This is a genomic window from Synechococcus sp. OH30, assembly GCF_047462175.1.
Lineage (GTDB): Bacteria > Cyanobacteriota > Cyanobacteriia > Thermostichales > Thermostichaceae > Thermostichus.
The window spans coordinates 65,907-119,324 of sequence record NZ_JANSIP010000004.1; the positions used below are offsets into that span (position 1 = coordinate 65,907).

Below are 53,418 nucleotides of genomic sequence, written 5' to 3' on the forward strand. Positions count from 1 at the left end.
AGCCGGTGGAGCCGAGCAAGGTGATAGCCTGCATGGGTAATCCCTTTGCACTGGAGTGTCTGGGTTGCCAAAAAATGGCGGCCTGCCGGCGCGGACTTCCCCTGGCACAGCGTGCCCTGGGCTCCACCTCACAAGGGCTAGGCCTGCCTCTCGCCCTTCATATTATCTTTGTCTGTGCCAGGCTGCTCTCTTGAGTTAAGCACCTCCGCGGGGATGCCGCAGTGGAGCTAGGGATCCTCCAAAGGCTAGCCTTTGGCAACTGAGAGCCCAGCCCCGAAGCAAGCAGGGCTGATATCCTCGAGCTAGTGAAGCTGGCTGGGGAACTCCCTCTCACCCACGCTGGAAAAGCTGACCATGTTTGGTTTCTCGGAGCTTTCTGTCCGTCTTAAGGCAAGCAGCGCTTGGCGGGCTCTCCTCGGGCTGGGGCTAGCTCTAAGCGTGAGCGCCTGTGGCGGCGGCAGTTCGGGCGGTTCTTTCTCCCCCCTCCTAGGACAAATTGAGGGATCCCACTTTGACGATCTCAACGGCAATGGCCTGCGGGATCCGGGAGAGCCGGGGCTGGCGGGCATGACTACCTTTTTGGACTTAAACGGCAATGGCCGCCTCGATGGGGGGGAGCCCAGCACCCTCAGCGATGCCAACGGCAACTTCCGCTTTTTCAACTTGCCCCCCGGCACCTACCGTGTCACCGCCCTTTTGCCCCCAGGGCGGGTGTTTACTGGGCCGCCCTCAGGGCTAGGTCGGATTGTTGGCGGCAGGCCGGCTCAACCGGGGGCTTTTCCCTGGATGGTAGCCCTGCTGAAGGCGGCGGAGCCAGATCCTTTTCAGGCGCAGTTTTGCGCTGGATCCCTGGTTGCTCCGGAGTGGGTGCTCACCGCCGCCCATTGCTTCTTCGACGATCAAGGTCAGCAGGTGGTGAACGCCCGCAACCTGGATCTGTTGGTGGGAACAACCCGTCTGCAGCTTGGCGCCGGCCAGCGCATTCGCGCTGCGCAAATCGTCATCCACCCCGGCTACAATCCCCAGGTGGGGCAACTGGGGGGGAACGACCTTGCCCTGGTGCGCCTCTCGCGGCCGGTGGCTCTGCCCACCCTGCCAGTGGTACTGCCCAACCAAACCAGCTTGACCGCCCCCGGCACGTTCGCCACCATTCTGGGGTGGGGGGCCACCTCCCCCCGTGACCTTGACCAGGAACCCAGCGGCTTTGCTTTGGATCTGCAACAGGCCGAAGTGCCCATTGTCGCCAACGAGGTGTGCAACGCGCCCCAGTCTTACAACGGCATCATTTTAGACACCATGCTCTGCGCCGGCTTTCCCCAAGGGGGTGTGGATACCTGTCAGGCCGACAGCGGGGGGCCTTTGCTCGTGCCCAGCGGCAGCGGCTTTGCCCTGGCCGGGATCACCAGCTTTGGCAAAGGCTGCGCCCAGCCCAATTTCTATGGGGTCTACACGCGCGTGTCCAGCTTTGCTGAGTTTGTGCAAGCGGTCATCGGCCCCACCAGCAGCGCCCCCAGCCCGACCCCAGCTCCAACACCCTCCCCTTCTCTGGCAGGGGGAGCGACAGCCTCCTTGACGGTGAACCTGCGAGAGGGCGAGGTGGTTTCCGGGGTCAACTTTGGCAGCCGCGCCCAATAGACGGGCCGGAAATGGTTTAGGATAGGGATCCAGGCATTAGAACTGTTCAGCTAATTGAGGGAGGGGATGAGTTCTCTATGACGCAAGTAACGATTGGCGAAAACGAAGGCATTGAATCGGCGCTGCGCCGCTTTAAGCGCCAAGTGGCCAAGGCGGGCATTTTGCGGGATCTGCGCAACCATCGCCACTTTGAAAGCAGCCTGGAAAAGCGCAAGCGGAAAGCAGTGGCCGCCCGTCGCAATCGCCGCAAAGCTGCCAATGGATAACCTGAGTTGAGCAAATCCCCCAGTCTGGCGAGAGGGAGTCTGCCATGGCCAAGGAAGGGCGCAGGGGGGAAAAGTGGGCAAAATGGCTGCGCAATGGGCTGGTTGCTGCCGTAGCTGTGCTTTTGGCAGCAGGTCTGTTTTTGGCCAACCAAGCTCAGCAGGGCAGGGCCAGCTTGGCCACTTTGGCAGCAGAGGCTGTGCCTTGGGAGGAGGCACTGGTCAACGGCAAGCCCTCTCTAGTGGAGTTTTACGCCGATTGGTGCACCACCTGTCGATCCATGGCGCCTCTTCTGGCCAACCTGAAAGCGGAATTTGCCCAGCAGGTTAACTTTGTCATGCTGAATGTGGACAACCCCAAGTGGCTGCCGGAGTTGAGCCGCTATCGGGTTAACGGGATCCCTCACTTTCTCTTTTTGGATAGCCAAGGAGAAGTGGTAGGATCGGCCATTGGAGAACAGCCAGCTTCTGTTTTGCGGGCCAACTTGCTGGCTCTGGTAGCCGGGGATCCCTTGCCGCTGACTCAGGCTGGGCCAGTGTCTGCCCTACAGTGAGGAAAGCCTCCCCCCCCCCCGCTCAGCTGGATCTGCTCGGCCTAGGACTCTAGCAAGTGGCAGTCCCTGGCGGGGGGCTCAATTCTTGCGAAGGCCAGATTTTGTTGCCTGGGGAGAGATTCCCTTGTCGAGGGATCCCGAGCTACCTGGAGCCCTGGGGGGATCTCAAGACAAGGGAATCCTTGCTTGCCCATTGGACCAACGGTTAGGCCATGGACTCCTAGGCTTTCCAGTTCCTGCCTGGAGCCATAGAAAACAAGGGGGCCGCCCTCCGGCAACTGCCCTGCCGTTTTCACCTTCAGATCCAGCTAGGAGATGCCCTGCGCTCCTAGGATCAGCAAGGGGGTGCCTTTGAGGCCAAGGCAATCCTCCTGGCGGGGCTGTGCCCAAATTGGCAGCCGGCGCTCCTCCTGCAAGGGATCCGGCTGAGGGGAGTTGGGATGGGCAGCGCTACCCCCCTGCCCAGCTGGCAACCTGGCCGGCTGCCAGCGGCCATCACCCCGAAGCTGCCTCAGGTGCTGGAGGCTATGGGCGACCCTGTGGCAGAAGAGGAAATTAATTTATGTTAAAACTTGGGAGTAGCTCTCCCTTGGGTGTGCAGTTTCTATGAGCAGCATTCAACTTCCCCGCTGGTTGGATTTAGCCCTGCCCTTCTTTCACCCTGTGCTGATGATTTTGGCCTCTGCCCTAGCCCTCTATACCCTCTATTTGGGTCTGCAGGTGCGAAGGCTACGCACTGCCTCAGCGGAAGAGCGCAAGGAGTTGATTAAGGGTAAGTTTGGCCAGCGGCATTTTCTCGCGGGATCTCTTTTTTTGCTGTTGATGGTGTTGGGGGCCCTAGGGGGTATGGGGGTGACCTACCTTAAAAACGGCAAGCTGTTTGTCGGGCCTCACCTGTTAGCAGGGTTAGGCATTGTAGCCTTGGTGGCCAGCTCTGCTGCTCTGGCGCCCTTGATGAAGGATGGGCAAAAGGTGTGGGCCCGCAATGTCCACTTGCTGCTCAACGGGGTCATCTTGGGGATCCTAGGGTGGCAGGCGGTAACCGGCTTTCAAATTCTGCAGCGCATCGTCAACCAAATGCTAACCACCCCGCAGGTGGCCTAAGCGCCCAAGCTACTCCGTAGGGGCAGCCTCTATGCCAAAATAAACCCTACCTCAATCCCGCAGAAACTAAGCCAGCGGTTCTGTCCATGCCTGCTAGCCCTCTTCCCAGCTGGGTCAAGCGTTCCATTGGCAAAGCCAGTGAGATCGCAGCGGTGCAGCAGATTATCAAGCAGCGGGGCCTGTACACCATCTGTGAGGAGGGACGCTGCCCCAATCGCGCCGAGTGCTACAGCCAAAGGACTGCCACCTTTCTCCTGATGGGTGGAGTCTGCACCCGTGCCTGTTCCTTTTGCCAAGTGACCAGGGGACGGCCCGCCCCCCTGGATCCCGAAGAGCCGGAGAAGGTGGCCGAGGCAGTTGAGCTGCTGGGGCTGCGCTACGTGGTGCTGACCTCAGTAGCTCGCGATGACCTGCCGGACCAGGGATCCGGCCGCTTCGTGGAGGTAATGGAGGCCATTCGGCGGCGCTGTCCCAACACCCAGATCGAGGTGCTCACTCCTGACTTTCGCGGCGACCGCGACTGCATTGCCCGCGTGGTGTCAGCTCGGCCAGCCTGCTACAACCACAACATCGAGACAGTGCGGCGGCTGTCCCAAGTGGTGCGGCGCAGTTCTGGCTACGACCTATCACTGCGGGTTTTGCAAACAGTAAAGGAGCTAGATCCCCATCTGCCTACCAAGTCCGGCCTTATGCTGGGGCACGGGGAGACCCGGGAGGAAGTGCTGGAGACGTTTCGGGATCTGCTGGCAGTGGGGTGCGACCGGCTTACCCTAGGGCAGTATTTGCAGCCTTCTTTGGCCCATCGTCCTGTGCAGCGCTACTGGACACCAGAGGAGTTTGCCGAGCTGGGGGAGATTGCCCGCCAGATGGGGTTTCGCCAGGTGCGCTCTGGGCCTCTGGTGCGTAGCTCCTACCATGCTGCCGAGATGGTGCAGGACTAGGCACTCCCTAGACCTTGGCAGGTAGCTCTTTGCTGCCAATGAGATCCCGTAGGACGGCCCCTAAGCCAAACGCTTCGCCAACCCAGCGGGTCAACAGGGGCGGCCCTAGGGAGCCCAGGCGGTATAGGCCCACTCCTGCTACCACTCCCGCCAGGAGGCTGTTGCCCCAGCCTCCCCCCAGCCAGCTACCCAGCCCTTCGGCCAACAGCAGCAGCAAGCCGTTGAAGAGCAGCGGTCTCCACAAGTCCCCTAGTGCCCTGCGGAGGGCTCGCCACGGCAGGCGCAGCCGCCTTCCCAAGCCCAACAGCCACAGCCCATCCAGCAGGGGCGCTAGCAGCAGGTCCAAGCCCAAGGGTGCCAAGCCCACAGCTACCCCCTTGCCAAGGGCGCAGGCCGTACTCCACTGCTCAAAGTAGCGGGCGTGATACTGCCACTGCTTTTGCCACAGCTGGGCCTGGAGGCGCTCCAGCCGCTTCAGCCCATTCAGGGCCAAAAGGGATTCTGCCTCCGTCTGCAAAATCTCCACAATTCGGCCTCGCAGAGCCTCAATCTGGGGTGCGGGTCGCTCCCACTCCAGGGTAATACGACCATCGGGCCAGTGGGTGCGGACTTTCTGGGGTTTTGGGCAAGCGGCCACCGTCAAGAGTGCCTGCGGCGACAGCCAGTCCAGGTGGCGGCTGATCTGTTCGCAAATGGCCTGCAGCTCTGCCTCCGAATAGAGATCACACTTGTTCAACACCAGCAGGAGGGGCTTGTGCAGGGTGCGCAGCTCCAGTAGGGCCTGGTACTCTAGCTGGGTGAGATCGGTGGCAATCACAAACAGAATGAGATCCGCTGCCCGGGCCACCTCCCAGGCCAACTGCTCGCGCGCCTCGCCATTGATCTCGTTTAAGCCGGGGGTGTCGATGAGCCGCACCTGCCAAGGGATCCCTGGCCCTGGCTGCCATAGCAGAGACTGCGGCTTTTGCGTTACGCCATTGAGGGGCCCCACTTCCAGCCGAGCCTCGCCAGCTAGGGCATTCAAAACAGCTGACTTGCCGCGGTTGACCAGCCCAAAGGCGGCAATGGAAAATAGCCGCGCCGTCAATTGCTTGCGCAAAGCGGACAAAGCCTTAAGCTCCGGCTGCAGGTCTGGACGGCTGGCCAGAGCTTGCCAGTGATCCCAGCAGCGCTGAAGAACTGTTTCAGCTTGGGCTAGGGGAGTGGTCATTGACAAGAAAAAAGGGATTAACCCTCACTCTACAAGGAAATTGGCCACTACAGCCCAGCTTCCCTCCCCCAACGGGGGGAACTCAGCTGGGATCCGCCAAGGGGAGAATGGGGCATGATAGGCGTAGGTCGACGCTCCTCAAGTAGTATGCTCCGCCGCCTTCCCAAATCTCTCCGCTGGGGATCCCATCGCTCCAAGCAAGAACGCCAGATCGTCCGCCTCCTCTTGGCCTTTGCCGGGGCTCTGTTGGCTGTGGACATTCTGCTCTTGAGTGCTCTGCACTAGGGATTTCCGGCTGAGATTGCCCTGTTCCTTGGAAAAGAAGGCTATCATAGAAAGTCGAGGGGTTAAACTCCCTTGAGAGCTTTGCAACTCCTACGAGGCAAGTCGGATGGATTGGGTAGAGAAAGTCCTGGAAAAGATCCGCGAATGGGTGGAACGTGTCATTGATGCCTTGCTGGGAAGTCCTCAGCCTCAACCTGCACCCATTCCGGTAGAAGATGGATCCCCTCGTCGTCGTTAATCCGACTGCCCTGGCCACCAGTGGCGAACCCTTGAGCCTCTTGGTGTTGCACGGTCCTAACCTCAACCTGCTAGGAGAACGAGAGGTGGGCATTTATGGCTCAGTTTCCCTAGAGCAGGTTGATCAGGCTCTGCAGCGGCAAGCAGAGCTGCTGGGGGTAAAGCTGGAGATCCTGCAGTCCAATCATGAGGGAGTGCTCATCGACGCCATTCACCGCGCCCGCCAGCAGCACGCTGGCATTCTGATCAACCCCGGCGCCTACACCCACACCAGTATTGCTCTGCGGGATGCCATTGCTGCCGTGGGATTGCCCACTGTAGAGGTTCACCTCAGCAACATCTACCGCCGCGAGCCCTTCCGCCAGCACTCCTACATTGCTGCTGTAGCCATTGGGCAAATCAGTGGGTTTGGGGCCCATAGCTACTTGCTGGGTCTGCAAGCTCTCGTCCAACACCTGCGGCGGCCAGTAGCCTAGCCAAGGTGCTCTGAGAACTTGCCGCAGGCGAACCTTCCTTTGGCTATCCTACCCTGACTTTAGCTGGCGGGAGGGTCAACCCATGCTGACGTTACAAAGGGTGGCTGAGCTGCTGCAAACTCCTCTGCAGGGGGATCCCCAGCTGTTGAGCTGGCCGGTTCAGACCCTCTGTACCGACAGCCGCCAGCTGCAGCCGGGAGCAATCTTTGTGGCTCTGCGGGGAGAACGCTTTGACGGGCACGATTTCATTCCCCAAGCCCTCAGCAAAGGGGCCGTCGCCGTCATCAGCCAGCAGCCGGTGGCTGCACCCCATTTTCGGGTTGCCGATACCCTGGCTGCCTACCAGCGCCTAGCCAGAGCCTGGCGGGAGCAGTTTGCCATTCCTGTGGTGGCCATTACTGGCTCAGTAGGCAAAACCACGACCAAGGAAATGCTGGCGGCTGCCCTCTCCCGCTACGGCAGCGTTCTCAAGAGCGAAGCCAACCACAACAACGACATTGGGGTGGCGCAGACGCTGCTGCAGATGCGACCTGAGCACCAGTTTGCAGTGCTGGAAATGGCCATGCGCGGTCCTGGCGAAATTTCCCGCCTGGCCCAGATGGCTCAGCCCACCCACGCCCTGATTACCCATATTGGCACTGCCCACATTGGTCGACTGGGATCCCGCGAGGCCATTGCCGCTGCCAAGTGTGAGCTCCTGCAGGAGCTAGGCCAGGGGGGAGTGGCTCTGCTTAACGGTGAGGATCCCTTGCTGCTAGCCACTGCCGCCAGGGTGTGGTCGGGACCAACCCTCACCTACGGCCTCGACCAAGGTAACCTGCGAGGGCAGTGGAATCCGCAAGCGCAAACGGTAACCGTGGAGGGCTTGACCTTGCCGGTGCCCCTGCCAGGCAGACACCACGCCCTCAACTGGATGGGGGTGCTGGCGGCTGTGCGCAGCTTGGGGTTGGATTGGGACCGCCTGCGAGAGCCTATCCTCTTGCCCCCACCTCTGGAGGGGCGTAACCGCCATCTTAAGCTGGCAGGAGATGTGGAGATTTGGGATGAGACCTACAATGCCTCGCCAGAGGCGATGATTGCGGCTCTCCAGCTTCTGGCCCAAACCCCGGGGAAACGGCGCTGGGCCGTCCTCGGCCCCATGCGGGAGTTGGGGGAGCATGCCCCTCAGCTTTATGCAGAGGTGGGGCGCGCAGCTGCTCCTTTGGGGTTGGAGCGGCTGTTGCTTTTGGATCCTGACGGGGAAATGCAGCCGCTAATTGAGCAAGGGCCGGCGGCTGAGATAGAGCGCTGTGAGGACGAATCGACCCTCCTAGAAATTTTGCTGCAGCAGGTGCAGGGGGGGGATCGGCTGTTATTTAAAGCAGCGCGAGCCATCCAGTTGGAGCGGGTGCTGCAGCGCTTTTTGCAGGCCTGGCAGGCCTAGGCTAAGCTAAGAGTTGGCCGCTAGCTCGGCCCTCCTCTCCCTAGAGGGGAGGCGTTTCGACTTTGTCTATCCTTCCTCAGTTTCCCTTTTCCTAGACAGGAAGAAGTATGTACTACCACAACCCTTCTCTGCGGGAGGAGCCGCGGGATCAACCGCCGGTAGTCTTGCCTTCCAGTGGCAGCCTCTCCATCCTGGACTGGCTACGCCAAGAAGGTCGCTTGCTGGAGCAGCCGATGGAAGTTCCTGAGATAACCCTGGACGAGGATCTCGAGGAGATTGACGACCTGATTGGGGATAACTTCGTGGAAGACTTCGAGATGGAGGAAGAGGAGTAGGTCAGAAGGGCCTAGGAGGGGGCCGAACCCTCCTAGTGAGGATCTAGACAGGGGCGCTAGAGTAGAGAAAGAAGGGGCGTTGGCCGAGCGGTTTAGGCAGCAAACTCATAATTTGCCTTACACAGGTTCGACTCCTGTACGCCCCAGAGGCAAAGCTCTTTACCCAAAGGTGCCGCAAAGCTCCGGGCGGCGGTAGGGAAACCCGCCTGCTGTAGAGTGGCCGCTAGCGATAGCCTGGGGTGGAGTAGTTGAGGGCAAAGTGAAGGCGGGATCCCCCATCCCTCCAGCGTGGCCTCCAGTGCTCAGGCAAGGTAGCAGGGGCTCCCCACTGCGATTGCAGCTGGCTGAGGAATTCTTCCTGCCAGGTACGTAGGTTGGCCAAAGGGGCGCCGCTGTTCATTAGGGCAAACCAAATGTCCCCCTTCTCGGTTGGCAATACCCCCGCCAAGGTGCTAATGCTGCTCAGGGTGCCAGATTTGGCAATCATCATCCTTGGCAACAGCCGTCGTTCCAACACCCCCCCATCTTGGCCGACGACAGCAAAGGCATCTGCTAGAGAGAGCCCCTGCTTTTCCAGAAGCAATTGAATTGCCTGCAACAAAGCTACATTGGCCCGCGGAGAAATGCGGTTTTTCACCCCCAACCCCGAGCCGTTGACTAGCTGTAGCTCTGCGGGCGGGATCCCTGCTGCCCTGCGGGCAATTTGGGCTACCCGCTCTGCTCCTCCCACCGCAGCTGCCAACATCTCCGCCATGGAGTTGTTGCTGTAGAGATTCATTAGCTTGAGCAGGCGAATGAGGGGGGGCGACTCGTGCCTAAGCAAAACTTGGGCGGTAGCTGGGATCTGCTGGGCAAGCCGCACCGAGCCCAAGATCTCCACTTGCGGCCTGGGGGTGCCAGGGGGCAAGGTCTGAAATTGGACCTGGGCTTCTGGCGGCCAGCGCCGCGCATCCAGCCCCTGCTGCAGCAGAGCTCCCGAGCGGGCTACATCCTGGGAAAAGTTCATGTAAAAGCGACCTACCACCACCAGATCCCCGCGCACTTGGCGGATCCCCCGACCATTGAGAGCGTTGCCAACCAAGAAGGCCTCTTCCCACACGAAGAAGGGATCCTCTCCCCCCAGCACCCAGAGATCCCCCTGCAAGACTCCCTCAGCGGTTAGTGAACCCGTGGTTAACCAGGTGGTAACAAAGCGGTGCTGGGGGCCAAACTGCTGCAGAGCAGCCAGCGTAGTGGCCACCTTGGTCAGGGAAGCCGCCGGCAGGGGGGTGGATCCCTGGTGCTGCCCCAACACCTGGTCGCCCACCTGCAGCCAAACCCCCTGGGCCTTGGCAGAGAAGCCGCGATCGGTCAACTGAGCCAGGTAGGCCTCCACCTGAGGTTGCAGGGATCCCTGCGCCGTTGCCTGGGAAAAAGGAGCTGCGCCCAGTAGCAGGAGCGCTGCCGAGAGCATAGCCCCCCAGATCGCCACCAGCCCCTTAATCAGCCAAACCCGTCGCCGTCGTTGGCGATAGGGGTGCGCCGCCCTGCTCACCGCAAGTGCCCTCTAAAAACACCAGCCCGCCACTACAGCGGATCCCTCAGCTCGGCAACTCCCAGCCGTTCTCTTCCACAGGCTCCACGTCGATGGTGCCGGGGGGCGTTTGCCGGTAAAAGTGTCCATCGGCAACAAACAGGGGCTCGCCACAACTGGGACAAAAGAAGCAGCTGCCTTCAAGGGCTTGCGCCTCTGAGCCACAGACTGGGCAGCGATCCGTTGCCATCCAGCGGCGGGCCCACCAGCGAAAGGCCATCAGCACCAGCACCGGCAGAGAGAGCAAAAACAAAAGCAGGGCTACTAGGCCAACCACCAGCCAGCCTAGGCCAAGGCCGGTTAGCAAAGCTGCCGCAGCTAGGGATCCCAGCCAAAAACCCCAGCCCGTTAGAGAAATGGAATAGGTTTTGGGCTGCTCAAAGCGCATCTTTTTCTGCCTTCCCCCAAACCAACTACGCGGGCCTTTTCCTGAGCATGGTAGCCCAAACTTGCCGGCAGCAAGAGCAGGCTAGCTCCTCCCCGCTGGATAGGGCTCTCCCCTTGCGGGCTGAAGGAGGCGCCGTGGCTGCTCCTTAAGGGATCCCTTGGCTAGCTAAAAAGCGCTGGCAGGGCTCTCAGGAAAGCTATTATCAATTACAGAACTTATTGAGGGGCACGGCAACGTTGCCTAAAGTGGAGGGGCAGGATTATGGTCTATACGGAGGAAGCTTTCAAGGCAGAGCTGAACGCTAGGGGTTGGCGAGCCACTCGGCAACGGGAGATCATTCTACAAACCTTTCAAAGCCTCCCGGAGGGAACTCACCTAAGTGCTGAGGAGCTGCACAAGAAGTTGCAGGAAGAAGGCCATAAAATTAGCCTTTCCACTATCTACCGCACCGTCAAGCTAATGACGCGCATGGGCATTTTGCGGGAGCTGGAGCTGACGGAAGGCCACAAACATTACGAGATCAACCAGCCGGCCCCCCACCACCATCACCATTTGGTTTGCATTAAAACCAACAAAGTCATCGAGTTTAAAAACAATGCTATCCTCAACATTAGCCAGAAGGTGGCGGAAAAATACGGCTTTAAGCTGCTCGATTGTCAGCTCACCATCATCGGCATTAGCCCCGAGGGGCAGCGCTCGATTGTGTAGCCCAGCTCCCCTTTGCCTGGGCTGCCCTCCCCCCCAGAGGAGCAGCAAGAGATCTTTGAGAACAGCTGCTGTCAAGTTGCCAAGCCACTGGAGGGAACTCACCTAAGGAATAGCTATGAACGAGCAGGAAGTGGCACAGTGGCTGGAGGGGGCTCTAGCTGATTTGTGCCTGCGAGTCCAAGTCAAGGCCCAGCCCCTCCAAGACAGCCCTGGGGACTACGCCTTGGCATCCTGCTCAATCGCCCTGCCGATTCCACTCCCAACTATGAGCAGCTGAGCGCTTGGTTCCAGAAGGCCATAGCTAGCCGCTACCCCCAAGTCAAGCGCTTGGCCCTTTACAGCCGCCCGATTGGCCAGCGACAGGCGGACTGGCAGACGCAGGTAAGCCTGGTGCCGGAGCTCAAAAGCGCTTGGGAGCTGGATCTGTCCAAGACCGCCAGTTGCTCACCGCCGACCTGCCTCAACCTTCGAGCGTGGTGCGCCAGGCGGTCTTGGGTTTTCATAGCCTCACGGCTGGGCAAAAAGAGGAAGTTCTGCCCTTGCTGCCCACCTTGTTCCGCAACCCCAGCGCCGTCTCCACGGTAACGTTGTCGGTGGAAGCGGCCCTGTGGCTGGAACCTCTGAAAAGTCTCAACCCCTATGAGCTGCGGCTCCTGAGCATTTGGCTAAGCCGCTATTGCTTCGATCCCAGCCGCACCTTAGCAGAGTTGGATCCCGCCACCTCGGGTCTCAAAACCGGTCAGACCCGACGCCGGTATCGCGCTCCTTAGACAGGAGTCTCGCTGGTTTTGGCCAGCTTTGCCGGCAACCTCACTCTGGCCGCCGGCGTGACCCTGAGCCTGTTGTTCGGCCTGGTGTTTGTGCTTCTCCTGGCCGTTTTCGGCACCCTGGAAGGGGGGTTTTCCTTCGGCTCTTTCCTTGCCGCCGTTCTACTCACCCTGACCTTCAATGCCCTGATTTTCTTTTTGTCCCCCTGGTTGATGGACTGGATCCAGCACAGCCTCTACGGCACCCAGTGGGTGAGCCTGGCGGAAATCGGGCGTCGCAGCCCCGAAAGCGCGGAGGTGATCGAACGGGTCTGCCGCCAGTACAAGCTGAAGCAGCCGAAGCTGGGTCTAATCCGCGATCAAAACCCCACTGCCTTCAGCTATGGCAGCCTGCCCAATAACGCCCGCATTGTTGTCAGCGAGGGCTTGTTCACCTACTTGGAAGATGAAGAGGTGGCTACCGTTTACGCCCACGAGCTGGGGCATATCATCCACTGGGATTTCGCGGTCATGACCCTGGCTGCCACGCTGGTGCAGCTCCTCTACCTCCTCTACGTCTATGTGCGCGACACACGCCGGGATCGCAGAGGCGGCAAAAACATAGGTTTCTTGGCTCTGGTCGCCTACTTTTTCTACGTGGCCGGCTCCTACTTGGTGCTGTATCTGTCGCGGGTGCGGGAGTACTTTGCCGACCACTTTGCCGCCGCAACCACCGGCAACCCCAATGCCCTGGCGCGGGCGCTGGTGAAAATTGCCTTCGGCATCGTGCAAGAAGGGGAACGGGAACAGGATGAGGAAGCCCGACAGCGCAGTGCTCGCCTGCTGGAAGGGACGCGGGCCTTAGGGATCTACGATGCCAAGGCGGCGGTGATAGCCGGGACAGCCTACCGGCTTGCTTCGGATCCCAGCCAAGTGGGCAGGGTGTTTCTGTGGGATCTGTTTAACCCTTGGGCCTGCTGGATGGAGCTGAACTCCACCCATCCCCTTACCGGCAAGCGGGTGCGGGCGCTGGCTACCTATGCCGAACAACTGGATCTGCCGGTGGAGTTCGACATGGCCAGCGTGGTGGCCCAGGGCAAGCAGCTCAACCGCCAGCAGCTCTACGGCAGTTTTCTCAGGGATCTGCTGCTGTTGAATGCCGAGTGGCTGGGGGCAGTCTTGGGGATGGTGCTCGGGATCCCAGCTCTGCAGGCAGGGTCTTACGGCATGCTTGCCGGCCTGGCACTGGCGGGAGCCAGCCTGGGCCTGCTGCTGAAGATGACGGTGATGTACCCCAGCTTGGAAAACCCGCCGGCGTTGACGGTGCTGAAGGCGATGAGCAACCCCTACGCCAGCCCCTTGCGCGGCTTGCCGATGCAGTTGCAGGGGCGGGTGATTGGGCGAGGGGATCCGGGCTACCGCTTTGGCGCCGATCTCAAGCTCCAGGATGAGACGGGGATGATTTTCCTGCGCTATGTTTCTCGGCTGGGGCCGCTGGGCAATTTCCTATTTGGAGCCAAGCAGGCCGCAGGCCTAATTGGCAAGGAGGGAACGGTTGTCGGATGGTTCCGGCGGGGGGCAGTTCCCTACCTAGATCTGGCCCGCTTCCAGAGCCGCTCTGGGAAGGTAGTGACCAGCCATCCAGCCTTTGGACAGGCACTGCAGGTGGCGCTGGGCTTGATGGCTGCCCTGCTGGTGATCACCCTTTCCCCTTTCTAGGGAGCTTGGCCGGCACAGGAGGGGGTCGGTGGCTCCCCAGTAGCACGGGCGTAGTCGTCGCTAAAGCGGACGATGTCGTCTTCGCCCAGGTACTGGCCGTTTTGCACCTCGATGATCACCAGGGGGATGACGCCGGGATTTTCCAGGCGGTGCTTGGTGCAGGGGGGCACGTAGGTGGACTGGTTGGTGGTGATCAGCCGCTCTTCATCGCCGCAGGTAACCTTGGCAGTGCCGGCAACCACAATCCAGTGTTCGCTGCGGTGGTAGTGCATCTGCAGGCTAAGGCGACGCTTAGGCAGCACCACAATCCGCTTGATCTTGTAGCCGGGGCCCTCCTCCAGGACGGTAAAGCTACCCCAGGGGCGGGTTTCGGTATTGCTCTCCATGAGCTTGTTGAAAACTTCGGCCGAGAAGGTGGCCGGCAGTTTTTCCACTGAGGGCAGGGGAGAATTGTGGGCTTCTAGCATAGGCTGCTCTCCTTGGGGCCCTGCCTTCAGCTTATCCTACGGAGCAAGGAAGTAGCCTAACCCCGTTGAAATCCTATGGGATCATGGAGAAGTGATCTTGGAAAAGGCCCTTCTCCTCCATGCATTCCTACCCAGTTCACATCCACGACCGCCAGAAAGACGCTCACTATCTCATCCAGGTACCGGCTGACCAATACATCCTAGAGGCTGCCGAAGCCCAAGGGATCCAACTGCCCTTTGCCTGTCGCAACGGCGCCTGCACCACCTGTGCGGTGCGGATCCGGCAGGGATCCCTCTACCAGCCGGAGGCGATGGGGATCTCGCGGGAGCTGAAGGAGCAGGGCTACGGGCTGCTGTGCGTGGGCTATGCCCGCTCGGAGCTGTGGGTGGAAACCCAGGATGAAGATGAGGTGTACGAGCTGCAGTTTGGCCGCTACTTTGGTCAGGGGCGGGTACGACCAGGGATCCCCCTTGACGACAAGGAATGATGGCTAGGCCAATCTTGTCTTGCTGCCCCTGGCAGGGGGAGGCCTCAAAAGGGTTGCCGCCTTCCTGGCCACCTCAGCCGCAAAGCTGGCTGTTGGGAGCAGCAGCCCTGATCCCAGTCAACCTGGCTCCCAGTCTCTTGCTGGCGGTGGTGGGGACGGTGCAGAGCTATGGCCGCTCCTGGCAGCAGATCCGGCGGGATCCCCTGCTGCCCTTGGCCGGCCTGCTGAGCCTGGCGGCGGTGGCAACGGCGCTGCTGGCAGAAGACTGGCGGCTGAGCTTGCTGGGGATGTTTAACTACTGGCCTTTTCTGCTGATGCTGCCAGCCTTAGCTGGGGCACTGAGGGATCCCCTCAACCGCCAGCGCCTGGCACAGGTGTTGGTGCTAGGCAGTGGGCTGATGCTGCTGTTGGGCTGGGGAGAGGTCCTGTGGGGGTGGCGGGGGCATCTCTTCTTGGGGCCGCTCTGGATTACGGGAGTGGCTGGCGGGGAGCGACCGGCGGCGGCCTTCACCTCCCCCAATATTCTGGCCATTTACCTGGTGATCCACCTGTGCTTGGCGGCGGGGCTGTGGGGGGTAGCCTCATCCCCCCTTACCAGAGCAGCGCTGGCGGCAATGCTGGGGCTAGGATTCCTGCTGTTACTGCTGACAGCCTCCCGCAACGGCTGGGGGGCAGGGGGGCTGGCACTGCTGGTGGGATTGGCGCTGCGGCGCTGCTGGGGGAGGATGGCTCTCCTGGCCGGCCTGGGGCTAGCCAGCTTGGCGGCGGCTTTGGATTGGCCCGGCTGGCGGGCGGTTGTCCCTTCCCTAATCTGGAGCCGGCTGGCAGACACCTTCGACCCCCAGGCCCCCCATTTCAGCTCTACGACCAACCGCCTGGATGCCTGGCGCTTTGCCCTGCAGATGGTGCGGGAGCGTCCCCTAACGGGCTGGGGCTGGCAGAGCTTCCCTGCCCTCTACAACGCCCAGGATCCGCCGGAGCTGCTGGGCCACTGCCACAATTTGTACTTGCACCTAGCTGCAGAAGGCGGGATCCCTCTGCTAGTGGGCTATTTGGCCCTGTGGGGCTGGATCTGGGTGCGGGGCTGGCAAGCCTGGCGCTGCTCCCAGGACGGGGTTCTCTTGGGAGTTTTGCTGGCCTTGACGGCATTTTTTGCTTCGGGGCTTTTGGACGTGGTGATCCTGGATGGCCGCATTCACCTGTTGATAACCTTGCTCTTGGGCGCAGCTTGGGGAGCCAGCCTCGAGCCCCTCTGCAGCGAGGCAAATAGGGTTCCGGCGGCTCCCTCCCCAGGCGAGGCCTCCTAGCCAATGCCACAATAGAGTTTTCGGTTGCCGGATTTTCTTGCGTATCGAGTTTAGCCTTGGATTCGTTGGATTGACTCCAGTCCCCGCTCATTGGTATTTGGAGTGCCCCACCTTCTTCCATGGAGCAGCCAATCCCTTCCCTGGCACCTGATCCCATCAAGCCAGGGGATCTCCTATCCCTAGAGATCACCGACCTAACCCCCGAGGGCGATGGCATTGCCCATACGTTTGGCCACGGGCGGGGTCGGGTAGTGTTTGTAGCCGAAGGTGTGCCGGGGGATCGGGTGGTGGCCCAGGTCATTGAGATTAAGCGCAACTACCTGGTCGGGCGAATTCGTTCCCTCCTTGCTCCCTCGCCGCAGCGGGTGCGACCCGCTTGCATTGTGGCCGACAAGTGTGGTGGCTGTCAGTGGCAGCACGTCAGCTACGAGCAGCAGCTAGCCACCAAGCAGCAAATTCTCCGGGATGCCCTGGAGCGCATTGGCGGCCTTTCCCTGCCCGAGCCCGTCCCGATTTTGGGATCCCCGCAGCCGCTGCGCTACCGCAACAAGGTCACCTACCCCATCGCCAAAGCAGAGGGCCAGCCGTTGCGCATGGGCTACTACCGACCGGGCAGCCACCGCCTGGTGAACCTCAACCAATGCCCTGTGCAGGACGAGCGGCTGGATGTGTTCCTAAGGGAAATAAAGCAGGATCTGCAGGAAACTGGCTGGAGCGTGTATGACGAAAGCCGCCACCAGGGCCACCTGCGCCATCTGGGCTTGCGCATTGGCCGCCGCACCCGTGAGGTGCTCCTCACCTTGGTCAGTTGCAGCCGCGACCTGCCCCATCTGGAAAGGTGGGCCCAGCGCTGGATGCAGCGCTACCCTGACCTGGTGGGGGTCTGTCTTAACCTCAACCCGGCCCGCACCAACGTCATCTTTGGCCCGCAAACGGAGGTCATTGCCGGGCGGGGATCCCTGCGGGAAGAATTGGCCGGTCTTTCCTTTTGGATTGACAGCACCTCCTTCTTTCAAGTCAACACGGAGCAGGCGGAGGCCTTTTTTACCTGGATAGTGGATCAGCTCCAGCTGCGTGGCGAGGAGATCGTCCTAGACGCCTACTGCGGCATCGGCACCCTAACCCTGCTCTTGGCCCGGCGGGCCAAACGGGCGATAGGGGTGGAAGTCCTGCCGGCGGCGGTGGCCCAGGCCCGCTACAATGCCCAGTTCAACGGCATCGCCTCGGCCCAATTTTTCCAGGGCACAGTAGAAGCGGTTTTGCCGACTCTGCCTCCTGCCGATATCGTGGTGTTGGACCCGCCGCGGCGCGGCTGTGACCGGCAAGTGCTTGAGATCCTGAAGCAGCGACAACCCCAGCGCATCGTCTACATTAGCTGTCACCCTGCCACCTTGGCGCGCGACCTGCAAATCCTGATGGCCGAGGGATCCTACCGCCTAACCCAATGGCGAGCCGCTGACTTCTTTCCCCAGACGGGCCATGTTGAGGGAGTGGTCTTTTTGGAGCGGGTCTGAGGGCAACTCCAGGGGAGGGGGGTGAGGGAGCAGCAGCCACCGGCAACCAATGCTAACGTCAGAATAGTTAAAGTTTCGCAACGGATCCCCTTGCCGTTACCCTAGCCTCTCATGCTCAGAGCTGGCATTGTTGGCCTGCCCAATGTGGGCAAATCGACTCTCTTTAACGCCCTCTGCGAAAATGCCAAGGCCGAGGCGGCCAACTTTCCTTTTTGCACCATCGAGCCCAACATAGGGCGGGTGGCGGTGCCGGATGAGCGCCTAGAGGTGCTGGCCAAGATCAGCGGCTCGGCGGCAATCGTCCCCGCCCAGATTGAGTTTGTTGACATTGCTGGGCTCGTAGCTGGCGCCAGCAAAGGCGAGGGGCTGGGCAACCAATTTCTCTCCCACATCCGCCAGGTGGACGCCATCGTGCATGTGGTGCGCTGCTTTCAGGACGAGAACATTGTCCACGTGGCCGGCTCCGTGGATCCCCTGCGAGATATAGGCGTGATTAACCTGGAGCTGGCCCTGGCGGATCTGGCGCAGATCGAGCGGCGTTTGGAGCGGGTGCGCAAGCAGGCCAAGTCCGACAAAACGGCTCAAGTGGAGCTGCAGGCCCTGGAAAAGCTACAGGCTGCTCTGGACGAGGGCAAGCCAGCTCGCCTGGTGCCCCTTAGTCCAGAGGAGGAGGCCGCCATCAAGGGGCTGGGGCTACTCACGCGCAAGAAGGTAATCTACGCCGCCAACGTAGCGGAAACGGAGCTGGCCACTGGCAACGCGTGGGTAGAGCAGGTGCGGCAAGTGGCCCAGGCGGAAGGGGCGCGTGTGGTGGTGGTCTCAGCCCAGGTGGAGGCGGAATTGGTGGAGCTGACGCCCGCAGAGCGACAGGCTTATCTAGACTCGCTGGGAGTGAAAGAAGGGGGGCTGAAATCCTTGATCCGCGCCACCTACGAGCTGCTGGGTCTGCGCACCTACTTTACTTCCGGCCCCAAAGAAACTCGCGCCTGGACGATCCCTGCCGGTGCCACTGCTCCCCAGGCAGCGGGGGTGATCCACTCGGATTTTGAGCGGGGTTTTATCCGGGCAGAAACGATAGCGTATGAGGATCTAGTGGCAGCAGGATCCCTAAGTGCTGCCCGAGAGAAGGGGCTGGTGCGCAGCGAGGGCAAGGACTACGTGGTTCAGGAAGGGGATGTGATGCACTTTCGCTTCCATGTCTAGGGTTCCCTGGCCTATTCCGCCAAGCCGCGTGCCCCCTGCCTCTAGGCAAAAAGACCTAGTTCTTTCTGGGAAGGGATCCCCGCCGCAGAGGGGCCTGCTTTGAGTAAGAGTTTTCCTGAGAAAACCGTTGACGCTGTAACGAAACATCACAATAATTGGACTAGGTAAACAAGTTCTTTAAGGGACATATTGATGGATCTACTGCAATACGGGCCGATGGCCTGGGTTTACCTAGCAATTTTTGCTTCTATCATCTGGTGCCTCTGGGGTCGTTCGGAAGACGACATCATGTTTTAGCTGGAGCAAGAGGGGTTCCTCTGCAGGCCTAAACTCCTCCCTGACTTGGGCGAGCAGGGGATCCCTCTTGGATATAGCTTTTTGCAAAGTAGGATTCAGATAGGCTTGCCCTAGCCCCAGAAGGAAGAGCAAAGCCATCGAGAGCGGAGAGATCCCTCTCGGCTGCTTTGACAGCAGATCTGTTTGCAGTAGTTATGGGCTTTACCAGCTTGATCTCCCGCCGTCCCCTGCCTGGGGCCGAACAAACACCGGAGGGGTACCGCCTTTCCTGGCGGGGAGTGGCGGTGATGGGGGTACTCAATGTAACCCCCGACAGCTTCAGCGACGGTGGCCAGTGGGGATCCGTAGAGGCGGCCGTGCAGGCAGCCAAGGCCATGGCAGCAGCAGGGGCTTTGATTGTAGATATTGGCGGCGAGTCTACCCGGCCGGGGGCGGATCCAGTGCCAGTGGAGGTGGAGTGTGACCGAGTTTTGCCCGTGATTCGGGCTCTAGAGGGATCCGGCATTCTCATCAGCGTCGATACGCGCCGAACGGAGGTGGCTGCTGCTGCCCTGGCAGCGGGGGCACACATCATCAACGATGTAACCGGGCTGCGGGATCCGCAGATGATGCAGCTGTGTGCCGAGGCAGGGGTGCCGGCAATCATCATGCACATGCGGGGAGAGCCGCGCACCATGCAGCAGCTTACCCACTACGAGGACCTCGAGGGGGAAGTTTTTGGCTTTCTCAAGAACCAAGCGGAACAGGCCCTAGCAGCCGGTGTTCCCAGTGTGATTTTGGATCCCGGCCTGGGTTTTGCCAAAACCGCCGAGCAGAACATTGCCCTCCTCAAAGCGCTGCCACGGCTGGTGGCCTATGGCTACCCCGTCTTGGTAGGAGCCTCGCGCAAAAGTTTTGTTGGCCAGCTTGCCGGGATTGCCGTGCCCAGGGAGCGGGATAGTGCCAGCGTAGCCGTGCACCTCTTTGCCGCCAGCCGGGGCGCTACCCTGGTGCGGGTGCACAACGTCCCGGCCCATGTCTCGGCTCTGGCGGCTTGGGCAGGTCTCCACGATGAACCCCACTAGGCTGGTGCGGCGGGGTCTTAGCTTCCATGCCCACCACGGCTATCGTCCTGAGGAGGCTGTGTTGGGAGGGCGCTTTGTGCAGCTTGGTTGGGTTCCCCAGGGGGATGACCTGGCCCCCACGGTGGACTACGCCCAGGTGTACGAGGCGGTGCGGGAAGAGGTAACCCAGCAACGCTACCGGCTGATCGAGACGTTGGCAGAGCGGATTGCTGAGCGGCTGTGGCAGAACTACCCCCCGTTGGAAGCCCTAACGGTGCGGGTGCACAAGCCGCAAGCTCCCCTGCCGGGCCTGTTCGACGATGTCTACGTGGAGATCGTCCGCCGTCGCCCTACTCTTCCATGAAGCCTGACCTGGCCTACATTGCTTTGGGCAGCAACCTGGGGGATCCGCTGCAGCAGTTGCGCACGGCTGTAGAGAAGTTGCCGCGGCTGGGTCAAGTGGTGGCCCGCTCCAGCCTCTACCGCAGCCCTGCCCAAGGGGGGCCGCCGGGGCAGCCGGATTACCTCAACGCCGTGGTGGCGCTGGATCCCTTTCCCCCTTACCAATCGCCCCCAGAGTTGCTGAGGGCGCTGCTGGCCATCGAGCAGGAGGCGGGGCGGGTGCGGCGCAGCCGCTGGGAGGCCAGAACGCTGGATCTGGATCTGCTGGCCATGGGCAACCGGATCCTGAAGAGCCCAGAGCTAACCCTGCCCCACCCTCGCATGATGGAGCGCCCTTTTGTCCTAGCCCCGCTGTGCGAGATCGCTCCCCATTGGCGCCACCCTGAAACCGGCGTAGCTGCAGCTGAGGCGCTGGCTGCTTTAGATAGCTCCTGGCTGGAGCGCACCGACTTAGGCTGGGATTGAGCTCTACAGCGCAGCCGCCATTTTCACCGCCAGATCCACCAGCCGCGAGGCGTAGCCGTACTCGTTGTCGTACCAGGAGAGCACCTTCACGGTGCGATCCCCCAGCGTCATTGTCGACTCTAGATCCACAATCGAAGAGTGGGGATCGCCGATGATATCGGCCGAAACAATGTGCGGCGGGGCAATGGCGAGGATGCCGCGCAGCGGCCCTTCAGCAGCTTCAACAAAGGCTTGGTTAACTGCCTCTTTGGTAATGGGCCGCTCAGTGCGCACGACAAAGTCCACAATTGAGCCGGTTAGCACAGGCACTCGCAGCGCCAGACCATCCATTTTCCCCCTTAGGGCAGGCAAAACCTCAGCAACTGCCGTGGCTGCTCCGGTTGTGGAAGGCACAATCGACACCGCTGCCGAGCGGCCCCGCCGATAGTCCTTCGGATCTGGGCGATCCACAATGGCCTGGGTGGCGGTGTAGGCGTGGCAGGTGGTGAGGAAGCCCGTCTCGATGCCGAAGCGGTCCAACAAGACCTTGGCCAGCGGTGCCAGACAGTTGGTGGTACAGGAGGCGTTGGAGACAATGTGGTGCCGCGCGGGGTCGTACTGGTCGTCGTTGACCCCTATCACTACTGTCAGGTCGGCACCTTTGGCAGGGGCGGAGATAATCACCTTCTTGGCGCCGGCTTCTAGGTGTTTGACTGCCCCTTCCCGCTTGGTAAACAGGCCAGTGGATTCTATCACCAGTTCGACGCCCAGATCTTTCCAGGGCAGCTGGGCCGGATCCCGTTCTGCCAGAACCCGAATCTTGTGGCTGCCAACTTGCAGGTGGCCATCCACAACGCTTACCGTCTGGGGCAGGCGACCGTAGGCAGAATCAAATTGCAGCAGGTAGGCCAAGTTTTCCGGCTCAGTTAAATCGTTAACCGCCACCACCTCCAGCCCCCGCTCGGGTTGGGAAAGCAGCGCCCGCAAAAACGACCGGCCAATGCGGCCAAATCCGTTGATGGCTACCCGTGTGGTCATCGCAATCCTCCGGTATCAGTTCACAAGCATAGGTCTCACAAGCATAGGTCGAGGGCCGCGGCGCAGGAGACGCCAACCCCCTAGGGATAGGTTAGAAGAAGAACGGGATCCGCCTTGCCTTTGCATTTGGATCCCATCTGCAACGGAGATTTGCGATTCAGGCTAACCCAGGAAGTTGCCGGTAGAGGAATTCAGATGAAGGTATTGCTGACCAACGATGATGGCATCGAGGCAGCAGGGCTGGCCCATCTCAAGCTGGCCCTCAGGGATCTGGTTGCCGAGGAACACTGCTGGATTGTGGCTCCCCACCAGCCAATTTCTGGCTGCAGCCACCAGGTAACGACGGGGCGGCCCTTTCGTGCCTGGGCCCGCGGCGAGCGCACCTTTGCTGTCGAGGGATCCCCTGCCGACTGCGTGCGGGTGGCCCTGTTTAAGCTCGCCCCTTCCGTGGATTGGGTGCTTTCTGGCATCAATGAGGGAGGGAATCTGGGATCGGATGTGTACTTGTCCGGCACGGTGGCGGCGGTGCGGGAAGCGGCGCTGCGTGGGATCCGGGGAATTGCCATCTCCCAGTATCGGGCGGGGAGCCAACCTATTGATTGGGAGCAGGTGCAGCGGTGGACGCGGGAGATCCTCGCAGAGCTAATGGAGCAACCCTTGCCGAGGGGCGCCTTTTGGAACGTGAACTTGCCCCACCTGCCGCCGGGATCCCCTTTGCCAGAGCGGGTCTATTGCCCTCTCTGCACACAGCCGCTGCCGCTCGACTACAGCGTAGAGGCAGAAGGGGAGGGGGCAGAGGTGCTGTGGTTCCGCTACCAGGGCCGCTATGGCGAGCGAGCCCGCGATCCCCAGACGGACACCGACATCTGCTTTTCCGGTCGGGTTGCTATCACGCAGGTGCACTTGACCTCAGGAGCTCCCTGATGAAAGGTTACGGGCAATGGTTCTGAGGCGTTGCAGCCGCAGTGCTGTCAGGATGTCGGTGGGATCCAGCTTCAGGGTCTGTTCCAGAGCATCTGCCAAGTGGCGGGCTGCCTCCTGACGACTATAGCCGCGGAACTGGGCGCGGCGCAGGGCAAATTCATCGGCCTCGAAGGGGGCGCTTTCCCGATTGAGGTTTTGCCAGATTTGCCGAACGGAGAGGGCGGTAATGCCGCCAGCCAGAAGGGCAGAAAAGGGGTGCTGCAGAGAGATCTCCACCACTGTGGTAATGCCCCCAATCAGGGCCAGCGATTGGTAAAACCCTGGCTGCAGCCAGTTGCGATGGCTAAGCCAGCCCACCTCCCGCAAAAACAAGAGATCTCGGTGGGGCTGCGGGATCCCTTGCCAGCGGCGAAAGTCGATGGCGATGATGCCCTGGGGCTGCCAAGGAGCCTTGCGGCGAGAAACCAGCAGCCCCTCGCCGCCCGAGTGAGGAACAACTTTAATCAAAGCCCGGAAGGAAGCGGGGAGCAGATCCCGCAGCCGTTCAATTTCTTCCTTCTGAAAGGTTTCCAAAGAGTGGAAGTCTAGGCGACCCGTCATACTTCACCCACCTACTTGTGCCGGTTTTTGCCCATGGCTAGCAAGCTGTTTTTAGACCCCTCTCTAGCCTAGCGGCAGGAGGGGCGGGGGAAGAGTTGCATAGACTGAAGAAAAGCCCAGCCGGGATGGAACTATGCCGTGGTCAGCTCAGCCGGAGGGGATCCCTAGCAGCCCTCTTTACACCTATGCTTTCTTGCCAAGGCCGGGGGCCTCCCTTTGCCAATTCATCCAGCAAATCCCCGGGCTTCAGCAGCCCCTGCAGGTGTTTTCCCCGCCGGGGGTCCGCATCGCCGCCGCTGTTGAGCCGCTACCCGACCCGGCGGCCCTCCAGGCCTCAGAGGAGGTGCTGCTGCGTTCGGCCCTGCGGCATGACCAGGTACTCTGCTGGCTATTTACCCAGACGCCTCTTTTGCCTCTCCGCTTTGGCACATGTTTTCTCTCGGCGGAAAAGCTAGAGGCCCACCTGCTGACCCAGCAGGCGGAGTACGAACAGGCGCTGGCTGTTCTCGGGGGAAGAGCCGAGTATTGTCTCAAAGGCAGGGTTCAAACCCAGCTTCCTCGGGATCCCCAGCCCGCCCCCAGTGGAACAGCCTATCTGCTGGCCCGCAGGCAGGCCTACCTGCACCAGCGCCAGGCCCAGGAGCAACGGCAGCAGGAGCTAGCCCTGCTGCAGCAGCTCTGGCCCCCTAACTGGCCTGTGCAGAAGGGGGATCTCCAGCCAGGGGAAAGGCTGCGGCTATACTTTTTGCTCACCCCTGCCGAACGGGAAGTTGCAGCCCAGCTTACCCAAACCTGGCTGGCGGAGCACCCCCACTGGCAATTGGACTGGAGCCCTCCCCTCCCCCCCTACCACTTTGTGGAGGCCCTGCGGGATCCTTCTGGATAGGTCTAGGTCGTAGGCATCTGACCAGCTTTCCCTCCTCTGCCACGCCACCCATGACTCTTCCCAGCGGTTCTCCTCAGAGCAAGCCCTCGTCCCCACCGCAGGCGGCCCAGCCGGATCCCGTCCTCATCCTCGGGGCCGGCCTCATGGGACGCCTGTTAGCTGCCAGCCTGCTCGACGCCGGCCATCGGGTGCACCTGGTGGAAGCGGCCCCGGCCACTACCCCCGAAAGCAGCGCCGCCCATTTTGCTGCAGCCATGCTGGCTCCGCTGGCCGAGTCGGTTGTAGCCGAAGCAAGTGTAGTGGTCCAGGGGTACTACGCCCTCTCCCGCTGGCCTGCTCTTCTGGCCAGCCTGCCGGAACCAGTTTTCTTTCAGCAGGAGGGCACTTTGATCCTCTGGCACCGCCAAGATGCCGGGGAAGCCAAGCGCTTCGCCAACTTGCTGGCCGCCGTAGGGGAACGCCTTCCCCACCTTCCCCGCCCCCAGCCGCTGGACGCCCAGGCGCTAGCTGAACTGGAGCCCTCTCTGGCTGGCCGATTTAGCCAGGGTCTCTATCTTCCCCAGGAGGGTCAGCTGGACAACCGCCAACTGCTGTTGGCTCTGCTGGCCAAACTGCGGCAGCACGGGGTGGAGGTGGAGTGGGGATCCCCCTGGACTTTGGAGCGGGCGCGAGCCTGGCAACAGCAAACCGGCGGCTGGGTTTTGGACTGCCGCGGCCTGGGGGCCCAGAAAGAATGGGGTGGCCAGCAGCTGCTACGGGGGGTGCGGGGGGAAGTGGTGCGTCTGTATGCTCCGGAAGTTTCGCTGCGGCGTCCAACGCGGCTGTTACACCCTCGCTACCCCATCTACATTGCCCCCAAGCCAGGGCATCTGTTCGTGGTGGGAGCCACCGAAATTGAATCCGAGGATCGCTCGCCTGTGAGCGTCCGCTCGGCTCTAGAGCTACTCAGCGCTGCCTACTCCGTCCACCCTGCCTTTGCCGAAGCGCGTATCCTAGAATTAGGCAGCCAATGCCGTCCCACCTTGGCGGACAATCTGCCGGCGGTGGTGGAGCCATCCCCGCGCCTATTGCAGATCAACGGTCTCTACCGCCATGGTTTTCTCATTGCTCCGGCCCTTCTCGATGCCGTTTTGGAGTACCTTCACCACGGCAGTTGTCGCCTTGCCCAGGAGTTGGGGATCCCTTTTCAGGTACAGGCTGCTCCGTTTTCCGGTAAGTCTCTGGCCCCATGCGCGTCCTAATCAACCAGAAACCCTACGATCTGCCGGAGGGCACAACTCTGGCCGAGGCCATTGCCCAGGTAGAGGTCAACGGCCCCTTCGCAGTGGCGGTTAATCTAGAATTTGTGCCGCGCGCCCGCTATGGGCAAACCCGTCTGCAAGAGGGCGACCAGGTGGAGATTGTCGTGCCAAGTGCCGGCGGCTAGTGCCCCAGTTGTCTTTCTCCCTCTCCTCCCCCAATGTCCACCCTTCTCCAGCTTTCCCCTTCCACTCAGGCCGATGGGGATCCTTTGGTGCTCTACGGACAAGCGCTGCCCAGCCGCTTGATGCTGGGGACAGCTCGCTACCCTTCACCAGCTGTTTTGGAACAGGCGGTGGCGCGGGCACAGCCCTGTCTGTTGACCGTTTCCCTGCGGCGTCAGGGAGCCCTAGGGCCGCAGGCCTCGCAGGGGTTTTGGGCCCTGCTGCAGAAGCTAGGGATCCCGCTTTTGCCCAACACTGCCGGCTGCCACAGCGTGCAGGAGGTAATTACCACAGCGGAGATGGCCCGAGAGGTGTTTGGCACCGACTGGATTAAGCTGGAGCTGATAGGGGATGACTACACCCTCCAGCCGGATCCGGTGCAACTGCCCGCTGCTGCCGCCGAGCTGGTGCGGCGGGGGTTTAAGGTTTTGCCGTATAGCACCGACGACCTGGTGCTGTGTCAGCGGCTCTTGGATGCCGGCTGTGAGGTAGTCATGCCCTGGGCGGCTCCCATCGGCACTGGCAAAGGCCCCCTCAACCCCTACAACTTGCGCCTGCTGCGGGAGCGGATCGAGGCGCCCCTAATTGTGGATGCCGGCCTAGGCCTACCCTCTCACGCTTGCCAGGTAATGGAGTGGGGCTTTGACGGGGTGCTGCTCAATACGGCAGTGGCCCTGGCTCGGGATCCGGTGGCGATGGCCGAGGCTTTTGCGGCAGCAGTGCGCGCCGGCCGCCAAGCCTACCTGGCGGGGGCAATGGCCCCCCAGGAAACACCCCAACCCAGCACCCCTGTTCTGGGCACCCCCTTCTGGCACCAGGGTTAGCTTCCCCTAGAGCAGGGGATCAAGCACCAGGCTTTTGCGCCTGGACGACCTGCAGGGCTCCTCCAGCGTGCAGGGTCTGCCGGACAGGTTGCCAGCCCTGTTGCTGCAGATACTGGGGCAGGTCCAGCTGGAGGAAGTGCCAGGCAGTCTCGGTTTCAAACAGGGCCAGAAAGAGGGCCAGGGCTGGCCAAAGGAGAGGCTGGCAGGGCGCGTGCAAATCCAGGATCAAGAGCCCTCCCCCCGGCTTGAGCACCCGCCCCACTTCCCGCAGCACCTGTTCCAGCTCGGGAAAAGGCAGCTCGTGCAGGGCCAGGCTGGTATGTACCCAGTCAAAGCTATCGGCAGGAAAAGGCAGATCCTGGGCAAAGGCTTGGACAAATTTGACGCGGGGGAGGCGTTGGCGAGCTGCCGCCAGAGCCTTGGGAGAAGCATCCAGGCCGACAACGTTTTGGCTTAGCTGGGCCAGGATTGGAGTCACCTCGGCAGGGCCACAGCAGAGATCCAGGATCCAATCCTGGGGTTGGATGGGGATCCCTTGCAGGGGCAACCGGCGCAGTCGCTCATATCCCCCCACTGCCAGGGCCGCTGCGCGGCTGATGCTGCGGTAAAGCCAAGGAAAGCGGTAGCTCCAGGTGCGCAGGAAGGTGGCCATAGGCAGGGATCCTCGTAGGAGCTTCTCCAGCCTACTTGTGAGACGGCTTCCCCGTCTTCCTCCTGTTGTCGGCCCTCACCCCCAACCTCTCTCTAGTGGGGAACTTTCTTTTGCCGCTAACCGTCTTCAAGCCCAGCTCCACTCCCTTAAATGATGACTCAGTTTGAGCTGCCTCCTTCCAAAGGGCCTGGCCAGCACAGCCTGACTTGGCTAGTGGCTGCGGCGGGGCTGACAGTTTTGCTCTGGCAGTTTCCCTGGGGCAATTATCTCCTCTATCCCTTTACCCTGTTGGCCACCTGGTTTCATGAGATGGGCCATGGCCTCATGGCAGTGCTGTTGGGGGGAGAGTTTCATCGTCTCGAGATCTATCCCGATGGCTCGGGGCTGGCTATTCACAGTGGCGAGCTGCTCTTGGGGCGGGTGGGGCGGGCCTTGGTGGCTGCTGCTGGGCCAATGGGGCCGCCCATAGCTGGGGCTATGTTCATCCTCACCTCCCGCCGTCCAAGCACAGCTCGGCTGGGGTTGTTGTTTTTGGGATCCCTGTTGCTGCTCTCGACGCTGCTTTGGGTGCGTTCTCCCTTTGGCTTCTTGTTTCTCCCAGCCATGGGCTTGGGGATCCTGGCAGTAGCTCGCTGGGCCTCCCCTGGGTTGCGGGGTTTTGCCCTGCAATTTTTGGGGGTACAAGCCTGTGTGAGTACCTATCGCCAGATTGACTACCTTTTTGTGGAGGCTACTGTCATTAACGGGCGGCTGATCCTCTCCGATTCCAGTCAGATAGCCCACAACTTATTTTTGCCCTACTGGTTCTGGGGAGGGGTGATGGCAGTGTTTTCTTTGGTTTTGCTGATGGGCAGCTTGCAACTGGTCTTCCGCGACTAGCCGAGGGGGTAAAGCCGCAATTTTGGAAGTGATTGCTGTCACCTAAAAATCCGTTGTCCATCACTGCCCAAGCGAAAAGACTGCCGCTACAGTAAGGGGCGTGAGGAGTGTGGGAGTGGACAATGTGGAAAGATGTGATTGGCCTGGCCCTAGCAGGCACGCTGCTGCTTATTAGCAAAACGGCGGCCGATACCCTCGGTCAGAGCCAAGATCCAACCCTAGGCCAGGTCAAGCCAGCTGGCCCTGCTGCCAGCCTTTCCCCCTAGGATGGGGTACCCAGGCCGTTGTAACGTTGCTATTTTGTGCAACACTCATCCTAAGAGCCAGTAGTGGGAGCAGTGGAGTGGGCCTGGGATCCCCAATGCGCATTGCCCTGTTTACGGAGACGTTTCTGCCGAAGGTGGATGGCATTGTGACGCGGCTTTGCCATACGGTGCGCCACCTGACGGCCCGTGGCAACTCGGTGCTCATTGTTGCCCCGCAGGGGGCGCCTAGGCGGTTTGCGCGGGCACGGGTTTACGGGATCCCAGGCCTGCCCTTGCCCTTGTACCCGGAGTTGAAGCTAGCTGCTCCCGGCCCGGCCATTGGCAGACTGCTTAGCCGTTTTCGACCGGATGTCATCCACGTGGTCAACCCAGCGGTTTTGGGGTTGGGAGGCCTCTACTACAGCCAGACCATGGGGATCCCACTGGTGGCGTCCTACCACACCCATTTGCCGAAGTACCTAAAGCACTACGGGCTGGGCTTCCTAGAGGGGGTTTTGTGGAACCTCCTCAAGCTAGGGCACAATTTGGCGCGGCTTAACCTCTGCACCTCGACTGCCATGATGCAGGAGCTGACTGCCCACGGCGTTGAGCGGGTTCACCTTTGGCAGCGAGGCGTGGATACGGAGCTATTCCATCCCCAAGCCGCCAGTTTAGAGATGCGGGCCCGTCTTACTGCAGGGCAGCCGGAGCGGCCACTGTTGCTGTACGTGGGTCGGCTCTCGGCAGAAAAAGAGGTGGGGCGGATCCGGGTGTTGCTGGAGCAGATCCCCCAGGCGCGGCTGGCCATTGTGGGCGACGGGCCAGAGCGGCGATCCCTGGAACAACACTTTGCCGGCTACGACGTAGTGTTTACCGGCTACTTGCAGGGGCAAGCGCTGGCAGCAGCTTTTGCTTCTGCGGATCTGTTTGTGTTCCCCTCCCGCACCGAGACGTTGGGATTGGTTTTGTTGGAGGCCATGGCTGCCGGCTGTCCGGTGATTGCCCCCCGCTGTGGCGGTATTACCGATGTGGTAGACAGCGGCCGCAACGGCTTTCTCTTCGATCCTGACTCCGACAGCGACTTTGTTCAAGCCACGCGGCAACTGCTGGAAAGGGCCGACCAGCGGCAACTTTTCCGGCAACAGGCTCGCCAGGAGGCAGAGCGCTGGAGTTGGTCGGCAGCCACACAACAGCTGGAGGAGTACTACCGCGCCGTCATTGCTGAGTCGGGATCCGGCAAGGGCGCAGGCAGCGCGTGAGAACTAATCTTCGGCTAAGGACAGTCGCAGCGGATCCCCGACCATAGCAGAGCCCTGCTGCGTTGTATCGGGGCAGCGAGATCTCTTGGCAAAAGGAGCTACAGGCGGCCTGTGGAGAGAATAAACTTCGGGTGGCCCACCCGCCCCCTATGGTCTGCATCCACTCCAGGGATCCTGCAAGGACATCAGCCAGATCAGCGGTGCAACTCCAGGTCGCGTCTGCGCCGTAGAGCTAGGCGGAGAGGGGGCGCTCCCCTTCAATGGCCCGTACCTGCTCGACAAAGAACTCTTCTAGCGACTGCCGTTGCCAATGCAAGTCGGTCACCACTGCCCCCGCCTGGCTTAAAAGAGTGAGCAGCTCCGGCAGGGATCCCTTCCATTCCCCCGACCAATGGGATCCCTGAATCGAGAAATGCTCGAAGCAGTCGCGGAACTGGTCAATAGCGCCACCTTGCCCTTGCACTCGGTAGCTTTTGCTCTGGCCCAGCAATTCGTCCAATGTTCCCTGCTGCACCAACTTGCCGCCGACAATAATGCCAATGCGGTTGCAGATTACCTCCACATCCCCCAGGATGTGGCTGTTGAAAAACACAGTCTTGCCCTGTTGCCGGAGAGACAAGAGGATCTCGCGCATCTGGTAGCGGCCTATGGGATCCAGCCCCGACATCGGCTCATCCAGAAACACCAGCTCTGGGTCGTTGATGAGGGCCTGGGCTAGGCCAGTGCGCTGCAGCATGCCCTTGGAGTAGGTGCGCATTGGCTTTTTGCGGGCCGTATCTAGGGAAAGCCCCACCAGCTCCAGCAGTTGCGGGATCCGCTCCTTGAGGAGGCTATCGGACAAGCGAAAGACCTTGCCCGCAAAATGGAGAAACTCCCAGGCAGTTAGGTAGTCGTAAAAGTAAGGGTTTTCCGGAAGATAGCCCACCTGCTGCTTGATGGAGCGATCCCCCAGGGGTTTGCCCAGGAGCATACCCCTGCCGCTGGTAGGCTCCACAATGCCCAGCAGACACTTGATCGTGGTGGTTTTGCCAGCTCCATTAGGCCCCAGTAGCCCAAAGGTTTCGCCACGGGCCACTGTTAGCGAAAAATCCTTGAGGGGGCTGACCACCTTGTTTAGCCAAAAGCCGGTGCGATAGGTTTTGCTCAGACCAGTGACGGCAATGGCCGGCTCAGGCTGCACGGCAGTCGCTTCTAGAGAGGGGGCCAACGTCTCACTCATAGGGGGAGGCTGGGGTTGAAAAAACCAAGGAGAACTAAGCAGGATGCTAGTCTGCTCTCCAGTTTACGCTCTCCCCCTTCTTTTGCCTCAGCCCCTGGTTGGCAGCCATCTAGAAAGGTATCTTGACCTTGGGCTGTTTAACCTTCAGCTCGCGGATCCGCTTCAGCATTCTCTGGAAATAGTCGGCCAGGTAGTCCTCAAGGGAGGTCAGGGAAGCCAACTCAATACCCAAGGCTTCGCACACAGGCCTCATGTCGGCGTGCATTGGCTCTTTGGCGGCAATTACCTCCACAAACGCCAGCCGGTCGGCAATGTTCCAGCTCCACTGAAAAAACTGGGCCACCCTGCGCGCTCCCCGCAAGACCCCCAGTGGTATGGTTCGAACCTTGGCCTTTTTGCCGGAAAGCTGCTCACAGAGAGCGATGACCTCTTGGGAAGTCCAGGCCTTGGGTCCCACCAAGGGAAAGACCTGCTGCTTGGCTGCTTCAACGCTGAGGGCTCGCACGGCAAATCGAGCTGCATCTAGGGTGTCGAGGTAGGCTATGGGGGTGCTTTCACTGGTTACCCAAACAATCTGTTCTTCCAGAATGGGGATGGCGTACTGGCCAATCAATCCCTGCATAAAGCCCGCCGCCCGGAAAATGGTGTAGGGCAGTGGGGATCCCATCAAATACTTCTCAATGTGGTGCTTAAAATTCATCAGGGGCACATTGGGGTATTCGTGCTGAGCACCCATGATAGAGAAAAAGATAAAGTGCCCCACCTGGGCGGCCCGAGCAGCGTTAATCAAGGCCACCTTGCCATCCCAATCCACCTGGCGGGTGCTGAGGGTGTCGGTTACTCGCACGGTGGCACAGTCAATCACCGCCTCAGCTCCTTCCATGGCCTCTCGGAGCGTGCTTGGCTGCAGCAGGTTCCCCACTTTGAGGTGGGCCCCCCATTCGCTTAGGAAAGCAGCCTTAGCCGGATTTCGCACTAGACAGCTAACCCGATGTCCCTCTTCGAGGGCCCGCCGCACCACCTGACGGCCCAGGGTTCCCGTTGCCCCCACAACCAGCACGTTCATAAAATTATCATTTCTTAACCTTAGGCTTAGTCTATCAGAGGGAGGCAGCTTCCAACACAACTCAGCCCACCTCTGCGCCAGGGACATCCCTAGCCCAGGCTGCTGCCGAGAAAGGGTTTAGCCGGCCAACTCGTTCATGCGTTGGGCCAGGGTAAAGTCCAGCTCCGTAATGCCCCCGGCATCGTGGGTTGTGAGATCCACCCGCACCCGGTTGTACACATTGCTCCATTCGGGATGGTGGCCCATGCTCTCAGCCACCAAGGCCACACTGCTCATCCAGCCAAAGGCTTCGACGAAAGAGCGGAACTGAAACTGGCGGTGCAGCTTTCCATCCCGCAAGGACCAGCCCGGTAGGTTTTCCAGCCTGGCCTGGATCTCGGCTTCACTAAGCTTGACAGGTCTGGACATAGGCGTATTCCCTCCATCCATTGCCACCGCTTTCATCAGAGTAACTGAGAGCGGAGCTTATTTACAAAACGTCATAACCCTCTGGCTTGGGGGCAGTGCCGAGCGGTTTGTACAGCCAGTAGCCTTGTACGGAGAAGTGAGTCCGTTTGTAGAAGTTGAGGGCGGCCTGGTTGTGGCGATAAACCTGTAGGGTGATAGCTGCCAACTGCTGCTGCGATCCCCACTGTTCCACTTGTTGCATCAAAGCTCTCCCCAGTCCGCGCCGGCGGTGAGTGGGGTCCACCCAGAGCAAAAAAACATAGGCCACCCGTTGATAGGTAGCTTGATCGGTGGAGATGCCAGCCCAAACCCCACCCACAGGTTCTCCTGTTTCTTCTTTCAAGATCCACCAGCAGGGGGTACGTGGGGGATCGAAGAAGCGGTCCAACGTCTCCTCAAGGTGATCCCAGTGCTTTTGCTCAGGGAAAGATTCCTGTAGGGTGGCCTGCAATCCCCGCCGCACCCAAGGCCGATCCCACACAGAGCCGATGCGCCAACGGTAGCCAGCAGGCAAAGGGATCTCAGCTTTCGACATAGCCAGGCATCCAGCAAGCAGAAAGAGCTATAGAAGTTGCTTCCTCCCTCGGTGCAGGCTGAGCCATATCTTGGGGGAGAAACGAGCGGATACTCACCACCACCAGAGTAAATAGAAACACCAGGAGAAGCAGAGCGGGAAAGACATACTGCTGCAAAAAGTTCATAGGCTCGCTGGGCCAGAAATAACCTCAAGACTATTTTGCAGCGCTTGCTCCACGGTTAGGGATCCCAGGGGACTTTCAGGTTCGGATCCCTCCGGGCTGGGTAGACGAGTCGGAAGTCCCAGGGATCTGGGTTCAGTTAGCCGTTTGAGGTCAGCCATCTGGAGGAAAAGACGGGGAAGAGAAGCTCCCGCCTTGGCTAGCTTGGCGCGGCTCCTCAAGGCCAGGGGGCTGCTGTAGGAGCTAATTTGGGGGCCCTATCACCTCCTTTCCCCCTCCTGGTACGCCTTGGAAAACCCCAGCAACCATCAGAAGGAGACTGGCGCGCCTCTCCTGGGATCCCTTACCCGCGCACCCGCAGCGCCTCGCGGCGATAGGCGGGCAGTTGCCAGCACATCTCCAGCCAGTTTTTCAGCTCCTCTGGCTGGCCCATCAAGCTCATTTCCACCAGCAAAATGGCAGCTCGATCGCTGGCTCCTTTAGAGCCCAGACGAATCAGGGCGGACAGACTGTCTTCCCGCCAGCAGACAGATACCCCCTGCCGGATCAAGGCCCGAGCGGCAACGGCAATGCAGGAGGGTGACACCTGGATATCTCGCCGCTCGTAGTCAATAGTAGGCATCATGAACGGCAACCCAAATCTTTATTATGTTTTAATCTTCTTCCCTTTTTTGCCGGCTTATCCTAGGTCTTTGCAGATTGTGAAGTAATCTTTTGTGAACTTGGGCAGGACTTGCCTCCAAAGACTATGCAAGCCAAAGCTGAGAAAGCTTAAGAGATAAAGAAAACCCTCCCTCCTCTTGGGAGAGAGCTGCAAAATGGCTGCAGAGCAGCAGAAGGAAAGATGCAAGCGGAAGGCTGGGAAAGGCAAGTCGGTCAGTGGTTGCCCAAGGCCATCCTGGGTGGAGCTGTGGTGGTCCTGCTGGCAGCAGGTAGGCCGCTGCGCTTGGTGGGCAACGGCGAGAACATGGTGCTATTTACCTGGGGGGGAGGGGTGAGCCCAACACCCCTGCAGCCAGGCCTCCACTGGGTACCGCCCTTTGTCTCGCGCACAGTGACCTTTGATGTGAAGGCCCAGGCCCTCACCTGGAAAGATGATGACCCCAGTGCCTATGCACCGCGGCTAGTAGCCCTCTCGCAGGATGGCCAGCAAATTCAAGTGGAGGCAACGCTCCAGTTTCGGATTGTCGACGCTCCCAAAGTCTACACCCAACTGGGGGAGAACTACTTGGATCGCGTTGCTCCTATTGTTCGGTCGGTAGTTTTGAACGAGACTAGCGGCTTTTCTGCCCAAGCCCTTTATTCTACCGAGCGCCCAGTGCTCCAGGGCCAAATTCGCGAACGGGTGGCTCTTTTGCTGAAGGGATACGGCATCGAGGTTTTGGACTTTCTGCTGCGGGATGTGGATTTTGATCCCGATTTTGTAGCTGCTATTGAAGCCAAGACCATCGCCGAAAACCAACTGGCGCAAAAGCAATTTGAGATCGAGCAGGCGCGCCAAGATGCCCGCAGCATCATTGCTCAAGCCGAGGCCGAAGCTGGCCAATTGCGAGCCAAGGCCCAGGCCCTCACCCAGAACCCCAAGTACCTAGAGGTAGTGAAAGCCTCCGTCTTGGGATCCCGGCTGGAAACGTTGATCACCAAGTAGAAAACCCACCAGAAAAAGGACAGTTTTTGGGCGTGGCTCCATCTGCCCCAGCTCTTTTCTCAAACCTCAAAACGGGATCAGCCACTATGTATTCAACAGGAGGAGCGCAGAGTCAGGTCCGCTGGCTAACTTTGGGCGGGATCACTCTCTTAGCAGCTTTGGGAATGCTCCGCGCCTGCCTGTATGTTACTTTGCCCGGCCATGCCACCATAGTGTTCAACACCTTTTCTGGGCTGCAAAAGGGGCGGGTAGAATTGCCGGGAGTGATGTTCCGGATCCCCGGGATCGAGACGCCAATCACCTACACCGTGCTCACCCGCGTTTGGGAGTTTACCAACGACCCCCACTCGGCCAATGCCATCAGCAATGCCATTGCAGTAAACACGGCGGACGGGCAGGCCTTTGCTGTTGATGTGGCCATTGCCCTCAAGCCCAACGTTGCTACCCTAGACGAGCTGCATGCCACCATCGGCGAGAAGTATCTTTCCACAGTGGTGGTGCCGGTGGTGCGCTCCAAAATCCGGGATGTTTCTGCCTCCTTCGATTCCGAAGATTTCTACCGCAAAAGCCAGCGGGCTGCTATCGAGCAGCAGGCCTTGGATTTGATCCGCCAAGAGATGCCCAGCGTTAACCGCAATGGGCAATCTTTGCCCCTGATAGAAGTAGAGGGCCTTTTCTTGGGCTATCCCGATTTTCCCCAAGCTCTGCGAGATTCCATTGAACGCAAACAAGTGGCCTCGATTACGGCGCAAACAGCAGCGGTGCGGGCGCAAATTCAACAAAAAGAAACTGAGCGGCTTTTGATCTTGGCAGCAGCCAACCAGCGGGCCATCGAGCTCAAAGGCCAAGCGGCAGCGGAAAACGCACAACTGGCGGATCTGCTGTTTTACGAAAAGCTGCAGGAGCGCATCCAAAACCCAACGGACGCGTTGCCACCTCTGCGTATTATTCGCGTCGAGGGGGAGGCCACGGTGTTCCTCAACGTGGATCCCCGGCAGGCAGCCGTGCACCAGGCCCAATAGTTAAACCTGGCCACGCCGTCGGAGCTCCCAGGGCGGAGTGGGGCGGTGGGCAGCCGGCTGCGCCTTGGCCACAACAATCACTCCGGCCACAGGGATCCCAGCAGCAACCAAGACCTGCTGCGCCGCTTGGACAGTAGAGCCAGTGGTGTAAATGTCATCCACCAACAGAACTGGGGTGGCGGGAGCGTGCTGGAGGGCAAAGGCGCCTGCCAAATTTTGCTGGCGTTGCAGCGGGTTGAGCTCATATTGGGCTGCCGTGGCCCGCACCCGCACCAGAGCTTCAGGTAAATGTCTTAGACCCGTCCGCTCACAAAAGGCTTGGCTAATCAGGGCCGCCTGATTGTAGCCCCGTTGCCGCAGGCGCTCCGCATGCAGCGGGATGGGGACTACCGTATAGTCCGAACCGTAGGCTTTACGAGAGCCTGAAGAGGGTTGCCGGCTTTCGAGCCAGCGGGATCCCAGCCATTCCCCCAAAACCGCCCCTATGCGCCGCTGTCCTTCATATTTCAGGCAATAGAGGGCCCTGCGCAGCGCTCCCCGGTGGATCCCCCAAGCATAAAGCGGCCAAGGCGAAGTGGTGACCGGCCAAGAGTCGAGCCGCTCCGCCTGCAGCCGCCTCTGGCAATCTCGACAAAACACAGCCCTAGCCGGGCGTTGGCAGAGCGGACAGGGAAGCGCAATCCACCAATCCAGCCACTCCATGGCCAGGTTCCACTGCTAGGCTCAGTCTAGCCGCAAGGGGAGGGCTAGACAGCTCACAAAGTTGACGGCGGGATCCCTGCTTGCTAGGATTAGGTACTGCCAAATCGTCAGAGCTAGCCTTCTTAGCCAACCCATGCCCACCATTCAGCAACTAATTCGCAAAGAGCGCGAAGTGGCCGCTCGCAAGAGCAAGTCGCCTGCTCTAAAAGGGTGTCCGCAGCGGCGGGGAGTTTGCACGCGAGTGTACACGACAACGCCCAAAAAGCCCAACTCCGCCCTGCGGAAGGTGGCACGGGTTCGCCTGACCTCTGGCTTTGAAGTCACAGCTTACATTCCAGGCATTGGCCATAATTTACAAGAGCACTCAGTAGTTTTGGTGCGCGGCGGACGGGTAAAAGACTTACCTGGCGTGCGCTACCACATCATCCGCGGTGCCCTGGATGCTGCAGGGGTCAAAGACCGCAAGCAAGGCCGCTCCAAATACGGAACAAAGCGACCCAAACCAGGCCAAGCTCCTGCTGCTGCAGGCAAGAAGAAATAGCTTTCCCTCAAGGTCAGTTTCCTACCCTGCACTTTCTTGGTCCTATGTCTCGCCGCAACCGTGCCCCTCGTCGTGAAGTGCCCCCTGATCCCAAATACAGGAGCCGTTTGGTTACCATGCTCATCCGCAAGTTGATGCTGAGGGGCAAGGCCTCCCTGGCCGCTAGAATCCTCTATGAGGCTTTGGAAATTGTGCAGGAGCGCACCGGTCAAGAGCCGCTGGCCGTCCTGGAAAATGCGGTGCGCAACGCTACCCCCCTAGTGGAGGTCAAAGCGCGGCGGGTGGGTGGGGCCACCTACCAAGTTCCAGTGGAAGTAAGGCCAGAGCGGGGTACCTCGCTAGCGCTGCGTTGGCTGGTTACCTTTGCCCGCGCTCGTTCCGGCCGTACGATGTCGGCTAAGCTGGCCAACGAGATTATCGATGCAGCCAACGAAACCGGTGGTGCCATCCGTCGGCGAGAAGAAGTCCATCGCATGGCTGAGGCTAACAAGGCGTTTGCTCACTACCGCTACTGAGCTCGTCTAGCCAGCGGGTATCCCTCTCTAGGGCCCAGGAGAGGGTCGGGATCTGGAGAAAACTTGGCGAAAGAGATTAGAATTGTAAAGGTTTTTCTGCCTAAGTCGCAGGGCGACGAGGAGTGGGAGGTTAACGTGGCACGCACAGTTCCCCTGGAACGAGTCCGCAACATCGGCATCGCAGCTCACATCGATGCCGGCAAGACGACGACGACGGAGCGGATTCTTTTTTATTCGGGCCTAGTGCATAAGATGGGGGAGGTTCACGAGGGAACCACGGTAACCGATTGGATGGAACAGGAGCGGGAACGGGGTATCACCATCACCGCTGCAGCCATCACTACCCGCTGGACCAAGCGGGATCCGGACAACCCCTCCCAGCCTCTCGCCGGTGCACCTGAGTACACCATCAACATCATCGATACACCTGGTCACGTGGACTTCACCATTGAGGTGGAGCGCTCCATGCGGGTGTTGGACGGCGTGATTGCGGTCTTTGACTCCGTAGCAGGCGTGCAGCCGCAGTCGGAGACAGTCTGGCGCCAGGCCAATCGCTACAATGTGCCCCGCATTGCCTTTGTCAACAAAATGGATCGCATGGGGGCCAATTTCCTCAGGGTTTGCAACCAGATCCGGGAGCGCCTTAAAGCCAATGCCATTCCCATTCAGCTGCCTATTGGAGCGGAGGAAGACTTTCGCGGCATCGTTGATCTGGTGCGCATGCGGGCCCGTATCTACATGGATGAGATTGGCAAGGACATTCGCTCCGAGCCGATCCCAGAAGAAATCAAGGATCTAGCCGCGGAGTACCGGGCCAAGCTGGTGGAGGCAGTGGCTGAAGTCGATGAAAGCCTAATGGAAAAGTATTTTGCTGAGGAGGATCTCAGCGAGGCAGACCTGATGCTGGGTCTGCGCAAGGGAACCATCAGCGGTCAAATTGTACCTGTCCTGTGTGGCTCTGCCTTCAAGAACAAAGGCATCCAGCTGCTCCTGGATGCGGTGGTGGACTACCTCCCCTCCCCTGTTGACATTCCGGCTATCAAAGGCATCCTCCCGGATGGCACGGAAGTGTCACGCAAGGCCAGCGACGAGGAGCCTTTCTCCGCCCTTGCTTTTAAGTTGATGAGCGACAAGTATGGGGATCTTACCTTTATCCGCGTCTACTCTGGGGTCCTGACCAAGGGCACTTATGTGCTTAACTCCACCAAAAACAAGAAGGAGCGCATCTCGCGACTGGTGGTGCTCAAGGCAGATGAGCGCCTAGATGTAGACGAGCTGCGGGCAGGGGATCTGGGAGCGGTGTTGGGGCTGAAAGATACCACCACCGGCGACACCCTCTGCGACGAAAATGCTCCGGTAATCCTAGAATCCCTCTACATCCCAGAGCCAGTGATCTCAGTGGCGATTGAGCCCAAAACCAAGGCAGATGTTGACAAGCTCTCGAGGGCGCTGCAGGCCTTGGCCAAGGAGGATCCCACCTTTCGCGTCTCCGTGGATCCAGAGACCAACCAAACTATCATCTCCGGCATGGGTGAGCTCCACCTGGAGATTTTGGTGGATCGGATGCTGCGGGAGTTCAACGTGGAGGCCAATGTTGGCAACCCGCAGGTGGCCTACCGCGAAACCATCCGCAAGGCAGTTAGCCGCGTGGAAGGGAAGTTTATCCGCCAAACCGGTGGCCGCGGTCAGTACGGGCACGTGGTCATTGACCTGGAGCCGGCAGAGCCAGGTACAGGCTTTGAGTTTGTCTCCAAAATTGTGGGTGGGGTCATTCCTAAAGAATACATTCCACCTGCAGAGCAAGGGATCCGCGAAGCCTGCGAGTCTGGAGTATTGGCTGGCTATCCGCTGATTGATATCCGGGTCACCCTGGTGGACGGCTCCTTCCATGAGGTGGACTCCAGCGAGATGGCCTTTAAGATTGCTGGCTCCCTGGCTCTCAAGGAAGCCGCTCGCAGGGCCAACCCCGTACTCTTAGAACCTGTGATGAAGGTGGAGGTGGAAGTGCCCGAAGCCTTTGTCGGGGATGTTATCGGGGATATCAACGCCCGCCGCGGTCAAATGGAGGGGATGACAACGGAGGGTGGCATTTCTAAGGTCACTGCCAAGGTTCCCTTGGCGGAGATGTTTGGGTATGCCACTGACATCCGCTCCAAGACGCAAGGGCGGGGCATCTTTACGATGGAGTTCAGCCACTACGAGGAGGTTCCTCGCAGTATCGCGGAAGCCATCATTGCCAAAAGCAAAGGAAACCTAGCTAGCTGAAACCAAAAGGAAGTGACGATACATGGCACGCCCTAAGTTCGAACGGACCAAACCCCACGTCAACGTTGGCACCATTGGCCACGTCGACCACGGTAAGACAACGTTGACCGCCGCCATTACCATGACCTTGGCTGCCCTTGGCCAAGCGACACCCAAGCGTTACGACGAGATCGACGCGGCGCCAGAGGAGAGAGCCCGTGGCATCACCATCAACACTGCCCACGTGGAGTACCAGACGGAGAAGCGTCACTACGCCCATGTGGACTGCCCTGGCCACGCCGACTACGTGAAAAACATGATCACGGGTGCGGCCCAGATGGACGGGGCCATCCTGGTGGTCTCGGCAGCCGACGGGCCGATGCCGCAGACGCGGGAGCACATCCTGCTGGCCCGCCAGGTAGGAGTGCCCAGCATCGTGGTCTTCCTCAACAAAGTGGACATGGTAGACGACGAGGAGCTGCTGGAGCTGGTGGAACTGGAGGTGCGGGAGCTCCTCTCCAAGTACGATTTCCCTGGCGACGAAATCCCAATTGTCAGGGGATCTGCTCTGAAGGCTCTGGAGAGGATGCAGGCCAACCCCAAAACCCAACGAGGGGAGGATCCCTGGGTGGACAAGATCTATGAGTTGATGGATGCGGTTGACTCTTACATTCCAACGCCGGTACGGGAGGTGGACAAGCCCTTCCTGATGGCGATAGAGGATGTCTTCTCGATTACAGGTCGCGGTACGGTGGTAACAGGCCGGATTGAGCGCGGCCGCATCAAGGTGGGGGATACGGTAGAGATAGTTGGATTGCGGGAGACCCGTTCCACCACCGTCACGGGTCTGGAGATGTTCCAGAAGACTCTAGACGAGGGGATTGCGGGCGACAACGTCGGCGTCCTTCTGCGGGGTATTCAGAAGAACGAGGTGGAGCGGGGCATGGTCCTGGCCCAGCCCAAAACCATCACCCCCCACACTCAATTCGAGTCGGAGGTCTATGTCCTCACCAAAGAAGAGGGAGGCCGCCACACACCTTTCTTTGCCGGCTATCGTCCCCAGTTCTACGTGCGTACCACCGACGTCACTGGCACCATTTCCTCCTTTACGGCTGACGATGGCTCGAAGCCGGAGATGGTGATGCCGGGTGACCGAGTGAGAATGACGGTGGAGCTAATCCGACCCATTGCCATTGAGCAAGGGATGCGCTTTGCCATCCGTGAGGGCGGTCGGACGGTTGGAGCTGGGGTGGTCTCCAAGATCCTGAAGTAAGCTACTGGCTCTTAGCAGGGATTGGGCACTGGTTGCTCCAGAAGGCTCAATCCCTATTGCTTTGGAGTACACTCTGCTTTCTCTGAGTATGGCTACCTTAACCCAACAGAAAATTCGCATCCGCCTACAGGCCTACGACCATCGGCTGCTGGATACTTCCTGCGACAAAATTGTGGAGACAGCGCGCCGGACAGAGGCAGTGCCAGTGGGCCCGATCCCTCTGCCAACGCGGCGCCGCCTCTACTGTGTGCTGCGTTCTCCCCACATCGACAAGAACTCGCGGGAACATTTTGAAATCCGCACCCACCGGCGCATTATCGATATCTATTCCCCCTCTTCCAAAACCATTGATGCTTTGATGAAGCTAGACCTGCCGGCAGGGGTGGACATTGAGGTGAAGTTGTGAGGGCCTGCTGGCGGATCTCTAGCTTTCTGGGGGACAGGCAGTGACAACAGGGGCTGTGCACAAGGAAACCGACCCTTGCCAGGAGGCAGCCACTTCTGAGCCCATCCCAGTTGTGGTAGTAGGAGCCCTGGGCAAAATGGGGCGGGAGGTGGTACGCGCGGTAGCTCAAACCCCCGACATGAGGTTGGTCGGGGCGGTGGCCCGCTCGCAACTGGGTGCAGATATTGGTGAGGTGCTGGGTCTGGGATCGTTGGGAGTGGCAATTAGTGACGACCTGGCAGGGCAGCTGCTGCGGCTGTCGCAGCAGAGCAGCCGGGGTGTGATGGTGGACTTTACTCATCCGCGCTCTGTGTATGAAAATGTCCGCTCGGCAATCGCTTTTGGGGTGCGGCCAGTGGTGGGGACGACAGGCCTGACGCCAGAGCAACTGGAGCGGTTGCGGGATCTGGCAGACAAGGCGGGGGTGGGCTGCCTGATTGCGCCCAACTTTGCTATCGGCATGATCCTGCTGCAGCAGATGGCCCTGCAGGCAGCCCACTATTTCGATCACGTGGAGATTGTCGAGCTACACCACAACCGCAAGGCTGATGCTCCCAGTGGCACAGCTCTGCAGACGGCCCAGCGCCTGGGGCAACTGGGCAAGGCGTTCAATCCCCCCGAGGTGGAAGAAAAAGAGCTGATTCCTGGCGCGCGGGGAGGGATCCCCGGCCCCAACATTCCCATCCACAGCGTTCGCCTGCCGGGACTAGTTGCCCACCAAGAGGTGATCTTCGGCGGCATGGGGCAGACGCTAACCTTGAGACACGACATCACCGACCGGGTGGCCTTCATGCCGGGGGTAATCCTAGGCATTCGCAAGGTGTTGCAGCTTAAGGGATTGGTCTATGGCTTGGAGCAGGTGCTGAGCTAGCTGCTCAGAGGCGGGATCCCCGCCTCGTCAAGAATGCGGGGGATGAGATGTTCGGCCTTGACGGCCATGAGGTGCACCCCGTGGCAGATTTGGCGGGCCTGGCGCACCTGTTCGGCAGCGATGCGGATCCCTTCTTCTAGGGGATGGGGAGCGTTGGCCAGCCGTTGGATGACCTCATCTGGGATGCGAACCCCTGGCAAGTTGCGGTTGATGAACAGGGCATTTTTGGCGGATTTGAGCAGGAAGATGCCGGCCAGGATAGGCTTGCCGGCGGGGCGGCCCAGCTTGTCCATGAAGCGCTCCAGTTGCTCGAAGTCAGTCACCATCTGGCTTTGGAAAAACTGGGCTCCGTTCTCCAGCTTGCGGTAGAAGCGCCGCTCCAGACCCGAAAAGCTGGGAGATTGCGGCTCTACTGCTGCTCCCGGAAACAGACAAGTGCCGCCGTCAGGAAGGGGCTTGCCGTTACAGTCAAGGCCGTTGTTAAGGCGCTGGATAAGCTGCAGCAGGCGCACCGACTCCAGGTCAAAGACGGCTCGAGCATCGGGGCAATCCCCAATGTGAATGGGATCCCCCGTTAGGGCTAGAACATTGCGCAGGCCAAGGGCTGAAGCTCCTAGCAAATCCCCCTGGAGAGCCAAGCGGTTGCGATCCCGGCAGGCCAGTTGCAGGATGGGCTCAATGCCCGCCTGGTGCAGCAGCAGCGAGGCGGCCAAGGGGCTCATGCGAGCAACAGCTCGGTTGGAGTCAGTAATGTTGATGGCGTGCACCCGCTGCTTGAGCTGCTGGGCCAAAGCCAGCATGGCAGTGGTGTCGGATCCCTTAGGGGGGGTAATCTCAGCGGTGAGCAGAAACTCTCCCCGCTGAATGGCTTGAGCAAAGCGTGAGGGCGGTGAGCAAGTCAAGGCCACAGTCTTGAGAAGATTGAAAAGTAGCACGTTGGCCTATTATCGACCGTTTGGGAGGGTTTTTCCAACCAAGGCAGTGCTTCCCTTTGCTCAGGGACCTTGGGATCCCCCTTCAACTGCAGATAGGCTTGCTCCGCAGCAAGCTTTGGCACCACCTACCCCTGGGGTGGCGTCACCGACTCCGGGTAGATGACCAACATCCCCTCGTAAAGGATTTGGCCAGACTGCAGCTCCAAGCGATCAATGCGCACCGCCGGATCCAACTGGATGGGAAAATCTGCCAGGCCAGGGATAGGGATCTCCTGGCCTTCACTTACCCAGACAGGGTTAACCAGTCGCAACTGGTTAGGGCCCTGGGCTTGCAGCCCAGTTAGCACTGTAACTGGCACCGCTGCCCCCTCAGGAGTAATTAGTTGGGCTTGGATGCGCAGCCGCCCTGGCTCTAGGGCAACCTGGGGTTGGCGGATGAAAAAGGGAACCGTTTGCTTTCCAAAGGGCAGTTGCACCTGGGCTTGGGCCAGTTGCGACTGGATGAGGGGAGCCTGAAGGGTGCGATTCAAGTCTGCCTCCGTGAGGCGCAGGCTTACCTGCACGGGCACAGGGGCCAACAGCCGCAGGGGGCTACGCCCCTGGATGGCTTCTCCCACATTGAGGCGAATGTCCTGGCCCCGCAGCCGCAGATGGCTGATCTGGAAGCCTTGGTAGATGAGGTTGTCTCCTGAGACCTGGGCCTGAGGGATCTGGCCGTTAAGAATCTGGGCGTCAGAACCCGCAATCTGCACCTGCAAGTTTTCCACCTGCTGCACCTCGGAGCGAATCCAGGCGGCCACCAGAGGGTTGAGCAGGGATCCGGCAATTTGGGCAAAGGCAGGCCAGGGCAAAACCATAGCGGGCAGGCCAAGCAGCAGAGCAAGCCCCAGCCTCCCTAGGAAGAGGCGGCGGGGGCGGGAAACCAAAGGAGCGGTTGGCTCCAGGGGGAGGGAGCTAGATGGGGACAGCACGAGGCACCTCAGAGGAAAAACTGGTAAAGAGAGCTAGGCGGCTTTCTCCGGCCAAACTAGGACTAGGTTACGACAGGGCTGCGGCAGTGCCCAAGGACTTCTCCCGCACAGTTGGTTGAGGAGCTAGCCGTCTATCAACTGCCACCAAAGATAGACCAACCGTAGGTAGTGAAGCCGCAACCAAGGGAAAGGAAAAACACGCGGCGGCTGACGAAAAAGGGCGCTGATCTGGGGTCGATGACCGGCAATATCCTGAGCCAAAATTTTGCCTGCCCACACCCCTGTGGCCACGCCGCTGCCGTGGTAGGCCAGGCCGTACCAGAGGCTAGGGTCTGTCGGCGAAGGGCCAATGTGGGGATGCAGCTCGCGGGAAAGGCAAACCAAACCATTCCAGGCGTACTCAATCTCCACCCCCTCCCAGGCGGGAAAGAGGCGGTAGAGCTGCCGCGCCATCCAAGCCCGCAGACCCTGGCGTTTCGCTGGGCTATCGCAGGTGGCATCCCGTCCCCCAAACAGCAGCCGCCCATCGGGCAAGAGGCGGTAGTAAAACAGAAGCCGCCGTGTGTCGTAGATAGGGGTCGGATCCCACCAACCCTGGGCTTTTTGCTCCTCCGCTGTCAGGGGGCGGGTCACCAGAATATTGGAAAGTACCGGCAGGAGGGATCCCGCCAGCTGGGGATAGAGTTGGGCTGGGGTGTAGCCGTTGGTCGCAATTACCAGATGGCGCGCCCGCACTGTCCCCCCTGGCGTATGGCAAAGGTGGCGGGATCCTACTTTTTCCCAGGCAATAACCGGGCTAGCGCTGTATAGCTGGGCTCCCCACCTGCGGGCAGCCTGGGCCAGCCCCTGGGTAAGCTTGAGGGGGTTGAGGCCAAACCCAATGCCGATGTGGAGAGCGCCGTAATTCTCCCGGCTATCGAAGCCCCGCTCCCGCAGCTCTTTGGGGCTAAGGAGCTGAACGGGGTAGCCGGCCACCTGAGTGTAGATCTCGTATTCCGTCTCCAACTCCCGCCAGGCGCTGGGGCGATGGGCCACCGCGTACCAACCCTGGCCTTGGGCATCCAGGGAAAAGCCCTCGGTAGCAGCCAGCTCTTGAACGGTTTCCACCGCTTGCCACTGATCCCGGTAGTAGCGCTCTGTCTCGGCTAGCCCTACCCGCCGTACCATCTGGGCATGGGTAAGGCAGCTCGCCCCTACGCCGCAGAAACCGCCGTTGCGTCCCGAGGCCCCCCAGCCCAGGGATCCTGCCTCCAGCAGGCAGGCGGAAATACCGTAGTCGCGAACTAGGTGCAGCGCTGTCGAAAGTCCTGTGAATCCGCCCCCGATGATGGCTACCTCGACCTCCACCTGCCCTTGCAGGGGGGCGGGGTGTCGCCAACTGGAATCTGCTATCGTGCTGTCCCAGTAGCTACCGACTGGATAGGAAGGATCGTAAGTTCTAGCGGGATAGGGGTTTGTTTTGGGGCAAAAAGTCCAAGAAAGCATAGAAGCAGTGATGTTAAGAACTCGTTGCGCAAAAGCAAGAAAATCCACTTTTGCAGCAGCAGCCTCTTTGCCAGCCAGCAGGAGGAGGAGCAGGGAGCGCTGCCTCCTGCCCGTACTGGCCAGGACCCTGCCGCAGGTACTGGCGATGAAAAACAGCAAGCCACTCCTAGCCTGCACCCCTTTAACAGGGGCGCATAGCTAGCCCTCCCCCTCGCCTGAGGTAGGGTAGGGGCAGGGGTGATCCCCCGCCAGCACAGACAGATTGGACAAGCCCTCTTTGCACCCCCCTGGGACTCTCTGCTGCTAGAGGGGTGCGGTTTTCGCCTAAGGCTGGCAGCCCAGCCCTAACCAGGGCTGCAGTCGCGACTGTTACCGCTAAGTATCTTGGTGAGTAGGTAGAGCTTGTCCATCCTTCTTCCCAGAGTCAAACTGCTTTCCCCCAACGGGAAGCCAGGCTGCCCAAGCCAGCGCCCCTAGCTGTGGTCACTGACCCAGTAGCTTTACCAGCAAGACGCCCAACAAGTACAGGAAAGTGATTGCGCCGGCTAGAAGGCTCTGGGTAAGGGGATCGGTGGAGGGGGTAAGAATGGCTCCTGCCACCACTGCAGCCACGACGACGTAGCGCCAGCCCTTGAGCATTTGCTCGGCAGTTACCAGCCCCAAAGCCCCCAGCAGTCCCTGCAGAATCGGTACCTGAAAGGCCAAGCCAGTGCTGAACAAGAGCAGCAGCACAAACTCAAAGTAGCGCTCGATGGACCAGGCTTGCTCCACCACCCCCTCCCCATAGCGAATAAAGAAGCTAAGCGCTGCCGGAAGAAGAAGGTAGTAGGCAAAAGCCAGGCCCGCCACAAACAAGAGGCTAGATCCTAGCACCACCGGCCCCAGCAGCTTGATCTCTTTGACGCTTAGCCCTGGCAACACAAAGCGGACAATTTGGTAGAGCAAAAAGGGCGTGGCCAAGAGCAAACCGGCATAGGCCGCTACCTTGAGGGAGACGAAGAAGTACTCGCCTGGCGCCAGCTGCAAAAAGGTTACTCCCTGGGCAGGCACCTCCAGGAAGGTGATAAGGCGGTTCACCCCCAGAAAACAGGCAACGATGCACAGGGCCACGGCAATGAGACTGGCCAAGAGGCGGCGGCGCAGCTCCTCCAGGTGCTCCATCAAGGTCATCTCGACCTCGTAGGGAAACTCTGGATCGGGCACCCGTGTAGGCGCCTGCGTTGCCGCAGCTTGCTGCGAGGATTCAGTCTCAGAGGCAAGGGGCATCGGCCGGCTGGTAACACAACCTTTTCCGCTATCTTAGCCTTGCCCCAGCCTCCAGGGAAAGCGCCCACTCAGCAAGGTTCGGCGCACCGCTGCCCCAAGAAACCCTTGTTTCAACGGCAAGCAAGGGGAGCTAACTTCCCCTCCCAGGTAAGATGATTACGCAGTGCTGACTACCGGCTTCACGGCAAGACGGCATCTATTCCAAAGTGGGAACAGAGGTATGGGACAACGGCAACGCTGGCGCGGCATTCTAATTGGGCTGGGCCTGCTGGCAGCCATGACGGTGGGGGTGATCGCCTGGCTGCTTACCCAAAGTCCGCTAGCCCTGTTGCTGCTTCGCCAGGAGCTGCCGCCAATTGTGGGCCTGGCCCCCCGCTCTACCCAGGCGCTCCTGCTGCTGGCTGTTCCCCTGGAGGAGCTGCAGACCTTTTGGCAAGCAGCAACTCCCGCCCCCCAACGACGCGCTACCCGCCAGCAGTGGCGCAAGTTTTTCTCCAGCGAGGGTCCAGGATGGCTGGGATCCCTCTTGGCGGGAGGATCGCTGGATTTTGAGCGCGAGGTGCAACCCTGGCTGGGAAAGAGTACACTCTTGGCCAGTTTGACGGAGGGGGGCACCTTGGTTGCCCTGGAAATCCGCAACCCGGCGCTGGCGCAATTTGAGCTCAACCTGTTGTGGGAGCGGCAGAGTTTGGCTGGGCTGCCGGTCCAGGTGGACACCTACAAGGGCATCCAGGTGGTCTCTAGTCCGCTGCCAGGGTTGCCGGGGTTTGCAGCAGCCCTCTTCGGGGAGCGCTATGTGCTGCTGGCGGAACAGGCTGCTGCCATTCGCACCGCCATCGATGCCTGGCAGGTGCCGCAGTTGTCGCTGCTAGCAGAGCCGCGGTTTCGGCAGGTCATTCAGCTGCTGCAGCCAGCGCCGGTGGGTTGGGCCTTCTGGCAAAATCCGCAACCGGCCTCCGCCGAAGGTTTGACCTTGCAGGCGGTGGGGCTGGGGCTAGGAGTGAGCTTTCAGGGCTTGCTGGCGGAAACGGCTGCCCTTTGGCATACGCCTGCCGACTTTGCCCTGCCCAGGGAGGAAGCTTTTCGTCCCCAGGTTATTGGCCACCTGCCCGACGAGACGCTAGCGCTGGTGTCCGGCGGGAACTGGGGCACCTTATGGCAGAGTTTGGGGCAGATGCAACCCTTGAGCCTCCTGGGGCTGCAGCTGGATCCCGGCCAATGGCTGCAGCGGTTGCCGTTGCCGGTGGAGCTGGCCTGGCAGCACTTGCTGCCGGAAAGGGGAGAGTTCGCTTTTGCCTTTCTGCCCACCGATGAGGGGCCGGCTTGGCTGTGGGTTGGCGAGATGCCGGATGCGCCAACCCTAGATCAGCGGGCCATCGCCCAAGGCTGGCAGGTGGTTTCTCTTTCAACAAAACACGGTCCTGTTACTGCCTGGAGCAAGCCGGCAGCCGAGGCTGTTCCCCAAGCCCTGCTCGCGTCCCTCTCGGCCCAGGTGTATCACGCCGACCGGGCAGGCTATTCTTATCTGGCTTCGTCGCTGGCGGCCTTGGAAGCGGCCCTGGCGGATCCCCCCTTGAGTGCTGCTCGCACCTGGCGCCGCCTGGTGGCTCCCCTCCCTCACCGCAACCTGGGCTATGGGTATGGGTCCCTGGACTTACTGGAAACTTGGCTGCCACAGCTGTCGGGATCCCGCTGGTCATCCACCCGCCTTGCCTTTGCCACCACGGCGCTGAGGCTGTCTGAGGCTCCCTACCCGGATCGGGGACGCTGGCTTCTCCAAAGGGGCAAGCTGTTTTGGCAGTGGTACTAGACGATCCAGGGATCCCGGCAGCCGGGGTAAATGTACTTGGCCAAATAGACTTGGTTGCCCGTCTCGTTCCATTCCACAAGATCAAAAATCTGGGTAAGCAGGAGCATCCCCCGCCCCGATTCCTCTGTTTCCAAAAGGCCGCAGCGGCAGCGCTGCAACTCCTGCTGGGGACGGAAGCCGGATCCCTGATCCCGCACTAGCCACTGGTACAAGCACTCAGAGCTGGCGTACTCGACAATCACCCTCTTATTGGGATCTAGGCGATTGCCATGGCGAACAGCGTTGATGATTGCCTCTTGCAAGCCCAGACGCACCTCTGCTCTCCAGGGGGCGGGAACTTTTGCAGTTAACACCTCCAGAACTGGCTGAGTATAGAGGGTGGAGGGAAAGCTGAGGACGCTCCAGGAGCAGTTGGCGGGCTTGAGAGAGAGGGCAATCACAGGGGCAGGTGGGGGCACAACGCTCTTTTTCCATTCTAGCCAATCCCCCTTGGCCTCCGCCCGGTCGGGCCAGATCCCGGCAGGGAGCCTTTTTGGCGTACCATCTTGAGTGGTGAAGCTCTTCGCGGTTACCCTGATTGGCTATGGTGATCAAAGTTGGGACGAAGGTTAGGGTGCGCTCTATCCAGGATCGCGGACAAGAAGAGGTGAGCGCGCTGGTGGGCAAGGAGGCCGTGGTCCTGGCACGGCGGGTAGTTGATGGCAGCGGCATCGGCTATATTCTGGAGTTTCCCGATCGCTCGCGGCACTGGTTTTTCGAGAGCGAGCTGGAAGCGGTCGATTCCGACCACGCTAACGAGGAGCCGAGGTGAGCAGTCTGGATAGAAACAGGGGCAGTTGCAGTCTTGGATCCCTTCTGCATCTGGGGCTATTTCCGCTTCAGGGAGCTGGCTCCTACCTACTTAAGGCCGCTGTTGTCCCGTTGCCGTTGTCTGGAGAGGTGGTCGTGGCTTCTCCTCCCCATTTGAATCGTCGTTTGCTGGCTCGCCAGATGGCCGCCCAGGTGGATGGCCTGACAGTCAAAATGGCTGCCGCTGCCCTGGAGGCGATGCTAGACAGCATTAGCCAGTGTCTAGCGGAAGGAGGATCTGTGCGGCTAGCGCGCTTTGGCACCTTCTTGCTGCGGCACCGTCCGGCCCGGCGAACCTATCACCCCCGCACCAAAGCTCCCATCCACATCCCGGCTGCCCAAGTGCCCCACTTTGTCCCCAGCCCAGAGCTGGGACGACCCAGGAGGGAACGCCAAGGAGACCCAGAAGCGCCGGCATCTGTCTAAAATGACCGTTTTGCTCTGGTTTCGCACCGATTTGCGCCTGCTGGATCACCAGCCGCTCACACGGGCATGCCAACAGGGCTCCTTCCTCATTCCCCTCTACTGCCTGGATCCCCGCCACTTTGGCCGGACGGCCTTTGGCTTTCCTAAGACCGGTCCTTTCCGCGCCCAGTTCCTGCTGGAAAGCCTGGCGGATCTGCGGCAGCAGCTCCGAGCCCGCGGCTCCGACCTCGTCATCCGCCAGGGCCAGCCGGAGCAGGTGATCCCAGCCCTGGTGCGGGAGTGGGGGGTGAAGGCCGTCTATGCCCATGCAGAAGTGGGCACGGAGGAGGAGGCGGTAGCCACTGCCCTCCAGGAAGCGCTTCAGAACTTGGGGATCCCGCTGCAGCTGGACTGGGGCCACACCCTCTACCACCCCGAAGATCTCCCCTTTGCTCTGGCAGAGCTGCCGGAGGTGTTCACCCGCTTCCGCCAGCAGGTGGAAGCCAAGGCCACCGTCCGCGATCCCTTGCCCATTCCTTCTCTCCCGCCGTTGCCACCGGGGCTGGATCCCGGCCCTCTGCCCACCTTGGCCGAGCTGGGGCTGAGCCTGCCTCCGCCGGATCCCCGCGCCCGCTTTGTCTATACCGGCGGCAGCACCGCCGCCCAGGCGCGTTTGCAGACCTATATCTGGGAGCTGGACCGGTTGCGCGTATACAAAGAAACCCGCAACGGCATGCTGGATCCCAACGACAGCTCGCGCCTTTCTGCCTGGTTGGCGCTAGGCTGCCTCTCCCCCCGCACCGTGTATGCCGAAGTCAAGCGCTACGAGCAGGAGCGGGTGCGCAACGAATCCACCTACTGGTTGGTGTTCGAGCTGCTGTGGCGGGATTACTTTCGCTTCATCTTGGCCAAGCACGGGGCCAAGCTGTTTCGCCCCTCGGGGATCCAGGGGATACCCATCCCCTGGCAGCAGGACTGGGACCGCTTTCAGGCCTGGTGTCGCGGTGAGACCGGCTACCCCCTGGTGGATGCCAACATGCGGGAGTTGGCGGCCACGGGGTTTATGTCCAACCGCGGGCGGCAGAATGTGGCCAGCTTTCTAACCAAAAACCTGGGGATTGACTGGCGCCTGGGGGCGGAATGGTTTGAGTCGCTGCTCATCGACTATGACGTGGCCAGCAACTATGGCAACTGGAACTACACCGCCGGTGTGGGCAACGACGCCCGCGGCTTCCGCTACTTCCACATTCCCAAGCAGTCCCGCGACTACGATCCCCAGGGCCACTACTTACGCCACTGGCTGCCGGAACTGGCCGGGATCCCGGGGGAGAAGATCCACGAGCCCTATCGCCTCAGCGCCGCTGAGCAAAAGCAGTTTGGCGTGCGGCTAGGGGTAGACTATCCCCGCCCTCTGGTGGATCTGGAAAAGTCCCTGCAGGCCAATCGGCGGGCTTACGAAGCGGCCTTGGCCCGCCACCGGCGCCGCTAGGGGGATCCCCTGGAAACGGGAGTAGCGGGCGGGGGGAGGAGGCGGCTAAGACGGCGCAAGCCGGGTAAACCGCTATCTGCCACTACCACGCTGCCATCCGGCAAAATGAGCAGATGGCCGGGCTGCTGGAAGCGGGCCGAGGAGGCGGGGCCATCCTGCCAGCCTGGCTCCTCCCCTCCGGCCAAGGTGGAGACTTGTCCATTGGGCTGCAGCCGCCGAATGCGCTGGTTATCTCGGTCGGCCAGCCAGAGGCTCCCCGACCCATCGAAGGCCAGCCCTGCAAGGGTTTGAAAACGGGCTTCCGCCAAGGAACCATCGCGGTAGCCCGCTTCTGGGCTGGAGAGGGTGGTCAGTTCTCCGTCGGCAGAGAGCCGGCGCAGGCGATGCCGGTCAGCGATCCAGAGATTCCCTTCCCTGTCCACCGCCAGGGCCGTGGGCTGCAGGAACTGGGCCTGTTCTGCCGGGCCATCGGCAGATCCCGGCTGCCCGGTGCCAGCCACTGTGGTCACCTCGCCGGCAGGGGTGATGCGGCGGATGCGGCGGTCGGCACGGTCGGCCACATAAAGGCTGCCATCTAGACCCAAGGCCAGGCCAAAGGGCTCGCGAAACTGGGCCTGGTCGCGCTTCCCATCGCGGTAGCCGGCTACACAAGTGCCAGCAAAGGTGGTTACCTGCCGCTGAGGGCTGATGTGGCGTAGGCAGTGGTTGCCGCTGTCGGCCACCCACAATCCCCCTTTGGGATCCCAGAGCAGCCCCTGGGGAGAATCGAACTGGGCCCGATCGGCTGCTCCATCCCGATAGCCGGCCTTGCCACTGCCGGCCCAAACCTCCAGTTCCCCTTCGGGAGAAAGGCGAAAAATCCGGTGCTGGGCCGGGTCAGCCAAGTAAAAGAACCCTTCCGGATCAACGGCAATGCCGCCAACCTGTTTGAGAGGGATCTCGGACTCGCCGCCGCCATCAGAGACGCTGTTCCTAGGAAGGACTGCCGAGGCGGTGCGGCCATTCAGCAAGGTCTCCACCCGCCAGGCTGAGGCTGCCGCCGCCGTAGGGGTGGGTGAGGGGGTAGGGGTCGGCCACTCGTAAACCAAGGTTCCCAACCCTTGCCCCGCCGCATCGGCAACGGCCACCCAAACGGTTCCGGAAAGGGAGGCCGGCGGCATCACCGTCAGGCGGTCGCTGCTGCGGGAGTGGATCTCCCCTTTCAAGCTGCGCTCGGGATTGGCGGCTGAAGCAAACAAAACCGTTTCCACCCGCTCCAGGTTTTCTCCTAACAGCAGCAGGGGCTGGCCGGGCGCCGGCACCCCCGACCCCGTATGCAGCAGCGGCACCTCTACCTCGGCGAGGACCAGCATGGCCAGGCGGCGATTGGTCCCGCCAGAAGCTCCAGAGCGGTCAGAAAGGGTCAGGGATCCCTTCCCTTGGGCCAAGGTGGTGGATCCCCGGTAGGCGACGGCACTGAGCTCCGCTTCGCCGGCGGGCGGGTTGGTAAAGGTGAAGGTGGCCGGCTGCCCTGGGCGCAGGGGCGCGGTGGCGGTTTGGCGATAGCTGCCCAGGGTAATGCTGAGGTCGATCCCTTCCACCCCCGGCCAGCTGGCGGTGCGGGCCAGCCAGCGCTCCACCTCGGAGACCGGCAGCTGGGCCACCAGATCGGATCCCTGTTCCTGGAGCAGCAAAACGATGCGGTTGCTGGGCACCGCCAAACCCGCTTGGCGGGCCTGTTCGAGTGTGAGGGCAAAGGCGGAGGGGGCGAGGGGAGTTGGAGTGGAAAGCGGCTGCAGGGCAGAAGGGGGAACGGCGCTGGGAGACAAATTAGAGGAAACAAGCTTGCCGCAGGCCGAGAGGGCCAGCACCAAGACACTGAGCGCTGGCAAGGATACTGGTGGAGGGGAAACCCGTCGTGGCATGATGCAGCTCACCCTCTCCCCCAGGCGGGGAAACGGCAGGAACCCAAACCCTCACGTTTCCTGCAGCCAGCCGGGCCCCAG

General features: G+C 60.6%; 61 protein-coding genes and 1 tRNA gene (1 of these 62 cut by a window edge). 42 read left to right on the forward strand and 20 right to left on the reverse strand.

The features are described 5' to 3' along the window. A protein-coding gene (locus tag NW830_RS05965) for a 1-deoxy-D-xylulose-5-phosphate reductoisomerase (RefSeq protein ID WP_414362366.1) crosses the window boundary here: on the reverse strand, positions 1 to 34 show its start. It extends 1,145 nt beyond the left edge of the window; 34 of the gene's 1,179 nt are visible here — the first part of the coding sequence; it begins with the start codon at positions 32 to 34; the stop codon falls past the left edge of the window. Positions 35 to 354: 320 nt separating this feature from the next. Here NW830_RS05965 and NW830_RS05970 point away from each other — a divergent pair, with 320 nt between their 5' ends. From NW830_RS05970 to lipA, 6 genes are all read left to right on the forward strand, one after another. Beyond that, positions 355 to 1,635: a trypsin-like serine protease gene (locus tag NW830_RS05970; RefSeq protein ID WP_414362367.1), complete on the forward strand. Its 1,281-nt coding sequence runs from the start codon at positions 355 to 357 to the stop codon at positions 1,633 to 1,635. 77 nt (positions 1,636 to 1,712) lie between these two features. Then, on the forward strand, positions 1,713 to 1,901 hold the full coding sequence (gene rpsU / locus NW830_RS05975; protein WP_414362368.1) for a 30S ribosomal protein S21: 189 nt from the start codon (positions 1,713 to 1,715) through the stop codon (positions 1,899 to 1,901). A 44-nt stretch (positions 1,902 to 1,945) separates the two neighbouring features. Further along, complete coding sequence (locus NW830_RS05980) at positions 1,946 to 2,452, forward strand: thioredoxin domain-containing protein (RefSeq protein ID WP_414362369.1); 507 nt, start codon at positions 1,946 to 1,948, stop codon at positions 2,450 to 2,452. Between the two features lie 440 nt (positions 2,453 to 2,892). Further along, positions 2,893 to 3,021 carry a hypothetical protein gene (locus NW830_RS05985; RefSeq protein ID WP_414362370.1) on the forward strand — a complete coding sequence of 43 codons (129 nt, stop codon included), beginning with the start codon at positions 2,893 to 2,895 and terminating at the stop codon, positions 3,019 to 3,021. 37 nt (positions 3,022 to 3,058) lie between these two features. Beyond that, entirely contained in the window at positions 3,059 to 3,556 is a 498-nt protein-coding gene (locus NW830_RS05990) for a DUF4079 domain-containing protein (protein ID WP_414362371.1), read from the forward strand. An 86-nt stretch (positions 3,557 to 3,642) separates the two neighbouring features. Next, positions 3,643 to 4,497 carry a lipoyl synthase gene (gene lipA, locus NW830_RS05995; protein WP_414362372.1) on the forward strand — a complete coding sequence of 285 codons (855 nt, stop codon included), beginning with the start codon at positions 3,643 to 3,645 and terminating at the stop codon, positions 4,495 to 4,497. Between the two features lie 7 nt (positions 4,498 to 4,504). Here the strand turns inward: lipA and NW830_RS06000 are convergent, their stop codons facing one another. Beyond that, positions 4,505 to 5,707: an Era-like GTP-binding protein gene (locus tag NW830_RS06000; RefSeq protein WP_414362373.1), complete on the reverse strand. Its 1,203-nt coding sequence runs from the start codon at positions 5,705 to 5,707 to the stop codon at positions 4,505 to 4,507. 147 nt (positions 5,708 to 5,854) lie between these two features. On the opposite strand from NW830_RS06000, the gene NW830_RS06005 reads away from it, so the two are divergent. From NW830_RS06005 to NW830_RS06030, 6 genes are all read left to right on the forward strand, one after another. Then, positions 5,855 to 5,992 (forward strand): hypothetical protein, encoded by a 138-nt coding sequence (locus NW830_RS06005; RefSeq protein ID WP_414362374.1) that lies wholly within the window; start codon positions 5,855 to 5,857, stop codon positions 5,990 to 5,992. A gap of 106 nt (positions 5,993 to 6,098) precedes the next feature. After that, on the forward strand, positions 6,099 to 6,230 hold the full coding sequence (locus NW830_RS06010) for a hypothetical protein (RefSeq protein WP_414362375.1): 132 nt from the start codon (positions 6,099 to 6,101) through the stop codon (positions 6,228 to 6,230). Beyond that, positions 6,208 to 6,705 carry a type II 3-dehydroquinate dehydratase gene (gene aroQ, locus NW830_RS06015; RefSeq protein WP_414362376.1) on the forward strand — a complete coding sequence of 166 codons (498 nt, stop codon included), beginning with the start codon at positions 6,208 to 6,210 and terminating at the stop codon, positions 6,703 to 6,705. The genes NW830_RS06010 and aroQ overlap by 23 nt, the downstream gene beginning before the upstream one ends. 82 nt (positions 6,706 to 6,787) lie before the next feature. Continuing rightward, a complete protein-coding gene (locus NW830_RS06020; RefSeq protein ID WP_414362377.1) occupies positions 6,788 to 8,128 on the forward strand; it encodes a UDP-N-acetylmuramoyl-tripeptide--D-alanyl-D-alanine ligase in 1,341 nt (446 codons plus the stop codon). A 107-nt stretch (positions 8,129 to 8,235) separates the two neighbouring features. Then, positions 8,236 to 8,463 carry a DUF3134 family protein gene (locus NW830_RS06025; protein ID WP_414362378.1) on the forward strand — a complete coding sequence of 76 codons (228 nt, stop codon included), beginning with the start codon at positions 8,236 to 8,238 and terminating at the stop codon, positions 8,461 to 8,463. Positions 8,464 to 8,536: 73 nt separating this feature from the next. Then, positions 8,537 to 8,609 (forward strand) — tRNA-Ile (locus NW830_RS06030). A 77-nt stretch (positions 8,610 to 8,686) separates the two neighbouring features. Here NW830_RS06030 and NW830_RS06035 read toward each other — a convergent pair. Further along, the gene (locus NW830_RS06035; protein WP_414362379.1) at positions 8,687 to 9,997 is read right to left on the reverse strand and encodes a D-alanyl-D-alanine carboxypeptidase; all 1,311 of its coding nucleotides are present in this window, start codon (positions 9,995 to 9,997) and stop codon (positions 8,687 to 8,689) included. A gap of 46 nt (positions 9,998 to 10,043) precedes the next feature. Further along, positions 10,044 to 10,424 (reverse strand): hypothetical protein, encoded by a 381-nt coding sequence (locus tag NW830_RS06040; protein WP_414362380.1) that lies wholly within the window; start codon positions 10,422 to 10,424, stop codon positions 10,044 to 10,046. A 261-nt stretch (positions 10,425 to 10,685) separates the two neighbouring features. Here NW830_RS06040 and NW830_RS06045 point away from each other — a divergent pair, with 261 nt between their 5' ends. The 3 genes from NW830_RS06045 to NW830_RS06055 all read left to right on the forward strand — a co-directional run bounded on the left by NW830_RS06045 (position 10,686) and on the right by NW830_RS06055 (position 13,597). Beyond that, positions 10,686 to 11,132: a Fur family transcriptional regulator gene (locus tag NW830_RS06045; protein WP_414362381.1), complete on the forward strand. Its 447-nt coding sequence runs from the start codon at positions 10,686 to 10,688 to the stop codon at positions 11,130 to 11,132. 410 nt (positions 11,133 to 11,542) lie between these two features. Next, the gene (locus NW830_RS06050; RefSeq protein ID WP_414362382.1) at positions 11,543 to 11,902 is read left to right on the forward strand and encodes a hypothetical protein; all 360 of its coding nucleotides are present in this window, start codon (positions 11,543 to 11,545) and stop codon (positions 11,900 to 11,902) included. Positions 11,903 to 11,920: 18 nt separating this feature from the next. Continuing rightward, a complete protein-coding gene (locus NW830_RS06055) occupies positions 11,921 to 13,597 on the forward strand; it encodes a M48 family metalloprotease (RefSeq protein WP_414362383.1) in 1,677 nt (558 codons plus the stop codon). Here NW830_RS06055 and NW830_RS06060 read toward each other — a convergent pair. Next, positions 13,594 to 13,983 carry a phosphomannose isomerase type II C-terminal cupin domain gene (locus NW830_RS06060; RefSeq protein ID WP_414362446.1) on the reverse strand — a complete coding sequence of 130 codons (390 nt, stop codon included), beginning with the start codon at positions 13,981 to 13,983 and terminating at the stop codon, positions 13,594 to 13,596. The genes NW830_RS06055 and NW830_RS06060 overlap by 4 nt on opposite strands. A 200-nt stretch (positions 13,984 to 14,183) precedes the next feature. On the opposite strand from NW830_RS06060, the gene NW830_RS06065 reads away from it, so the two are divergent. The 7 genes from NW830_RS06065 (at position 14,184) to folK (ending at position 20,783) form a co-directional block, all read left to right on the forward strand. Continuing rightward, a complete protein-coding gene (locus NW830_RS06065) occupies positions 14,184 to 14,552 on the forward strand; it encodes a 2Fe-2S iron-sulfur cluster-binding protein (RefSeq protein WP_414362384.1) in 369 nt (122 codons plus the stop codon). 53 nt (positions 14,553 to 14,605) lie between these two features. Then, entirely contained in the window at positions 14,606 to 15,859 is a 1,254-nt protein-coding gene (locus tag NW830_RS06070; protein ID WP_414404609.1) for an O-antigen ligase family protein, read from the forward strand. 119 nt (positions 15,860 to 15,978) lie between these two features. Next, a complete protein-coding gene (rlmD, locus tag NW830_RS06075; protein ID WP_414362386.1) occupies positions 15,979 to 17,373 on the forward strand; it encodes a 23S rRNA (uracil(1939)-C(5))-methyltransferase RlmD in 1,395 nt (464 codons plus the stop codon). 111 nt (positions 17,374 to 17,484) lie between these two features. After that, complete coding sequence (gene ychF, locus NW830_RS06080) at positions 17,485 to 18,576, forward strand: redox-regulated ATPase YchF (protein WP_414404610.1); 1,092 nt, start codon at positions 17,485 to 17,487, stop codon at positions 18,574 to 18,576. Between the two features lie 491 nt (positions 18,577 to 19,067). Continuing rightward, complete coding sequence (gene folP, locus NW830_RS06085; protein ID WP_414362388.1) at positions 19,068 to 19,937, forward strand: dihydropteroate synthase; 870 nt, start codon at positions 19,068 to 19,070, stop codon at positions 19,935 to 19,937. Then, on the forward strand, positions 19,924 to 20,280 hold the full coding sequence (folB, locus tag NW830_RS06090) for a dihydroneopterin aldolase (protein ID WP_414362389.1): 357 nt from the start codon (positions 19,924 to 19,926) through the stop codon (positions 20,278 to 20,280). The genes folP and folB overlap by 14 nt, the downstream gene beginning before the upstream one ends. Then, the gene (gene folK / locus NW830_RS06095; RefSeq protein ID WP_414362390.1) at positions 20,277 to 20,783 is read left to right on the forward strand and encodes a 2-amino-4-hydroxy-6-hydroxymethyldihydropteridine diphosphokinase; all 507 of its coding nucleotides are present in this window, start codon (positions 20,277 to 20,279) and stop codon (positions 20,781 to 20,783) included. Before folB ends, folK begins: the two co-directional genes overlap by 4 nt. Positions 20,784 to 20,786: 3 nt before the next feature. Here folK and gap read toward each other — a convergent pair whose 3' ends face one another. Continuing rightward, the gene (gene gap, locus NW830_RS06100; RefSeq protein WP_414362391.1) at positions 20,787 to 21,800 is read right to left on the reverse strand and encodes a type I glyceraldehyde-3-phosphate dehydrogenase; all 1,014 of its coding nucleotides are present in this window, start codon (positions 21,798 to 21,800) and stop codon (positions 20,787 to 20,789) included. A 195-nt stretch (positions 21,801 to 21,995) separates the two neighbouring features. Between gap and surE the strand changes: the two genes are divergently transcribed. Further along, positions 21,996 to 22,724, forward strand: a complete 729-nt coding sequence (gene surE, locus NW830_RS06105; RefSeq protein ID WP_414362392.1) for a 5'/3'-nucleotidase SurE — start codon at positions 21,996 to 21,998, stop codon at positions 22,722 to 22,724. On the opposite strand, the gene NW830_RS06110 is transcribed toward surE, so the two are convergent. After that, entirely contained in the window at positions 22,710 to 23,324 is a 615-nt protein-coding gene (locus NW830_RS06110) for a DUF3318 domain-containing protein (protein WP_414362393.1), read from the reverse strand. The genes surE and NW830_RS06110 overlap by 15 nt on opposite strands. A gap of 133 nt (positions 23,325 to 23,457) precedes the next feature. Between NW830_RS06110 and NW830_RS06115 the strand changes: the two genes are divergently transcribed. The 4 genes from NW830_RS06115 to NW830_RS06130 are packed head-to-tail and all read left to right on the forward strand — an operon-like array spanning position 23,458 to position 26,497. Continuing rightward, a complete protein-coding gene (locus tag NW830_RS06115) occupies positions 23,458 to 24,210 on the forward strand; it encodes a GvpL/GvpF family gas vesicle protein (protein WP_414362394.1) in 753 nt (250 codons plus the stop codon). A 50-nt stretch (positions 24,211 to 24,260) separates the two neighbouring features. Beyond that, complete coding sequence (locus NW830_RS06120) at positions 24,261 to 25,451, forward strand: FAD-dependent oxidoreductase (protein WP_414362395.1); 1,191 nt, start codon at positions 24,261 to 24,263, stop codon at positions 25,449 to 25,451. Continuing rightward, on the forward strand, positions 25,439 to 25,636 hold the full coding sequence (thiS, locus tag NW830_RS06125) for a sulfur carrier protein ThiS (RefSeq protein WP_414362396.1): 198 nt from the start codon (positions 25,439 to 25,441) through the stop codon (positions 25,634 to 25,636). The genes NW830_RS06120 and thiS overlap by 13 nt, the downstream gene beginning before the upstream one ends. A 33-nt stretch (positions 25,637 to 25,669) precedes the next feature. Next, on the forward strand, positions 25,670 to 26,497 hold the full coding sequence (locus NW830_RS06130; RefSeq protein ID WP_414362397.1) for a thiazole synthase: 828 nt from the start codon (positions 25,670 to 25,672) through the stop codon (positions 26,495 to 26,497). A 19-nt stretch (positions 26,498 to 26,516) separates the two neighbouring features. Here NW830_RS06130 and NW830_RS06135 read toward each other — a convergent pair whose 3' ends face one another. Next, the gene (locus NW830_RS06135; protein ID WP_414362398.1) at positions 26,517 to 27,149 is read right to left on the reverse strand and encodes a class I SAM-dependent methyltransferase; all 633 of its coding nucleotides are present in this window, start codon (positions 27,147 to 27,149) and stop codon (positions 26,517 to 26,519) included. A 150-nt stretch (positions 27,150 to 27,299) separates the two neighbouring features. On the opposite strand from NW830_RS06135, the gene NW830_RS06140 reads away from it, so the two are divergent. The 3 genes from NW830_RS06140 (at position 27,300) to NW830_RS06150 (ending at position 29,532) form a co-directional block, all read left to right on the forward strand. Then, positions 27,300 to 28,028, forward strand: a complete 729-nt coding sequence (locus NW830_RS06140) for a M50 family metallopeptidase (protein ID WP_414362399.1) — start codon at positions 27,300 to 27,302, stop codon at positions 28,026 to 28,028. A gap of 122 nt (positions 28,029 to 28,150) precedes the next feature. After that, positions 28,151 to 28,294: a hypothetical protein gene (locus NW830_RS06145; RefSeq protein WP_414362400.1), complete on the forward strand. Its 144-nt coding sequence runs from the start codon at positions 28,151 to 28,153 to the stop codon at positions 28,292 to 28,294. Between the two features lie 95 nt (positions 28,295 to 28,389). Further along, positions 28,390 to 29,532 (forward strand): glycosyltransferase family 4 protein, encoded by a 1,143-nt coding sequence (locus NW830_RS06150; RefSeq protein WP_414362401.1) that lies wholly within the window; start codon positions 28,390 to 28,392, stop codon positions 29,530 to 29,532. A gap of 232 nt (positions 29,533 to 29,764) precedes the next feature. Here the strand turns inward: NW830_RS06150 and NW830_RS06155 are convergent, their stop codons facing one another. From NW830_RS06155 to NW830_RS06175, 5 genes are all read right to left on the reverse strand, one after another. After that, positions 29,765 to 30,751, reverse strand: a complete 987-nt coding sequence (locus tag NW830_RS06155) for an ABC transporter ATP-binding protein (RefSeq protein ID WP_414362402.1) — start codon at positions 30,749 to 30,751, stop codon at positions 29,765 to 29,767. A gap of 109 nt (positions 30,752 to 30,860) precedes the next feature. Then, positions 30,861 to 31,817, reverse strand: a complete 957-nt coding sequence (locus NW830_RS06160) for an NmrA family NAD(P)-binding protein (protein WP_414362403.1) — start codon at positions 31,815 to 31,817, stop codon at positions 30,861 to 30,863. A gap of 117 nt (positions 31,818 to 31,934) precedes the next feature. Beyond that, on the reverse strand, positions 31,935 to 32,225 hold the full coding sequence (locus NW830_RS06165; RefSeq protein ID WP_414362404.1) for a 4a-hydroxytetrahydrobiopterin dehydratase: 291 nt from the start codon (positions 32,223 to 32,225) through the stop codon (positions 31,935 to 31,937). A 61-nt stretch (positions 32,226 to 32,286) separates the two neighbouring features. Continuing rightward, complete coding sequence (locus tag NW830_RS06170) at positions 32,287 to 32,799, reverse strand: GNAT family N-acetyltransferase (RefSeq protein WP_414362405.1); 513 nt, start codon at positions 32,797 to 32,799, stop codon at positions 32,287 to 32,289. A gap of 506 nt (positions 32,800 to 33,305) precedes the next feature. Beyond that, a complete protein-coding gene (locus tag NW830_RS06175) occupies positions 33,306 to 33,587 on the reverse strand; it encodes a hypothetical protein (protein ID WP_414362406.1) in 282 nt (93 codons plus the stop codon). Positions 33,588 to 33,806: 219 nt separating this feature from the next. On the opposite strand from NW830_RS06175, the gene NW830_RS06180 reads away from it, so the two are divergent. Both NW830_RS06180 and NW830_RS06185 read left to right on the forward strand, forming a co-directional pair. Continuing rightward, positions 33,807 to 34,610, forward strand: coding sequence for a prohibitin family protein (locus tag NW830_RS06180; protein ID WP_414362407.1), 804 nt, complete (start codon positions 33,807 to 33,809; stop codon positions 34,608 to 34,610). An 86-nt stretch (positions 34,611 to 34,696) separates the two neighbouring features. After that, the gene (locus NW830_RS06185; protein WP_414362408.1) at positions 34,697 to 35,632 is read left to right on the forward strand and encodes a prohibitin family protein; all 936 of its coding nucleotides are present in this window, start codon (positions 34,697 to 34,699) and stop codon (positions 35,630 to 35,632) included. On the opposite strand, the gene NW830_RS06190 is transcribed toward NW830_RS06185, so the two are convergent. Beyond that, positions 35,633 to 36,334, reverse strand: a complete 702-nt coding sequence (locus NW830_RS06190) for a ComF family protein (RefSeq protein WP_414362409.1) — start codon at positions 36,332 to 36,334, stop codon at positions 35,633 to 35,635. Positions 36,335 to 36,467: 133 nt separating this feature from the next. Here NW830_RS06190 and rpsL point away from each other — a divergent pair, with 133 nt between their 5' ends. From rpsL to dapB, 6 genes are all read left to right on the forward strand, one after another. Beyond that, positions 36,468 to 36,875, forward strand: a complete 408-nt coding sequence (rpsL, locus tag NW830_RS06195) for a 30S ribosomal protein S12 (RefSeq protein ID WP_414362410.1) — start codon at positions 36,468 to 36,470, stop codon at positions 36,873 to 36,875. 44 nt (positions 36,876 to 36,919) lie between these two features. Then, complete coding sequence (gene rpsG, locus NW830_RS06200; RefSeq protein ID WP_414362411.1) at positions 36,920 to 37,390, forward strand: 30S ribosomal protein S7; 471 nt, start codon at positions 36,920 to 36,922, stop codon at positions 37,388 to 37,390. A 135-nt stretch (positions 37,391 to 37,525) separates the two neighbouring features. Beyond that, the gene (gene fusA / locus NW830_RS06205; RefSeq protein WP_414362412.1) at positions 37,526 to 39,655 is read left to right on the forward strand and encodes an elongation factor G; all 2,130 of its coding nucleotides are present in this window, start codon (positions 37,526 to 37,528) and stop codon (positions 39,653 to 39,655) included. Between the two features lie 22 nt (positions 39,656 to 39,677). Next, complete coding sequence (gene tuf, locus NW830_RS06210) at positions 39,678 to 40,907, forward strand: elongation factor Tu (RefSeq protein WP_414362413.1); 1,230 nt, start codon at positions 39,678 to 39,680, stop codon at positions 40,905 to 40,907. A gap of 88 nt (positions 40,908 to 40,995) precedes the next feature. Then, positions 40,996 to 41,313, forward strand: a complete 318-nt coding sequence (gene rpsJ / locus NW830_RS06215; protein ID WP_414362414.1) for a 30S ribosomal protein S10 — start codon at positions 40,996 to 40,998, stop codon at positions 41,311 to 41,313. A gap of 136 nt (positions 41,314 to 41,449) precedes the next feature. Beyond that, the gene (gene dapB / locus NW830_RS06220; protein ID WP_414362447.1) at positions 41,450 to 42,223 is read left to right on the forward strand and encodes a 4-hydroxy-tetrahydrodipicolinate reductase; all 774 of its coding nucleotides are present in this window, start codon (positions 41,450 to 41,452) and stop codon (positions 42,221 to 42,223) included. Here dapB and NW830_RS06225 read toward each other — a convergent pair. From NW830_RS06225 to tatC, 4 genes are all read right to left on the reverse strand, one after another. Next, positions 42,220 to 43,131 carry a methylenetetrahydrofolate reductase gene (locus NW830_RS06225; RefSeq protein WP_414362448.1) on the reverse strand — a complete coding sequence of 304 codons (912 nt, stop codon included), beginning with the start codon at positions 43,129 to 43,131 and terminating at the stop codon, positions 42,220 to 42,222. The genes dapB and NW830_RS06225 overlap by 4 nt on opposite strands. A gap of 152 nt (positions 43,132 to 43,283) precedes the next feature. Further along, positions 43,284 to 44,015 (reverse strand): DUF2993 domain-containing protein, encoded by a 732-nt coding sequence (locus tag NW830_RS06230; protein ID WP_414404611.1) that lies wholly within the window; start codon positions 44,013 to 44,015, stop codon positions 43,284 to 43,286. Positions 44,016 to 44,252: 237 nt separating this feature from the next. Next, on the reverse strand, positions 44,253 to 45,476 hold the full coding sequence (locus tag NW830_RS06235) for an NAD(P)/FAD-dependent oxidoreductase (protein WP_414404612.1): 1,224 nt from the start codon (positions 45,474 to 45,476) through the stop codon (positions 44,253 to 44,255). Between the two features lie 621 nt (positions 45,477 to 46,097). Then, a complete protein-coding gene (gene tatC, locus NW830_RS06240) occupies positions 46,098 to 46,880 on the reverse strand; it encodes a twin-arginine translocase subunit TatC (protein WP_414404613.1) in 783 nt (260 codons plus the stop codon). 220 nt (positions 46,881 to 47,100) lie between these two features. Here tatC and NW830_RS06245 point away from each other — a divergent pair, with 220 nt between their 5' ends. Beyond that, positions 47,101 to 48,690, forward strand: a complete 1,590-nt coding sequence (locus tag NW830_RS06245; protein WP_414362418.1) for a DUF3352 domain-containing protein — start codon at positions 47,101 to 47,103, stop codon at positions 48,688 to 48,690. Here the strand turns inward: NW830_RS06245 and NW830_RS06250 are convergent. Beyond that, positions 48,687 to 49,148 (reverse strand): ATP-binding protein, encoded by a 462-nt coding sequence (locus NW830_RS06250; protein WP_414362419.1) that lies wholly within the window; start codon positions 49,146 to 49,148, stop codon positions 48,687 to 48,689. The two genes, NW830_RS06245 and NW830_RS06250, sit on opposite strands and share 4 nt — an antisense overlap. A gap of 155 nt (positions 49,149 to 49,303) precedes the next feature. Here NW830_RS06250 and NW830_RS06255 point away from each other — a divergent pair, with 155 nt between their 5' ends. The 3 genes from NW830_RS06255 to NW830_RS06265 all read left to right on the forward strand — a co-directional run bounded on the left by NW830_RS06255 (position 49,304) and on the right by NW830_RS06265 (position 51,433). Beyond that, positions 49,304 to 49,501, forward strand: coding sequence for a cytochrome b6f subunit family protein (locus tag NW830_RS06255; protein WP_414362420.1), 198 nt, complete (start codon positions 49,304 to 49,306; stop codon positions 49,499 to 49,501). A gap of 134 nt (positions 49,502 to 49,635) precedes the next feature. Next, complete coding sequence (locus NW830_RS06260) at positions 49,636 to 49,965, forward strand: HU family DNA-binding protein (protein WP_414362421.1); 330 nt, start codon at positions 49,636 to 49,638, stop codon at positions 49,963 to 49,965. Position 49,966: 1 nt separating this feature from the next. Continuing rightward, entirely contained in the window at positions 49,967 to 51,433 is a 1,467-nt protein-coding gene (locus NW830_RS06265; protein ID WP_414362422.1) for a DASH family cryptochrome, read from the forward strand. Here NW830_RS06265 and NW830_RS06270 read toward each other — a convergent pair. Further along, the gene (locus NW830_RS06270; RefSeq protein WP_414362423.1) at positions 51,430 to 53,337 is read right to left on the reverse strand and encodes a hypothetical protein; all 1,908 of its coding nucleotides are present in this window, start codon (positions 53,335 to 53,337) and stop codon (positions 51,430 to 51,432) included. The genes NW830_RS06265 and NW830_RS06270 overlap by 4 nt on opposite strands. Positions 53,338 to 53,418 lie beyond the last annotated feature (81 nt).

Excerpts from the sequence above, each read along its gene's own strand:
- NW830_RS06265 (WP_414362422.1), top strand. The coding sequence starts at position 49,967 with ATGACCGTTTTGCTCTGGTTTCGCACCGATTTGCGCCTGCTGGATCAC.
- rpsL (WP_414362410.1), top strand. The coding sequence starts at position 36,468 with ATGCCCACCATTCAGCAACTAATTCGCAAAGAGCGCGAAGTGGCCGCT.
- folP (WP_414362388.1), top strand. The coding sequence starts at position 19,068 with ATGGGCTTTACCAGCTTGATCTCCCGCCGTCCCCTGCCTGGGGCCGAA.
- dapB (WP_414362447.1), top strand. The coding sequence starts at position 41,450 with ATGGGGCGGGAGGTGGTACGCGCGGTAGCTCAAACCCCCGACATGAGG.
- NW830_RS06115 (WP_414362394.1), top strand. The coding sequence starts at position 23,458 with ATGCCGTGGTCAGCTCAGCCGGAGGGGATCCCTAGCAGCCCTCTTTAC.
- NW830_RS06045 (WP_414362381.1), top strand. The coding sequence starts at position 10,686 with ATGGTCTATACGGAGGAAGCTTTCAAGGCAGAGCTGAACGCTAGGGGT.
- folB (WP_414362389.1), top strand. The coding sequence starts at position 19,924 with ATGAACCCCACTAGGCTGGTGCGGCGGGGTCTTAGCTTCCATGCCCAC.
- NW830_RS05970 (WP_414362367.1), top strand. The coding sequence starts at position 355 with ATGTTTGGTTTCTCGGAGCTTTCTGTCCGTCTTAAGGCAAGCAGCGCT.
- NW830_RS06175 (WP_414362406.1), bottom strand. The coding sequence starts at position 33,587 with ATGATGCCTACTATTGACTACGAGCGGCGAGATATCCAGGTGTCACCC.
- NW830_RS05980 (WP_414362369.1), top strand. The coding sequence starts at position 1,946 with ATGGCCAAGGAAGGGCGCAGGGGGGAAAAGTGGGCAAAATGGCTGCGC.
- NW830_RS06025 (WP_414362378.1), top strand. The coding sequence starts at position 8,236 with ATGTACTACCACAACCCTTCTCTGCGGGAGGAGCCGCGGGATCAACCG.
- NW830_RS06000 (WP_414362373.1), bottom strand. The coding sequence starts at position 5,707 with ATGACCACTCCCCTAGCCCAAGCTGAAACAGTTCTTCAGCGCTGCTGG.
- aroQ (WP_414362376.1), top strand. The coding sequence starts at position 6,208 with ATGGATCCCCTCGTCGTCGTTAATCCGACTGCCCTGGCCACCAGTGGC.
- NW830_RS06270 (WP_414362423.1), bottom strand. The coding sequence starts at position 53,337 with ATGCCACGACGGGTTTCCCCTCCACCAGTATCCTTGCCAGCGCTCAGT.
- NW830_RS06245 (WP_414362418.1), top strand. The coding sequence starts at position 47,101 with ATGGGACAACGGCAACGCTGGCGCGGCATTCTAATTGGGCTGGGCCTG.
- NW830_RS06020 (WP_414362377.1), top strand. The coding sequence starts at position 6,788 with ATGCTGACGTTACAAAGGGTGGCTGAGCTGCTGCAAACTCCTCTGCAG.
- tuf (WP_414362413.1), top strand. The coding sequence starts at position 39,678 with ATGGCACGCCCTAAGTTCGAACGGACCAAACCCCACGTCAACGTTGGC.
- surE (WP_414362392.1), top strand. The coding sequence starts at position 21,996 with ATGAAGGTATTGCTGACCAACGATGATGGCATCGAGGCAGCAGGGCTG.
- NW830_RS06140 (WP_414362399.1), top strand. The coding sequence starts at position 27,300 with ATGATGACTCAGTTTGAGCTGCCTCCTTCCAAAGGGCCTGGCCAGCAC.
- rpsU (WP_414362368.1), top strand. The coding sequence starts at position 1,713 with ATGACGCAAGTAACGATTGGCGAAAACGAAGGCATTGAATCGGCGCTG.
- gap (WP_414362391.1), bottom strand. The coding sequence starts at position 21,800 with ATGACCACACGGGTAGCCATCAACGGATTTGGCCGCATTGGCCGGTCG.
- NW830_RS05985 (WP_414362370.1), top strand. The coding sequence starts at position 2,893 with ATGGGCAGCGCTACCCCCCTGCCCAGCTGGCAACCTGGCCGGCTGCCA.
- ychF (WP_414404610.1), top strand. The coding sequence starts at position 17,485 with ATGCTCAGAGCTGGCATTGTTGGCCTGCCCAATGTGGGCAAATCGACT.
- NW830_RS06150 (WP_414362401.1), top strand. The coding sequence starts at position 28,390 with ATGCGCATTGCCCTGTTTACGGAGACGTTTCTGCCGAAGGTGGATGGC.
- thiS (WP_414362396.1), top strand. The coding sequence starts at position 25,439 with ATGCGCGTCCTAATCAACCAGAAACCCTACGATCTGCCGGAGGGCACA.
- lipA (WP_414362372.1), top strand. The coding sequence starts at position 3,643 with ATGCCTGCTAGCCCTCTTCCCAGCTGGGTCAAGCGTTCCATTGGCAAA.
- NW830_RS06005 (WP_414362374.1), top strand. The coding sequence starts at position 5,855 with ATGCTCCGCCGCCTTCCCAAATCTCTCCGCTGGGGATCCCATCGCTCC.
- NW830_RS06165 (WP_414362404.1), bottom strand. The coding sequence starts at position 32,225 with ATGTCCAGACCTGTCAAGCTTAGTGAAGCCGAGATCCAGGCCAGGCTG.
- NW830_RS06065 (WP_414362384.1), top strand. The coding sequence starts at position 14,184 with ATGCATTCCTACCCAGTTCACATCCACGACCGCCAGAAAGACGCTCAC.
- NW830_RS06230 (WP_414404611.1), bottom strand. The coding sequence starts at position 44,015 with ATGGTTTTGCCCTGGCCTGCCTTTGCCCAAATTGCCGGATCCCTGCTC.
- NW830_RS06160 (WP_414362403.1), bottom strand. The coding sequence starts at position 31,817 with ATGAACGTGCTGGTTGTGGGGGCAACGGGAACCCTGGGCCGTCAGGTG.
- NW830_RS06190 (WP_414362409.1), bottom strand. The coding sequence starts at position 36,334 with ATGGAGTGGCTGGATTGGTGGATTGCGCTTCCCTGTCCGCTCTGCCAA.
- rlmD (WP_414362386.1), top strand. The coding sequence starts at position 15,979 with ATGGAGCAGCCAATCCCTTCCCTGGCACCTGATCCCATCAAGCCAGGG.
- NW830_RS05990 (WP_414362371.1), top strand. The coding sequence starts at position 3,059 with ATGAGCAGCATTCAACTTCCCCGCTGGTTGGATTTAGCCCTGCCCTTC.
- NW830_RS06180 (WP_414362407.1), top strand. The coding sequence starts at position 33,807 with ATGCAAGCGGAAGGCTGGGAAAGGCAAGTCGGTCAGTGGTTGCCCAAG.
- rpsG (WP_414362411.1), top strand. The coding sequence starts at position 36,920 with ATGTCTCGCCGCAACCGTGCCCCTCGTCGTGAAGTGCCCCCTGATCCC.
- NW830_RS06040 (WP_414362380.1), bottom strand. The coding sequence starts at position 10,424 with ATGCGCTTTGAGCAGCCCAAAACCTATTCCATTTCTCTAACGGGCTGG.
- NW830_RS06120 (WP_414362395.1), top strand. The coding sequence starts at position 24,261 with ATGACTCTTCCCAGCGGTTCTCCTCAGAGCAAGCCCTCGTCCCCACCG.
- NW830_RS06155 (WP_414362402.1), bottom strand. The coding sequence starts at position 30,751 with ATGAGTGAGACGTTGGCCCCCTCTCTAGAAGCGACTGCCGTGCAGCCT.
- NW830_RS06130 (WP_414362397.1), top strand. The coding sequence starts at position 25,670 with ATGTCCACCCTTCTCCAGCTTTCCCCTTCCACTCAGGCCGATGGGGAT.
- NW830_RS06135 (WP_414362398.1), bottom strand. The coding sequence starts at position 27,149 with ATGGCCACCTTCCTGCGCACCTGGAGCTACCGCTTTCCTTGGCTTTAC.
- folK (WP_414362390.1), top strand. The coding sequence starts at position 20,277 with ATGAAGCCTGACCTGGCCTACATTGCTTTGGGCAGCAACCTGGGGGAT.
- NW830_RS06145 (WP_414362400.1), top strand. The coding sequence starts at position 28,151 with ATGTGGAAAGATGTGATTGGCCTGGCCCTAGCAGGCACGCTGCTGCTT.
- rpsJ (WP_414362414.1), top strand. The coding sequence starts at position 40,996 with ATGGCTACCTTAACCCAACAGAAAATTCGCATCCGCCTACAGGCCTAC.
- NW830_RS06060 (WP_414362446.1), bottom strand. The coding sequence starts at position 13,983 with ATGGAGAGCAATACCGAAACCCGCCCCTGGGGTAGCTTTACCGTCCTG.
- NW830_RS06010 (WP_414362375.1), top strand. The coding sequence starts at position 6,099 with ATGGATTGGGTAGAGAAAGTCCTGGAAAAGATCCGCGAATGGGTGGAA.
- NW830_RS06170 (WP_414362405.1), bottom strand. The coding sequence starts at position 32,799 with ATGTCGAAAGCTGAGATCCCTTTGCCTGCTGGCTACCGTTGGCGCATC.
- NW830_RS06185 (WP_414362408.1), top strand. The coding sequence starts at position 34,697 with ATGTATTCAACAGGAGGAGCGCAGAGTCAGGTCCGCTGGCTAACTTTG.
- NW830_RS06110 (WP_414362393.1), bottom strand. The coding sequence starts at position 23,324 with ATGACGGGTCGCCTAGACTTCCACTCTTTGGAAACCTTTCAGAAGGAA.
- tatC (WP_414404613.1), bottom strand. The coding sequence starts at position 46,880 with ATGCCCCTTGCCTCTGAGACTGAATCCTCGCAGCAAGCTGCGGCAACG.